The sequence below is a fragment of the Mesorhizobium sp. ES1-1 genome (genome assembly GCF_020164785.1).
Taxonomy (GTDB): Bacteria; Pseudomonadota; Alphaproteobacteria; order Rhizobiales; family Rhizobiaceae; genus Mesorhizobium.
Genome location: NZ_JAIUGX010000003.1, coordinates 1 through 56,058, shown reverse-complemented (window position 1 = coordinate 56,058; position 56,058 = coordinate 1). Strand labels below are relative to the sequence as shown.

The 56,058-nt window shown below is 64.0% G+C and carries 51 protein-coding genes and 2 tRNA genes (1 of these 53 only partly in view); 27 read left to right on the top strand and 26 right to left on the bottom strand.

Annotated features, from left to right (window positions below; all coding sequences use genetic code 11):
• The 8 genes from queG to LB513_RS05490 all read left to right on the top strand — a co-directional run.
• Positions 1 to 638, top strand: the 3' portion of a protein-coding gene (queG, locus tag LB513_RS05525) for a tRNA epoxyqueuosine(34) reductase QueG (protein WP_224662466.1). Its footprint begins 517 nt before the window's first position; 638 of the gene's 1,155 nt are visible here — the last part of the coding sequence; the start codon falls outside the window, past its left edge; the stop codon is at positions 636 to 638.
• Positions 635 to 1,537 (top strand): SDR family oxidoreductase, encoded by a 903-nt coding sequence (locus tag LB513_RS05520; protein WP_224662465.1) that lies wholly within the window; start codon positions 635 to 637, stop codon positions 1,535 to 1,537. The genes queG and LB513_RS05520 overlap by 4 nt, the downstream gene beginning before the upstream one ends.
• Before the next feature lie 63 nt (positions 1,538 to 1,600).
• The gene (gene mepA / locus LB513_RS05515) at positions 1,601 to 2,680 is read left to right on the top strand and encodes a penicillin-insensitive murein endopeptidase (protein ID WP_224662464.1); all 1,080 of its coding nucleotides are present in this window, start codon (positions 1,601 to 1,603) and stop codon (positions 2,678 to 2,680) included.
• 107 nt (positions 2,681 to 2,787) lie between these two features.
• Positions 2,788 to 3,828 carry a glucokinase gene (locus LB513_RS05510; RefSeq protein ID WP_224662463.1) on the top strand — a complete coding sequence of 347 codons (1,041 nt, stop codon included), beginning with the start codon at positions 2,788 to 2,790 and terminating at the stop codon, positions 3,826 to 3,828.
• Positions 3,829 to 3,905: 77 nt separating this feature from the next.
• Complete coding sequence (locus LB513_RS05505; protein WP_224662462.1) at positions 3,906 to 5,765, top strand: ABC transporter ATP-binding protein; 1,860 nt, start codon at positions 3,906 to 3,908, stop codon at positions 5,763 to 5,765.
• Positions 5,765 to 6,577, top strand: a complete 813-nt coding sequence (gene dapB / locus LB513_RS05500; RefSeq protein WP_224662461.1) for a 4-hydroxy-tetrahydrodipicolinate reductase — start codon at positions 5,765 to 5,767, stop codon at positions 6,575 to 6,577. The genes LB513_RS05505 and dapB overlap by 1 nt, the downstream gene beginning before the upstream one ends.
• 77 nt (positions 6,578 to 6,654) lie before the next feature.
• Positions 6,655 to 7,275, top strand: a complete 621-nt coding sequence (locus tag LB513_RS05495) for a 2,3-bisphosphoglycerate-dependent phosphoglycerate mutase (RefSeq protein WP_224662460.1) — start codon at positions 6,655 to 6,657, stop codon at positions 7,273 to 7,275.
• A gap of 408 nt (positions 7,276 to 7,683) precedes the next feature.
• Positions 7,684 to 7,768: transfer RNA gene (locus LB513_RS05490), tRNA-Leu, on the top strand.
• A 146-nt stretch (positions 7,769 to 7,914) separates the two neighbouring features.
• On the opposite strand, the gene LB513_RS05485 is transcribed toward LB513_RS05490, so the two are convergent.
• The 3 genes from LB513_RS05485 to LB513_RS05475 are packed head-to-tail and all read right to left on the bottom strand — an operon-like array spanning position 7,915 to position 12,219.
• Entirely contained in the window at positions 7,915 to 8,256 is a 342-nt protein-coding gene (locus LB513_RS05485; RefSeq protein WP_224662459.1) for a circadian clock KaiB family protein, read from the bottom strand.
• A gap of 28 nt (positions 8,257 to 8,284) precedes the next feature.
• On the bottom strand, positions 8,285 to 10,015 hold the full coding sequence (kaiC, locus tag LB513_RS05480) for a circadian clock protein KaiC (RefSeq protein ID WP_224662458.1): 1,731 nt from the start codon (positions 10,013 to 10,015) through the stop codon (positions 8,285 to 8,287).
• Positions 10,012 to 12,219, bottom strand: coding sequence for a putative bifunctional diguanylate cyclase/phosphodiesterase (locus LB513_RS05475; RefSeq protein WP_224662457.1), 2,208 nt, complete (start codon positions 12,217 to 12,219; stop codon positions 10,012 to 10,014). The genes kaiC and LB513_RS05475 overlap by 4 nt, the downstream gene beginning before the upstream one ends.
• Positions 12,220 to 12,473: 254 nt before the next feature.
• Here LB513_RS05475 and LB513_RS05470 point away from each other — a divergent pair, with 254 nt between their 5' ends.
• Together LB513_RS05470 and LB513_RS05465 are read left to right on the top strand one after the other, a co-directional pair.
• Entirely contained in the window at positions 12,474 to 14,153 is a 1,680-nt protein-coding gene (locus tag LB513_RS05470) for an FAD-dependent oxidoreductase (protein WP_224662456.1), read from the top strand.
• A 65-nt stretch (positions 14,154 to 14,218) separates the two neighbouring features.
• Entirely contained in the window at positions 14,219 to 14,527 is a 309-nt protein-coding gene (locus tag LB513_RS05465; protein WP_224662455.1) for a UBP-type zinc finger domain-containing protein, read from the top strand.
• 102 nt (positions 14,528 to 14,629) lie between these two features.
• Here LB513_RS05465 and LB513_RS05460 read toward each other — a convergent pair whose 3' ends face one another.
• From LB513_RS05460 to LB513_RS05450, 3 genes are all read right to left on the bottom strand, one after another.
• Positions 14,630 to 14,803 (bottom strand): hypothetical protein, encoded by a 174-nt coding sequence (locus LB513_RS05460; RefSeq protein ID WP_224662454.1) that lies wholly within the window; start codon positions 14,801 to 14,803, stop codon positions 14,630 to 14,632.
• A 71-nt stretch (positions 14,804 to 14,874) separates the two neighbouring features.
• Entirely contained in the window at positions 14,875 to 15,054 is a 180-nt protein-coding gene (locus tag LB513_RS05455; RefSeq protein ID WP_224662453.1) for a hypothetical protein, read from the bottom strand.
• 108 nt (positions 15,055 to 15,162) lie between these two features.
• Entirely contained in the window at positions 15,163 to 17,190 is a 2,028-nt protein-coding gene (locus LB513_RS05450; protein WP_224662452.1) for a transcriptional regulator, read from the bottom strand.
• A 208-nt stretch (positions 17,191 to 17,398) separates the two neighbouring features.
• On the opposite strand from LB513_RS05450, the gene LB513_RS05445 reads away from it, so the two are divergent.
• From LB513_RS05445 to LB513_RS05435, 3 genes are all read left to right on the top strand, one after another.
• Positions 17,399 to 18,484, top strand: a complete 1,086-nt coding sequence (locus LB513_RS05445; protein WP_224662451.1) for a PLP-dependent cysteine synthase family protein — start codon at positions 17,399 to 17,401, stop codon at positions 18,482 to 18,484.
• Positions 18,485 to 18,495: 11 nt separating this feature from the next.
• Positions 18,496 to 19,986 carry a pyridoxal phosphate-dependent decarboxylase family protein gene (locus LB513_RS05440; protein WP_224662450.1) on the top strand — a complete coding sequence of 497 codons (1,491 nt, stop codon included), beginning with the start codon at positions 18,496 to 18,498 and terminating at the stop codon, positions 19,984 to 19,986.
• A 169-nt stretch (positions 19,987 to 20,155) separates the two neighbouring features.
• A complete protein-coding gene (locus tag LB513_RS05435) occupies positions 20,156 to 20,527 on the top strand; it encodes a hypothetical protein (RefSeq protein ID WP_224662449.1) in 372 nt (123 codons plus the stop codon).
• 31 nt (positions 20,528 to 20,558) lie between these two features.
• On the opposite strand, the gene mbfA is transcribed toward LB513_RS05435, so the two are convergent.
• Positions 20,559 to 21,542: an iron exporter MbfA gene (gene mbfA / locus LB513_RS05430; protein WP_224662448.1), complete on the bottom strand. Its 984-nt coding sequence runs from the start codon at positions 21,540 to 21,542 to the stop codon at positions 20,559 to 20,561.
• Positions 21,543 to 21,705: 163 nt separating this feature from the next.
• Between mbfA and LB513_RS05425 the strand changes: the two genes are divergently transcribed.
• A complete protein-coding gene (locus LB513_RS05425) occupies positions 21,706 to 22,026 on the top strand; it encodes a hypothetical protein (RefSeq protein WP_224662447.1) in 321 nt (106 codons plus the stop codon).
• A gap of 297 nt (positions 22,027 to 22,323) precedes the next feature.
• Positions 22,324 to 23,307: a threonine/serine dehydratase gene (locus tag LB513_RS05420; protein ID WP_224662446.1), complete on the top strand. Its 984-nt coding sequence runs from the start codon at positions 22,324 to 22,326 to the stop codon at positions 23,305 to 23,307.
• Here the strand turns inward: LB513_RS05420 and LB513_RS05415 are convergent.
• Genes LB513_RS05415 through LB513_RS05400 form a run of 4 tightly spaced genes read right to left on the bottom strand, consistent with a single transcriptional unit; the run spans position 23,304 to position 26,933 of the window.
• The gene (locus tag LB513_RS05415) at positions 23,304 to 24,440 is read right to left on the bottom strand and encodes an ABC transporter permease (protein ID WP_224662445.1); all 1,137 of its coding nucleotides are present in this window, start codon (positions 24,438 to 24,440) and stop codon (positions 23,304 to 23,306) included. The genes LB513_RS05420 and LB513_RS05415 overlap by 4 nt on opposite strands.
• Positions 24,437 to 25,357 (bottom strand): ABC transporter ATP-binding protein, encoded by a 921-nt coding sequence (locus LB513_RS05410; protein WP_224662444.1) that lies wholly within the window; start codon positions 25,355 to 25,357, stop codon positions 24,437 to 24,439. Before LB513_RS05410 ends, LB513_RS05415 begins: the two co-directional genes overlap by 4 nt.
• Positions 25,354 to 26,304, bottom strand: a complete 951-nt coding sequence (locus LB513_RS05405) for an HlyD family secretion protein (RefSeq protein WP_224662443.1) — start codon at positions 26,302 to 26,304, stop codon at positions 25,354 to 25,356. Before LB513_RS05405 ends, LB513_RS05410 begins: the two co-directional genes overlap by 4 nt.
• Positions 26,301 to 26,933, bottom strand: a complete 633-nt coding sequence (locus LB513_RS05400; protein WP_263481978.1) for a CerR family C-terminal domain-containing protein — start codon at positions 26,931 to 26,933, stop codon at positions 26,301 to 26,303. Before LB513_RS05400 ends, LB513_RS05405 begins: the two co-directional genes overlap by 4 nt.
• A 150-nt stretch (positions 26,934 to 27,083) precedes the next feature.
• On the opposite strand from LB513_RS05400, the gene LB513_RS05395 reads away from it, so the two are divergent.
• Together LB513_RS05395 and LB513_RS05390 are read left to right on the top strand one after the other, a co-directional pair.
• The gene (locus tag LB513_RS05395) at positions 27,084 to 27,557 is read left to right on the top strand and encodes a CYTH domain-containing protein (RefSeq protein ID WP_224662441.1); all 474 of its coding nucleotides are present in this window, start codon (positions 27,084 to 27,086) and stop codon (positions 27,555 to 27,557) included.
• The gene (locus tag LB513_RS05390; protein ID WP_224662440.1) at positions 27,554 to 28,504 is read left to right on the top strand and encodes a CHAD domain-containing protein; all 951 of its coding nucleotides are present in this window, start codon (positions 27,554 to 27,556) and stop codon (positions 28,502 to 28,504) included. Before LB513_RS05395 ends, LB513_RS05390 begins: the two co-directional genes overlap by 4 nt.
• A gap of 3 nt (positions 28,505 to 28,507) precedes the next feature.
• Here LB513_RS05390 and LB513_RS05385 read toward each other — a convergent pair whose 3' ends face one another.
• From LB513_RS05385 to LB513_RS05370, 4 genes are all read right to left on the bottom strand, one after another.
• Positions 28,508 to 30,211, bottom strand: coding sequence for a SulP family inorganic anion transporter (locus LB513_RS05385; protein ID WP_224662439.1), 1,704 nt, complete (start codon positions 30,209 to 30,211; stop codon positions 28,508 to 28,510).
• 79 nt (positions 30,212 to 30,290) lie between these two features.
• Entirely contained in the window at positions 30,291 to 30,560 is a 270-nt protein-coding gene (locus LB513_RS05380; RefSeq protein ID WP_224662438.1) for a helix-turn-helix domain-containing protein, read from the bottom strand.
• A gap of 98 nt (positions 30,561 to 30,658) precedes the next feature.
• Positions 30,659 to 31,354 carry a phosphatase PAP2 family protein gene (locus tag LB513_RS05375; protein ID WP_224662437.1) on the bottom strand — a complete coding sequence of 232 codons (696 nt, stop codon included), beginning with the start codon at positions 31,352 to 31,354 and terminating at the stop codon, positions 30,659 to 30,661.
• A gap of 13 nt (positions 31,355 to 31,367) precedes the next feature.
• On the bottom strand, positions 31,368 to 31,709 hold the full coding sequence (locus tag LB513_RS05370; RefSeq protein WP_224662436.1) for a hypothetical protein: 342 nt from the start codon (positions 31,707 to 31,709) through the stop codon (positions 31,368 to 31,370).
• A 202-nt stretch (positions 31,710 to 31,911) separates the two neighbouring features.
• Here LB513_RS05370 and LB513_RS05365 point away from each other — a divergent pair, with 202 nt between their 5' ends.
• Together LB513_RS05365 and LB513_RS05360 are read left to right on the top strand one after the other, a co-directional pair.
• The gene (locus tag LB513_RS05365) at positions 31,912 to 33,915 is read left to right on the top strand and encodes a PhoX family protein (protein ID WP_224662435.1); all 2,004 of its coding nucleotides are present in this window, start codon (positions 31,912 to 31,914) and stop codon (positions 33,913 to 33,915) included.
• A gap of 134 nt (positions 33,916 to 34,049) precedes the next feature.
• Entirely contained in the window at positions 34,050 to 34,274 is a 225-nt protein-coding gene (locus LB513_RS05360; protein WP_224662434.1) for a hypothetical protein, read from the top strand.
• On the opposite strand, the gene LB513_RS05355 is transcribed toward LB513_RS05360, so the two are convergent.
• Positions 34,266 to 35,468 carry a flavin-containing monooxygenase gene (locus LB513_RS05355; protein ID WP_411962687.1) on the bottom strand — a complete coding sequence of 401 codons (1,203 nt, stop codon included), beginning with the start codon at positions 35,466 to 35,468 and terminating at the stop codon, positions 34,266 to 34,268. The two genes, LB513_RS05360 and LB513_RS05355, sit on opposite strands and share 9 nt — an antisense overlap.
• Positions 35,469 to 35,759: 291 nt before the next feature.
• Here LB513_RS05355 and LB513_RS05350 point away from each other — a divergent pair, with 291 nt between their 5' ends.
• On the top strand, positions 35,760 to 36,797 hold the full coding sequence (locus LB513_RS05350) for a phosphatidylglycerol lysyltransferase domain-containing protein (RefSeq protein ID WP_224662432.1): 1,038 nt from the start codon (positions 35,760 to 35,762) through the stop codon (positions 36,795 to 36,797).
• Between the two features lie 72 nt (positions 36,798 to 36,869).
• On the opposite strand, the gene LB513_RS05345 is transcribed toward LB513_RS05350, so the two are convergent.
• Both LB513_RS05345 and LB513_RS05340 read right to left on the bottom strand, forming a co-directional pair.
• Positions 36,870 to 37,631: an ABC transporter permease gene (locus LB513_RS05345; protein ID WP_224662880.1), complete on the bottom strand. Its 762-nt coding sequence runs from the start codon at positions 37,629 to 37,631 to the stop codon at positions 36,870 to 36,872.
• Between the two features lie 14 nt (positions 37,632 to 37,645).
• On the bottom strand, positions 37,646 to 38,572 hold the full coding sequence (locus LB513_RS05340; protein WP_224662431.1) for an ABC transporter ATP-binding protein: 927 nt from the start codon (positions 38,570 to 38,572) through the stop codon (positions 37,646 to 37,648).
• Between the two features lie 274 nt (positions 38,573 to 38,846).
• On the opposite strand from LB513_RS05340, the gene LB513_RS05335 reads away from it, so the two are divergent.
• From LB513_RS05335 to LB513_RS05325, 3 genes are all read left to right on the top strand, one after another.
• Positions 38,847 to 40,208: a cytochrome ubiquinol oxidase subunit I gene (locus tag LB513_RS05335; protein WP_224662430.1), complete on the top strand. Its 1,362-nt coding sequence runs from the start codon at positions 38,847 to 38,849 to the stop codon at positions 40,206 to 40,208.
• Positions 40,209 to 40,212: 4 nt separating this feature from the next.
• The gene (locus LB513_RS05330) at positions 40,213 to 41,217 is read left to right on the top strand and encodes a cytochrome d ubiquinol oxidase subunit II (protein WP_224662429.1); all 1,005 of its coding nucleotides are present in this window, start codon (positions 40,213 to 40,215) and stop codon (positions 41,215 to 41,217) included.
• Positions 41,218 to 41,357: 140 nt separating this feature from the next.
• Positions 41,358 to 43,907 carry a mechanosensitive ion channel family protein gene (locus tag LB513_RS05325; RefSeq protein ID WP_224662428.1) on the top strand — a complete coding sequence of 850 codons (2,550 nt, stop codon included), beginning with the start codon at positions 41,358 to 41,360 and terminating at the stop codon, positions 43,905 to 43,907.
• Positions 43,908 to 44,038: 131 nt separating this feature from the next.
• On the opposite strand, the gene LB513_RS05320 is transcribed toward LB513_RS05325, so the two are convergent.
• Positions 44,039 to 46,627 carry a helix-turn-helix transcriptional regulator gene (locus LB513_RS05320; RefSeq protein ID WP_224662427.1) on the bottom strand — a complete coding sequence of 863 codons (2,589 nt, stop codon included), beginning with the start codon at positions 46,625 to 46,627 and terminating at the stop codon, positions 44,039 to 44,041.
• Positions 46,628 to 46,868: 241 nt separating this feature from the next.
• Here LB513_RS05320 and LB513_RS05315 point away from each other — a divergent pair, with 241 nt between their 5' ends.
• The 3 genes from LB513_RS05315 (at position 46,869) to LB513_RS05305 (ending at position 47,990) form a co-directional block, all read left to right on the top strand.
• Positions 46,869 to 47,141 (top strand): DUF4242 domain-containing protein, encoded by a 273-nt coding sequence (locus LB513_RS05315; RefSeq protein WP_224662426.1) that lies wholly within the window; start codon positions 46,869 to 46,871, stop codon positions 47,139 to 47,141.
• Between the two features lie 82 nt (positions 47,142 to 47,223).
• The gene (locus tag LB513_RS05310) at positions 47,224 to 47,409 is read left to right on the top strand and encodes a hypothetical protein (RefSeq protein ID WP_224662425.1); all 186 of its coding nucleotides are present in this window, start codon (positions 47,224 to 47,226) and stop codon (positions 47,407 to 47,409) included.
• 80 nt (positions 47,410 to 47,489) lie between these two features.
• A complete protein-coding gene (locus tag LB513_RS05305; RefSeq protein ID WP_224662424.1) occupies positions 47,490 to 47,990 on the top strand; it encodes a hypothetical protein in 501 nt (166 codons plus the stop codon).
• Between the two features lie 33 nt (positions 47,991 to 48,023).
• Here LB513_RS05305 and msrA read toward each other — a convergent pair whose 3' ends face one another.
• The 4 genes from msrA to LB513_RS05285 all read right to left on the bottom strand — a co-directional run bounded on the left by msrA (position 48,024) and on the right by LB513_RS05285 (position 50,813).
• On the bottom strand, positions 48,024 to 48,755 hold the full coding sequence (msrA, locus tag LB513_RS05300) for a peptide-methionine (S)-S-oxide reductase MsrA (RefSeq protein ID WP_224662423.1): 732 nt from the start codon (positions 48,753 to 48,755) through the stop codon (positions 48,024 to 48,026).
• Positions 48,756 to 49,076: 321 nt separating this feature from the next.
• On the bottom strand, positions 49,077 to 49,376 hold the full coding sequence (locus LB513_RS05295; protein WP_224662422.1) for a hypothetical protein: 300 nt from the start codon (positions 49,374 to 49,376) through the stop codon (positions 49,077 to 49,079).
• A 92-nt stretch (positions 49,377 to 49,468) separates the two neighbouring features.
• Positions 49,469 to 50,161 carry a DUF1223 domain-containing protein gene (locus LB513_RS05290; RefSeq protein WP_224662421.1) on the bottom strand — a complete coding sequence of 231 codons (693 nt, stop codon included), beginning with the start codon at positions 50,159 to 50,161 and terminating at the stop codon, positions 49,469 to 49,471.
• Positions 50,162 to 50,441: 280 nt separating this feature from the next.
• Complete coding sequence (locus LB513_RS05285; protein ID WP_224662420.1) at positions 50,442 to 50,813, bottom strand: endonuclease domain-containing protein; 372 nt, start codon at positions 50,811 to 50,813, stop codon at positions 50,442 to 50,444.
• A gap of 113 nt (positions 50,814 to 50,926) precedes the next feature.
• On the opposite strand from LB513_RS05285, the gene lepA reads away from it, so the two are divergent.
• A complete protein-coding gene (gene lepA, locus LB513_RS05280; protein ID WP_224662419.1) occupies positions 50,927 to 52,732 on the top strand; it encodes a translation elongation factor 4 in 1,806 nt (601 codons plus the stop codon).
• 241 nt (positions 52,733 to 52,973) lie between these two features.
• On the opposite strand, the gene LB513_RS05275 is transcribed toward lepA, so the two are convergent.
• The 3 genes from LB513_RS05275 to LB513_RS05265 all read right to left on the bottom strand — a co-directional run bounded on the left by LB513_RS05275 (position 52,974) and on the right by LB513_RS05265 (position 55,686).
• Positions 52,974 to 53,046 (bottom strand) — tRNA-Ser (locus LB513_RS05275).
• A gap of 560 nt (positions 53,047 to 53,606) precedes the next feature.
• A complete protein-coding gene (locus tag LB513_RS05270) occupies positions 53,607 to 54,617 on the bottom strand; it encodes a reverse transcriptase domain-containing protein (protein ID WP_224662418.1) in 1,011 nt (336 codons plus the stop codon).
• Positions 54,618 to 55,092: 475 nt separating this feature from the next.
• On the bottom strand, positions 55,093 to 55,686 hold the full coding sequence (locus LB513_RS05265) for a hypothetical protein (RefSeq protein ID WP_224662417.1): 594 nt from the start codon (positions 55,684 to 55,686) through the stop codon (positions 55,093 to 55,095).
• Positions 55,687 to 56,058 lie beyond the last annotated feature (372 nt).

The following is a 56,058-nucleotide window of genomic DNA, read 5'->3' as shown; positions in this document are numbered from 1 at the left end:
TCCTTGGCACGATCTTCACGACCGCCGAACTGGCCCCCGACCTGGCCGAGATCGACCATTGCGGCTCCTGCCGCGCCTGTCTCGATGCTTGCCCGACCGATGCCTTTCCGGCGCCGTACCGGCTCGACGCGCGGCGCTGCATTTCCTACCTCACCATCGAGAACAAGGGCCCGATCCCGCATGAATTCCGCGAGGCGATCGGCAACCGCATCTATGGCTGCGACGATTGCCTGGCCGCGTGCCCCTGGAACAAGTTCGCCAGGGCGGCGTCGGAAGCGAAACTTGCCGCGCGCGACGATCTGCGCGAGCCCGCACTTGCCGACCTTTTGCGACTGGACGACACGGCATTCCGCGCCTTCTTCTCCGGCTCGCCGGTCAAGCGCATCGGCCGCGACCGCTTCATCCGCAACGTGCTGATCGCCGCGGGCAATTCCGGCGATGCCACGCTTGCCGGCGCCGTGCGCGCCTTGCTCGGCGATGGCTCGCCGCTGGTGCGCGGCGCGGCGATATGGGCGCTGGCGCGGCTTGTCTCCGATGCAGAATATTCGCAAACGGCCGAAACAGGCTTGAACACCGAAAGCGACGACACTGTCCGGGAGGAATGGCGTCTGTCGCGGCCAACCAGGGCATTTGCATGAGCGGAAAACGCATCTTCATCTTCGGTGCCGGCTATTCCGGCAAGGCCTTTGCCCTCGCCAATGAGAGCGCAGCGACGATCTTCGGCACGACGCGCTCTCCGGAGAAATTCGAGACACTGCGCAATGTCGGCGTCGCCCCTCTGCTGTTCGACGGCGCGCTGACCGACGAGGCCGGCGCCGCGCTGGAGCAGACGACGCATCTGCTGGTCTCGGTCGGGCCGGAGGAGGCCGGCGATCCCGTTCTCGACGCCGGTCGCGCCGCGATCATGCAGCGGATGCCAGCCCTGCAATGGATCGGCTATCTCTCCACGGTCGGTGTCTACGGCAATCATGACGGCGCATGGGTCGACGAGACGGCGCAATGCCGGCCGGTGTCGAAGCGCTCGGTGATGCGCGTTAAGGCCGAGACGGAGTGGCTGCAACTGGGCAGGAATCTCGGCCTGCCGGTGGCGATCCTGCGCCTGTCAGGCATTTACGGTCCCGGCCGCAACGCTTTGGTCAATGTCGAAAACGGTACGGCGCGGCGCCTGGTCAAACCCGGCCAGGTGTTCAACCGCATCCATTGCGACGACATTGCGGGCGCGTTGTGGCAGCTCATTTCAGACAATACGGGCGGTATCTTCAACGTCACCGATGACGAGCCGGCGCCGCCGCAGGATGTCGTCGCCTATGCCGCGTCGCTGATGGGCGTCGAGCCGCCCCCCGAAATTCCCTTCGACGCCGCCCAACTTTCGCCCATGGCGCGGTCCTTCTATGGCGAGAACAAACGCGTCGCCAACGTGGCGATCAAGGCGGCGGGCTACCGCTTTCGCTTTCCCGATTACCGCGCGGCCCTCGATCATATGTGGGCAAGCGGCTGTTGGCGCGACGGCGAGGCACGCAGCCCGATAAAGCGCTGACGGTCGAAGCCGAGGGCACTGCGTGTTATGATTCGGCCGCGATTGCCATGAGGACCCGGGTTGATGAAGACAGCGATGCGGTTTGGCGGGACATCATTGCGGGCGGCCGCCCTTGGCGTGCTCGCCCTGGCTGGTCTTGCCATGCAGCCGGCGGCTGCCGAGGAGCGGGCTAAAGACCTGTTCGGCGCCAGGAAACTGCCGGCCGTGACCGCGGCGCAATCGATAGGCTTCTACTCCAAGGGCTGTTTCGCCGGCGGCGTCGCCATTCCCATGGACGGCCCTACCTGGGAGGTGATGCGGCCATCGCGCAACCGCCGCTGGGGTCATCCGGCTTTGATTGCGCTGATCGAAAGATTGTCGCGCGACGCCACCGCCGATGGCTGGCCGGGCCTGCTGATCGGCGACATTTCGCAGCCCCGAGGCGGTCCGATGACGTCTGGCCATGCATCGCACCAGATCGGGCTCGACGCCGACATCTGGCTGACCCCGATGCCAAGCCGGCCACTGTCGATGGCGCAACGCGAAAGCATCAGCGCCACCTTGATGGTCGACGAGAAGACGCATCTGGTGAAGGACGCGTTGTGGACGCCTGCGCATACCCGATTGCTTCGGCGCGCAGCGAGCTACCCGCAGGTCGAGCGCATCCTGGTCAATCCGGGCATCAAGAAGAAGCTGTGCGACACCGTGCGGGGCGACCGGACCTGGCTGCGCAAGGTTCGGCCCTTCTGGGGGCATGACTATCATTTCCACATGCGCATCGGCTGCCAGCCCGGATCGCCCGGCTGCAAGGCGCAGGAAACGACCCCGGCCGACGATGGCTGCGGCAAGCCCTTGGCATGGTGGTTCACGCAGGAGCCGTGGCGCCCCAACAAGAACCCGGATGCGCCGAAAGCCCGCGACCTGATGACCATGGCGAACCTGCCCAGGGAATGCCGCGCGGTACTCGACGCGCCGGGGCCGGTTTCGGCCGAGGCCGCGACCTATCGCGGCGGCTCAGCGGCGGTCGCGGCGTCCGAACCCGAAGCGGCTCCGCCGCCCCCGATCACGACCGGTGGCAACGCATTACCGGCCTCGATGAATGCCTTCACCTCGACGCCCGAGATCGGCGTCCCGCTCCCCCGTCCGCGGCCACCAATGAATTGAACCTGCGGAGGGACGGGCGAACTGGCGCTTTCCCTTTCCGGGGCCATGCGCTAGTTCAACCATTCGGAACGTGCGCAACTTCGTCATCAGCGGGAACGATCAGGATCATGTCAGCCGAAGACGAGACTTTGCTGCGGTTTCCGATCCTGATCGGCGATATCGGGGGCACCAATGCGCGCTTCTCGATCGTGCTCGACGCCAATGTGGAGGCGGGCGAGCCGACCATCGTCCAGACCGCCAGCTACAACACGATCGACGAAGCGATCCAGGCGGCGGTGCTCGACCGCTCTTCGGTCCGCCCCAATTCGGCCGTGCTGGCCGTGGCAGGGCCCGTCGACAGCGACGAGATCGAGCTCACCAACTGCCCCTGGGTCGTCAAGCCAAGGCAGATGTTCGCCAGTCTCGGCCTGAGCGACATCGTCGTGCTCAATGATTTCGAAGCGCAGGCGCTGGCCGTCGTCGCGCTTGGCGAGGAGCACATGGAAAAGATCGGCGGCGGCACGCCCGAGCCCGATGCCGGCCGCGTCGTGCTTGGGCCCGGCACCGGTCTTGGCGTCGCCGGGCTGGTGCATGCGCTTCGCCGCTGGATACCCGTGCCGGGCGAGGGCGGCCACATGGACATCGGCCCGTGCACGCCGCGCGATTTCGAGGTTTTCCCGCATATCGAGAAGCTCGAGGGCCGCATTTCGGGTGAGCAGATCCTGTCGGGTCGCGGTCTCGTCAATGTCTACCGGGCGGTGGCAAGGGCCGACGGCAAGCCGACGCCATTCACCACGCCCGCCGAAGTGACCGCGGCGGCGCTGGCGGGGACGGATGCGGTCGCCGAGGAAGCGCTGGAGATTTTCGTCACCTGCCTCGGGCGCACGGCAGGCGACCTCGCTTTGGTGTTCATGAGCCGCGGCGGCGTGTTTCTCACCGGAGGTATCGCGCAGAAGATCGTGCCGGCGCTGAAAGCCGGAAATTTCCGCGCTGCCTTCGAGGACAAGGCGCCGCACAGCGCGCTGATGCGAACCATGCCGGTCTATGTGATCACCCACCCGCTGGCCGCGCTTCTCGGCCTCGCCGCCTATGCCCGCAACCCTTCGCTGTTTGGCGTCCAGACTTCGGGGCGGCGCTGGCGCGACGAAGTTAGTCACCCCGGGGCATAGGCAAGCCGGCGCGGCGGCGTTAAGAGGGGTGCCAAATTGCGCGCCTGAGGGCGGCGAAACCGACGAAGTCCCCGGAAGTGACATTTCAAAGCTCAAACAAGAAGCAGAAGGCCCATCCCGGCGAAGTCACTGCCGTACTTCGCCGCATCATCGCCGAGAATGGCCGCGAGCATCGCTGGTCCTATGCGGTCGTCATCGTCTGCTCGCTGCTGGTTTCAGGCTCTACCGCCTTCTCCGCCTGGGTCATGTCGCCGATGGTCAACGAGATCTTCTACGAACGGCGCGCCGACTCCGTCGTCTGGATCTGCATCGGCATCATGGGTGCGTTCATGGTGCGCGGCTTCGCCGGCTATGGCCAGGCAGTGGTTCTGGCCAGGATCGGCAACCATCTGATCGCCCGCTATCAAAAGCGCACCTTCGACCATCTCATGAAGCTCGGCGTCGACTTCTTCAACGACACGCGCTCGGGCCAACTGGCGGCGCAACTGGGTGGCAATGTCAGCGGCATCCGCGATCTCCTGTCCTTGACCCTGATCTCGATCACCCGCGACGCCGTTACGCTGGTCGGTCTCATCGGCCTCATGGTCTACCAGGATCCGGTGCTGTCGCTCAGTTCGCTGCTGATCGGGCCGCCATTGATCTGGGCCGTGGTCTACATCACCCGCCGGGTGCGCAAGATCAACCGGGAGTCGGTGCTGATCAATGCACGCCTTAGCGGCTCCATCCAGGAAGCCACGCAAGGCATAGCCATCGTCAAGGCCTTCACCATGGAGGAGGAGCTGTCGCGCCGCATCGGCATCATGGCCGAAACCGCCGAGCAGCGCAGCAACAAGATCGCCCGCGTTTCCGAGCGGCTGTCGCCCATTTCCGACATGCTGGCCGGCCTCGCTGTCACCGCTGTCATCGCCTATTCCGGCTACCGGGCGCTGGTTCTCGGCCAGCCGCCGGGCTCGGTCTTCTCATTCATCACCGCCCTGATTCTCGCCTATGATCCGGCGCGCCGCCTAGCCCGCATGCAGGTCACGATGGAACGCGCGCTGGTCAATGCGCGCATGATCTATGAGCTGCTCGATCTCGAACCGAAGCAGGGCGACGCACCGGACGCGAAAGTGGCGCATTTCACTTCGGGCGAGGTGCGGTTCGACAACGTATCCTTCCGCTATGTCGAAGAGGTACCTGTCCTGCAGGATCTCAGCTTCGTCGCCGCAGCCGGCAAGATGACCGCCATCGTGGGCGCGTCCGGCGCCGGCAAGTCGACGCTGGTGGCGCTGCTGCAGCGCTTTTACGACGTCGATTCAGGCACGATCGAAATCGATGGCCAGGATATCTCCAAGGTCACCAAGCAATCCCTGCGCAGCTCCATCGCCTATGTCTCGCAGGCGCCCTATCTGTTCGAAGGCACCATCCGCGACAACATCCGCTATGGCCGGCCGTCGGCCACCGACGCCGAGATAGAAGAGGCCGCGCGCCTGGCCGCGGCCGACGAGTTCATCCGCCAGCAGCCGCAGGGCTATGACACGCCGGTCGGCGAGAACGGCGCGACGCTGTCGGGCGGCCAGCGCCAGCGCGTGTCGATCGCCCGCGCCATCGTCCGGCAGGCGCCGATCCTGCTGCTCGACGAGGCGACGTCGGCGCTCGACAATGAAGCCGAGGCCCGCGTTCAGCAGGCGCTCATCCAGGTCATGGAGGGGCGCACCACCATCGTCATCGCGCATCGCCTGTCGACCGTGGTCAATGCCGATCACATCATCGTCATGGAGCAGGGGCGGCTGATCGAGGAAGGCACGCATGCCTCGCTGATGGCCGATCCGCACAGCGTCTATTCCCGTTTCCACCGGGTGCAGGGCAAGAAGGGCCTGGGCCTTGTCGACGACGCCAGGCCGATCCAAACTCAACCGCCGCTCAGCCGTGCGGAGAAGGCAGCCGGGAGACCGTGATGAGCGATATGGGACTTGTAGTGGTGGGCGCGGCGGGCCGCATGGGCCAGACGCTGGTCCGCGCCATCCATTCCATATCAGGCGCGCGCGTCATCGGCGCCGTGGAACGGACGGGCTCGCCCCATCTTGGCAAGGACGCTGGCGAGCTTGCCGGCATCGGCCGCATCGATGTGGCGATCGGCGACGATCCGCTGCCGGTCTTCGCCAAGGCCGACGGCGTGCTCGATTTCACCGCGCCGGCCTCATCGGTCGAGTTCGCCGGCTACGCGGCGCAGGCGCATATCGTCCATGTCATCGGCACGACCGGCTGCACGGCTGAAGACGATGCGAAGATCGCGGCGGCGGCGCGCCACGCGATGATCGTCAAGTCGGGCAATATGAGCCTCGGCGTCAACCTTCTGGCGGTGCTGGTCGAACAGGCGGCGCGCGCGCTGGCCGCCGACGACTTCGACATCGAGATCCTCGAAATGCACCACAAGCACAAGGTCGACGCCCCGTCGGGCACGGCGCTCCTGCTCGGCGAGGCTGCCGCCGCCGGGCGCGAGGTGGCGCTTGCCGGCAATGACGTGCGTTCGCGCGACGGCCACACCGGCGCGCGCAAACCCGGCTCGATCGGCTTCGCCGCGCTGCGCGGCGGCTCTGTTGTCGGCGACCACAGCGTGATCCTGGCCGGCACCGGCGAGCGCATCACCCTGTCCCATCATGCCGAGGACCGTGCCATCTTCGCCCGTGGCGCGGTGAGGGCGGCGCTATGGGCGCGTGGCAGGAAGCCCGGATTGTATTCGATGCGGGACGTGCTCGGCCTCAGCTGAGCGGCCCGGCAAGTTGTTCACGAACGTCCGACGGAACCGCTAGACTTCCCGGACCGTCAAACCCTGAAGGAGCGGATATGTCGAGGACCCTCGTGCTCGTGCGCCACGGCCAGAGCGAATGGAATTTGAAAAACCTGTTCACCGGCTGGCGCGATGTCGACCTGAGCGAACAGGGTCATGCCGAGGCCAAGGCGGCGGGCGAAAAGCTCAAGGCGCGCGGCCTGAAATTCGACATCGCCTTTACCTCGGCGCTGATCCGCGCGCAAAGAACCTGCCAGTACATTCTCGACGCGGTTGGCCAGGGCGATCTGAAGACCATCCGCGAGCAGGCGCTGAACGAGCGCGACTATGGCGACCTCTCCGGCCTCAACAAGGACGACGCCCGCAAGAAGTGGGGCGAGGAGCAGGTGCTTATCTGGCGCCGCTCCTATGACGTGCCGCCGCCCGGCGGTGAAAGCCTGAAGGACACCGGCGCGCGTGTCTGGCCCTATTACCTGCACGATATGCAGCCCCATGTGCTGAGTGGCGGCACGGTGCTCGTCGCCGCGCATGGCAACTCGCTGCGCGCGCTGATCATGGCGCTGGACGGCAAGTCGGGCGAGGAGATCGTCAAGGAGGAACTCGCCACCGGCGTGCCGATCATCTACCAGCTCAACGCCGATTCCACCGTTGCGTCCAAGGAAGTGCTGGAGGGCTGAGGGTAGCATTGCCCATGATGACGGCCATTGGTCGCCCTCTGATTTCGTTCGTTGCCGTCCCGTCATTGGCGGGCAGGACATGTTTTCTCGATTCATGGCTAGGCCGCGTACAGGTATTCCGCGAAGTTACGTGACTGATCGGCGGGAGGCTTGATCGCCACGTGGTTCCACCAATCCGTCGCTGCTTCGCAGCGCCACCTTTCCCCCTCCAGAGGGAAAGGAAGGGGGCCCTTCCTCTACCCCGTCGTTCGGGGGAGAGGTGTCGAGCGAAGCTCGACGGAGTGGGGGTCGACCAGCGCTGCATGAGAATGCATGCTCCAGCTGCCATGCACGCTATCGCCAAGACCACCCAGCTTCGAAAAAGCGCGTTGACACACTTCGTTTGCCCGCTTACATGAGCCCGCACCAGCCCAGATGGCGGAATTGGTAGACGCGCACGGTTCAGGTCCGTGTTCCGCAAGGAGTGGAGGTTCGAGTCCTCTTCTGGGCACCATTTTCCCGTTTCGAGCCAGGCGGTATTGGCTCAGAGACTCAACAAAAAGCCCGGTTCGTCCGGGCTTTTTGTTTGCTGACGGCTGCCCGCCGCAGTGCGATTCGCCAATCTCGTGAAAGTTTGTCTCTACCGCGACAAGTTCTCGGTCAAGCCAGGAGCATCGCGTGCAATCGCGCCGTTTCGCTCAAGTCTCCGACAAGGGTATGCCGTCTGTCGCCCTTTTCCATGATCAGCGTCGGCGTGACGATAACGTTGTCGAGGATGGCGCGCTTTTGCTGCGTGAAGACGTCGATCACTTGGAGCTCGAAGGTCATGACCTCTGCCGCAATGCTCTTGATTGCCGTGTGCAAATTGTGTTCGGCGCGAACAGAGTTCGGCGTGGCGCCGGCCACGTAAAGCTTGAGCTTGATCGTCTTCGGAGCCGCGCCTGGCGGTCGTGATCCGCTCGGGCCGGGTTGGGTTGCGTTCGTCGGTGTGATCGAAGTCATCGGCGTTTTGTCCGTATAGCAGCGACAATCAGTCTTGCCTCAATATAAGCCGCTCATCGGCGTCGGTTCTGGCGCCCTCGCGCAGGGCTTTCTCCTCCAGCCCCAGGAGCGCAACTTCCCGCTCCTTCCATTCGAGGTTCTGCACCGCCCGCTGCAGGACCGATTTGAGATCCGCGACATCCTTGTCGAGTTCAAAGCGGGCGCGCTGGCCGGCAATCTCCATCTGAAGCTCCTTCCTGCGATCGCTTGCCTGCTTCTGATGGCGTGCCGACCCCATGAGGACTTCGCCTTCGGCCGTGTAGACGTCGACGATGTCGATGCCACCCGGGCCCAGCACCATTTCGCTGACCTGGTTCGAATGCGCCGTTCCGCGCGACTTGATGATCGTCAGCGCCCGGTTGCGCTCCCCTTCGCTGGCGACATAGGAAACGTGCAGCCACGTATCCGCCAGGGTAGAGACATGGCTTGCCGACAGCTCCTGCGTTCCCGTGACACTGTCCAGCAGCGACGTACACAGCACGGTAATGCCGGCAAGCTTGGCGTGTTCCAGTATCCTCTCGCCGATCATCTCGGCGAAGGGAAGTTGCATTTTCAGCAGGGCCGACAGCGGATCGATGACCATGAATTCCGGTCGATGACCCGCGATCATCTTGCGGATCGCGACGAAATGTTCCTCGGGGCTGCGACTTGCCGAGATGAAGGATTCCATCGTCAGCAGGCCGGACTCGACGTGTCTGGCGAGATCCAGCCCGATCGATCTCATATTCGACACGATCTGCGAGCTGCTCTCATCGAAGCTGACGAACAGGCACCGCGAGCCGCGCTCGCACGCGGCGTTGAGGAAGCTGGCGCCAAGGCTGGTCTTGGATGTGCCTGGAGCCCCCGAGACCAGAGTGCAGCTGGCGCGAACGTAACCGCCGCCGAGCTTTGCATCGAGCCGGTCGACACCCGTTGAAACGCGCTCGGAGAAAATCGGATAGTCGAGCCGGATGCCACCGAAACCGATGACTTCAATGCCCGATTCCCCGATCACGAACGGCACCGGATTGGCGGCGAACCCCGAGCCGCGGTATTTCACGATCCGCACCGTGCGCGAAAACGCATCAGGGGTCAGGCTGCCCTGGAACCTGACCACGCTGTCGGACAGGAATTGCAGGACGGCGGTGCGCTGTTCGTCGCGCTCGCTTGCTCCGTAGGATTTGACGGTGATGATGGCCGTCACGCCGGAACGGCGAACCCATTCGCCAAGCCTGGCCATTTCCTGGCGCTCCAGCGCCTCATCGTTGAGAGCGCCGAGCAGCATGTCGATGCCGTCGAAAACCAGATTGGTTGCGCCGGACTCCGCGATCCTCCCTTCGAGGCTGGCCAAAAGACCGGAGAGGTCGAACCCTCCGGTCTGTATCGTATCGGCCGGCAGGCGCGCATCGATCAGGCAGATATCGTCATTCGCTATGTCGGCAAAACCCCAGTCGAATGAGGAAAGATTGTACCTGAGTTGTTCGGTGGGCTCTTCGAAGGCGACCAGGATGCCGGGCTCGCCGCGCCGGAAGCCGTTGACGAGCATCTGCAGGGCAAAGACCGTCTTGCCCGAGCCAGGATCGCCGACGATGGCGGTGACCCCGACGGCGGGAAGGCCGCCCTCCGTTATCTCGTCGAATCCCGGAATGCCGGTCCTCTTCTTGACGATCGGCTTCGCCGTTGGAATCGGGTCCGCCGATCCCCCGCCGGGCGGGGCCGCAGACCGCGAGGATTTCTTCATCGTGCTTGGGCCTTTTTTTGTTTCCGGCGCGCGGGCGACGCGGCCGATGTTTCCCACGGAAGCCTGACGTCGCGTTCTATGAGGTAGCCGAAATCTTCGGCCGTGAGCGGGACGCTGAAGAAATATCCCTGGCCGACCCGGCAGCCTTCGTCGCGAAGGAAGTCGCGCTGGACGGTGGTTTCGATGCCCTCGGCCACGACGTCAAGATCCAGGCTCTTGGCCAAACCGATGATGGCTCGAATGATCGATGCGTCGCTGGAATCGATGACCATCTGGCGCACGAATGTCTGATCGATCTTGACCTTGTCGACGGGGAAATCCCTCAAATACCGGAACGAAGCGTGGCCTGTGCCGAAATCGTCCACGGAAAGCATGAACCCCATCATCTTGAGGGATCGCAGAACCTTCAGAGTGGACGGCGACGCCTCGATCATGAAGCCTTCCGTCAGCTCGAGTTCAAACTGGCTCGCATCCATGCCTGTTTGGGACAGGGCCGCCTCTACGGTCGCGAGAAGCCCTGGATCGCGCAGCTGCACGCCCGAGACATTGATCGCAATTCTCGGCACCGCGATGCCACGGGCCTGCCAGGCCTTCACCTGCTGCATTGCCTCCTTGAAGATCCAGCCGCCTAGCGGAACGATCAGGCCCGAGGATTCGGCGAAGGGAATGAAGATATCCGGTGCCTGAAGGCCAAGCTCCGGGTGGTTCCATCGCACCAGCGCCTCGGCCCCGACGATCGTGCCCGAGCCCAGGTCGACCAGCGGGTGATAATGGAGCTTGAACTGGTTCTCCTCGATCGCCCGGCGCAGCGAACGGCGCAGTATGATCTGATTGTGCTGGCTGGTGTCGCTTTCGGCCACATAGACGCGGTGAATACCGCGCCCGACGCGTTTTGCTGCCTGCAGGGCGAGGGCCGCACGTTTCATCAACTCCGGCGCCGCGGTCGGTGAGGCGATGTCGATGCTGGTCTCGAAGGGGTAATCCGCGACACCGATGCCAGCCTCCACCGCATAGTTGCCCTCGGCCAAGGGATGCGGTTCAGCCAGGATGTGGCTGAGCGCTGCGGCGGCATCCTGAACCGTCCCATCCGACCTGGACATTGCATAAAACACCGCGAACTCGTCGCCGCCGATGCGTGCCGCAAACCCATCATGCGATTCGGCAAAGTCGCTGATCCGCTTCGCGACGTTGCGCAGGATGGAGTCCGCGACGACGCGGCCGAGCTCGTCATTGATCTCGTCGAAGGCGTCGAGGTCGACCCGGAACAGAACCAGATGCGTGTCGGCTGTAACCGCCAGGGCAACGGCCTTGGCGAGCGCGGTGGCAAAAAGCTCCCTGTTAGGCATGCCGGTCAGCGGATCGTGAAAGGCCAGATAGGACAGGCGTTCCTCGGCGGCTTTTTCCGCCGTGATGTCCAGGCCCACTCCGTCCCACACCACGGCGCCTGAGGATGTGTGGCGCGGTGTGGACTGGTTGCGTATCCAGCGGACGCCGCCACCCGGCGTCATCAGGCGAAATTCGAGCAGAAGCGGGCTAAGATCGGCGGCCGATTGCGCGATGCTCTGGCGGGCGGCGCCGACGTCGTCGGGATGCATGTAGGCCAACAGGTCCGTGCCGTTCGCCAGATCGCCAAGCGGGATGCCGAGAATGTTTCCCAGCCAGGGGCTGCAATAGGTCAAGGCAAGCGCGCCGTCGGCCTTGAGACTGCGCTGGAAGAGATAGCCCGGCATGTTGTCCAGGATGGAAGCCAGGCGGGACTGCATCTGCGCTGTTTCGGCGTTCAGTCGATGTCGTTCGGTGACATCCGTCAGGACGCCGATGAACCCTAAGATGTCGCCCGCCTCGTTGACTTGAGGGCTGATCTGCACCTCGTTCCAGAAAGCCTCGCCGTTCTTGCGGTAATTCAGCAATTCCAGTTTGATGACCTGGCCCGAAGCCAGTGCTTCGCGCAGCAGCGCGATTGAATCGACGCTTGTTTCGGGCCCCTGAAGAAACCGGCAGTTCCGGCCGACCGCTTCAGCCGACGTATAGCCGGTCATGTCCGAGAAGGCCTGATTCACGAACGCGATCGGACAATCCGGCTTTGTGTTGTCGGCAAACATCATGCTTGCCGGGCTGCACCGGACGGTTGCCTCGAAATCGATGAGCGGCGGGCTCGTGCTTTTGCGCCGGTTCGCGTGCGATTGGTGTCTGTTGTGCGGCATGTCCAAAAGTGAAAGCGGTTTCCACGAGTGATGGCACGAATCTTGATGAATACTAAGCTCTATTCCGGTGTCTTGTCCGAAATGATTTGTCCCTGCGTCGGCCTGGAGAGGGCCGGCTATCTGAACAGCCACGCCAGCCGGGTAAGATATGTTGCGCCATATCTCCAGCCGGGGAGGTAAAGGGCCCTCCCCATCCGGCCAGTTCCTGAACAAACCGCTTCAAACCGGGCCGCCGCTTCGCTACGCTTGCGGCCATGTCTCAATCCAGCACTGCAATCTTCGGCGCCCGTCGCGACCAGGCCTTCCCCACATTGGCGCAGGCCGATATCGAGCGCATGCGTCGCTTCGGCGAGAACAGCGCCTATTCGGCGGGTGAGTACATCGTCAAGGCCGGCGATGTGGCGCCCGGCCTGATCGTCGTTCTGTCGGGGAGCGTCGATATCGTCCAGGATGGCGGGCTTGGCCGGCGCGAGACGATCGTCACGCACGGTCCGGGCAGCTTCGTCGGCGAACTGGCGCAGCTTTCGGCCCGTCCCTCGCTGGTCAATGCACTTGCCGCCGAGCCGGTGGAAGCCTTCGTCATCGCCTCGCAACGATTGCGCGACCTGATGGTACAGGAGGCCAATCTGGGCGAACGCATCATGCGGGCGCTGATTCTGCGTCGCGTCGGGCTCCTCGAAAGCGCCACCAGCGGGCCGATCATCGTCGGGCCCGCCGACAACAGCGATGTGGTGCGGCTGCAAGGCTTCCTGGCGCGCAGCGGCCAGCCGCACCGCGTGCTCGATTCCGACAGCGATCCTTGCGCCAAGACGCTGGTCGAACGCTTCGACGTCGACCCGCATCACCTGCCGGTCGTCCTGTGTCCAAACGGCAGGCTGCTGCTCAACCCCGGCGAGCGGGACCTTGCCCGCTGCATCGGCCTCATGCGGCCGATCGACAGCGCCCGGATCTACGATGTCGCCATTGTCGGCGCCGGACCGGCGGGGCTGGCTGCGGCCGTCTATGCGGCGTCGGAGGGCCTGTCGACGATCGTGCTCGACTGCCGGGCCTTTGGCGGCCAGGCCGGCGCTTCCGCGCGCATCGAAAATTATCTCGGCTTCCCGACCGGCATTTCGGGCATGGCGCTGATGGCGCGCGCCTACAATCAGGCGCAGAAATTCGGCGTCGAAATGGTGATACCCGACGAGGCCAAGCTCCTGAGGGCCGCGGCCGATGGCGGCGGCTACGCCCTCGACGTCGGCGACGGCGAGACGGTGCGCACGCGCAGCGTGGTGATCGCCAGCGGCGCGCGCTATCGCCGCCTCGATCTCGCCAATCTGGCGCAATTCGAGGGATCCTGCGTGCATTATTGGGCCTCGCCGATCGAGGCGCGGCTTTGCGGCGGTCAGGAGGTTGCTCTCGTCGGCGCCGGCAATTCGGCGGGCCAGGCGGCCGTCTACCTGGCCAGCCATGTCCGCAAGGTGACGCTGCTGGCGCGCGGCCCCAGCCTCGAGGCCAGCATGTCGCACTATCTGGTCGAACGCATCCGGGCGCAGGCAAACATCGAGGTGCGGACCGGCGCCGAAATCGAGGCCCTGGACGGCGAGGGCAGCAATCTCGCAACGGTGCGCTGGCGCGACCGGGCAGGCGGCGCGCCGACGACGCGGCCGATCCGCCATATCTTCCTGTTCATCGGCGCCGACCCGAACACCGACTGGCTGGCCGATTGCGATGTGGCGCTGGACGGCCGGGGATTCGTGCGCACCGGGCTGGAGCTCGGGCCGGGGCGTGGCGCGATGGAGACGAACCGCGACGGCGTGTTCGCCATCGGCGACGTCCGCGCCGGCTCGGTCAAGCGCGTCGCGGCGGCGGTCGGCGAGGGCGCCCAGGTGGTCGCGGCCTTGCATGCCTATCTTGCACAGGACGCCAGCCGCGCCGCCGCGCCTCAATTATGATCCTGAAGCGAGACCCCTTTCGGAACAGAATCATGCGTCGACAGAGACACGAATAGGAGAGCGCGATGGCGGATGAATGCAGACACGCGGCCGGGATCAAACCCGTGACGCCGAGCGCGCTCGGCTGCGAGGAATGCCTGAAGAGCGGGTCGGAATGGGTGCATCTGCGGCTTTGCCGTACCTGCGGCCATGTCGGCTGCTGCGACGACTCCCCCAACCGTCACGCCACCAAGCATTTCCACGCCACCAACCACCCGATCATCGAAGGCTATGATCCGCCCGAGGGATGGGGATGGTGCTATATCGACGAGGTGTTTCTGGACCTTGGCGATGACGTGACGCCCCAGAACGGACCGATACCGCGATTTTACTGATCTCGGTGAATCTCTGCTTGGGGTCTCGGAGCCAAGGAAAAAGCCCGGTGCGTCCGGGCTTTTTCGTTGTCGTGGCTCGCGGCCACGTCGGATCGAGCTCTGTCAGTCCGGCTTGGACGGCTTTTCGACCGAGCCGGTGTTATCCACGCTGTTCTCATTCACCTGTAGCGCGATGCCTTCGACCTTCTTCTTCCTGAGGTCGTCGCCGGTTTCGGGTTGCGGCGGGCGCTTTGGGGTCTGCTCGTTATTGTCGTTGACGTCGAGGGCTCTGGTCATCACGTGCTCCGGGTTATCCCTGAGGCACAATGATCCGGGATGCGCCGGGTTCCGCCGCTGAGCCTGAAAGCCTATCGCACCGACCCCGTGACGGTCGGATCGATCATCGTAGGAACGGATTTGCGTTCGTTGCCGGCAAGCGCGGCGACGATCAGCAGGCTTGCGACCACCGGGACGAACAGGATGGCAATGCGGGCCTGCACGTAGAAAATAGCTCGCCATTCATTGCGCTTGTCAGGGCTATCGCTCATCACACTCACTCTGTCAGGCCCCCCACCGACATCAAATAACCGCGAACGGTTAAGCAACTCCTTCCGATCCGTTAACCCGGCTGGCTCGACGGCGAAATTTGGCCGGACCTAAGCCAGTCCGATCCGCATGGCGCCTTGTCGGAACAGCGCCGCTGCTTCCGGCTCGAAGCGGAAAGTGCCGATGAAATCGTCGGCCCTGTAGTTCGGCAATGTCGTGCGGATGGCGGCGGCGAAGCCGCGCGCCTCGTCGATCCGGCCAGCCAGCGCCAGGCAGTGCGCGGCGATCGCCAGGATGATGTTGTGAGCGTTCGGCCGCGCCGCCGCCTTCAACGCCCATTCCGCCGCCTCTTCGAACTGGCCGAGCCGCACATGCGACATGGCGCGCGAGCCCAGCATGCCGAACAGCAGCGGGTCGAATGGGCTCAGATGACGCGAATGATCGGAGGAACGGATCGCCGCCACCGGGTCGCCGGACTGCGAATGGACGAAGGACAGCGCGTAATGGCCAAGCGCGAAGTTCGGGCTGATGTCGACCGCCTGTTCGAGCTCCATAAGCGAGCCCTCCTTCTCGCCACGCAGCCACAGCGCCCGGCCCATCGCCCAATGCGCGGCCGGATTGTGATCGTCGACCAGCAGGCTGTGGCCGGCGCTTTCGAAGGCCAGCGCGCTTTCGCGGTCGCGGTCGCCCCAGCGCTGGAAGGCGTTCTGCCAGTGGGTGAAGGACAGGCCGGCATAGGCGCGGGCAAAGGTCGGGTCGAGCCGGACGGCACTGCTGAAAAAATGCCGCGCCTGCTCGTTCTCGGCCCGGGTGAAGCGGTACATGTGCCAGAGGCCGCGATGATAGGCCTCCCAGGCATTGAGCGAATTGGGCGCCTTGAGCATGGCGCGGTTGCGCTCGACCGTTTCGATCTCAGCCGAAATCGAGGAGACGATGCTGTTGCCGATGTCGTCCAGCACGGCAAAGACGTCGTCGGGGCGCCGCTCGAAGGTTTCGGCCCAGACGATCCTGGCGCTGCGCACTTCGATGAGTTCGACGCTGACGATGAGACGGCCGGCCGGGCTTCGCACCGTTCCGGTGGCAACATAGTCGACATTGAGCCTGCGGCCCGCATCCTCGGGCGCGATGTTCCTCTCCGCCAGTGCGAAGACCGATCCGCGGGCGATGACGAAGAAATCCCTGAGCTTGGCAAGGCGGGTGATGATGTCATGGGTGAAGCCGTCGGCTACCCCACCGCGCATGCCGGGGCCGACCTCCTCGGTAAATGGCATCACCGCCAGCGAGGCGTGGCTTTTTTCGGCAGGGCCGGTGTCGGCTGACGCGCCTGCCAATTGCGGTACGGAGCCCGGACCCGGCGGTTGAGGTGGCAGCAAAGCACGAGGGCGCCGGTCACGGATCTCCCGCCATGCCTCGCGCAGCGGCGTGAAATCCAGCTCTTCCGACCGAAACAGCTCCGCTGCGGCTGCCAGATGTTGCTCGGCAGCGCCGATATCCCCGCGCTGCGCCAGGCTGGACAACAACGCCTGATGCGCGCGCGTATCGAACGGCGCCAGTTCCACCCATCTGTCGAGATGGGCCGACACGTCCGGCGAGCCCGCCGGATGGGTCGCCACGAGATGTTCGAGCACGGCGGCGTGGCACGAGTTCAACCGGCGCCTCTGCGCGATCAGCCAGCTGTTGAAATGCGGGCTGCGCTCGAGGTCCAGCCCGTCGAGAACGTCGCCGGCGAACAGGTCGGCCAGAGCTCGCAAGCGTCCGGCGTCGAGCGTGCCGAGCCCCTGCGCGGCGGCGGCGGTGACCTCCAGCGCGTCGACAAGGCAATCGCTGAGGTCGAGCGCGACCGTGTCGCCCTGCGTCGACACCCGCCGCCTGTCGGGCTCATCGAGCGCGCCGCGAAGCTTGCTGAGGCACCAGCGCAACTCGCCGCGGGGGTCGTTGGGCACATCCCATAACAACTCGCACAGGCGGCTGCGGCCAACCGGATGCGGCGCGAGCGCCAGATAGGCAAGCAGGGCACGCAGCTTGCGCGAGGCGGCAAGCGCCACCGGGGCTCCGCCGCGCGTGATCGTCAGAGGTCCAAGCAGGCGCACGCAAAGCGCAGGCTTCCCGCCGCCAAGCTTAGATCGGGTGGTTTCCATGAGCGTTTCCACGCCTGCTCCCACGCTGGCCTGTCGGCCTCTGCTTTATCACCAAAACCGACACGGCGCATCCGCTGACCAATCTGGTCGGACGCCCCCTGCCGCGCGAGCGGCAAGTCATATCGCGGCGAAGTCTCGAAACCTCGCCGCCCGACCCGCCGGTTTGTAACCGGCTCGTGAACTGGAACGATCAGCAGGAGAGACAGGAATGCGGCAGCAACAGAAAATCCGAACCACGAACGGACGCGGCCGTCTGTACGACAGCATTCTCGACACTGTCGGCGATACGCCGGCGGTCCGCGTCAACAATCTCGGACCGGCCCATGCGACGATCTATGTCAAGGCCGAGTTCTTCAACCCGGGCGCCTCGGTGAAGGACCGGCTGGCGCTCAACATCATCGAGGAGGGCGAACGCAGCGGCGCCCTGAAGCCCGGGCAGACGATCGTCGAGGCGACCAGCGGCAACACCGGCATTGGCCTGGCCATGGTTTGCGCCCAGAAGGGCTATCCGCTTGTCGTCACCATGGCCGACAGCTTTTCCGTCGAGCGCCGCAAGCTGATGCGCATGCTGGGCGCCAAGGTGGTGCTGACGCCGCGTGCCGAGAAAGGCTTCGGCATGTACAGGAAGGCGGTCGAACTGGCTGAGGCCAATGGCTGGTTCCTCGCCCGCCAGTTCGAAACCGCGGCCAATGCCGCCATCCACGAAGCGACGACGGCGCGCGAAATCGTCAATGATTTCGCCGGCTCGCGCCTCGACAGCTTCGTCACCGGCTACGGAACCGGCGGCACCGTCGTCGGCGTTGCCCGTGTGTTGCGCCGCGAACGGCTGCAAACCCGGATCATACTGGCCGAGCCCGCCAACGCCCGGCTGATCGGCAGCGGCCAGGCACAGCAGCGCGCCGCCGATGGCGCTCCCGCTGCCAGCCATCCGGCCTTCGAGCCTCACCCGGTGCAAGGCTGGACGCCCGACTTCATCCCTAATGTCCTGCAAGAAGCGGTCGACGCGAGCCTCTATGACGAGGTGATGCCGATCGCCGGGCCCGAGGGCATCAAATGGGCGAGGGCGCTGGCGCGCCAGGAGGGCATCTTCACCGGCATTTCCGGCGGCGCCACCTTCGCCGTCGCGCGGCAGGTCGCGGAAGCGTCGCCGGCCGGATCAGTGATCCTGTGCATGCTGCCCGATACCGGCGAGCGCTATATGTCGACGCCCCTGTTCGACGGCATCGAGGCCGAAATGGACGCCGACGAAATGGCGCTGTCGCGCTCGACGCCCGGCTGCCAGTTCGCCGTCTGAAGGAGGCCGTCATGGACGACGCATACAAGACATCCGGCGGGTTGACGGAGGAAACGCTCGACCCGCTGGACTGGGGCGACGTCCAGGCCGTTTCCCACCGGGTCATCGACGATGCGGTCGACTATTTGCGCGACGTGCGCGACCGCCCCGTCTGGCAGGAGATGCCGGCGAATGTGAAGGACGTATTCGCTGCCTCCCTGCCGCGCTCGCCATCGTCCCTGGCCGCCGTCTATGGCGAGGTGTCGCGGACGGTGATGTCCTATCCGATGGGCAATATCCATCCGCGCTTCTGGGCCTGGTATATGGGCTCGAGCAACTTCACCGGCGCGCTCGGCGATTTCCTGGCGGCGATCCAGGGCTCGAACCTCGGCGGCGGCAACCACGCCGCCGGGCTGATGGACAGCCAGGTGGTGAACTGGTGCAAGGAAATGCTTGGCTTTCCCGCTTCCTCCTCGGGAACGCTGGTCAGCGGCGGCTCGATGGCCAACATCATCGGCCTCACCGTCGCGCGCAACACCAAGGCGGGCATCGACGTGCGCGAGCACGGCGTCGCCGGCATCGAAAAGCCGTTGCGGTTTTATGGGTCGGACCAGATCCATTCCTGCCATCGCAAGGGCATGGAGGCGCTGGGCCTCGGCAACCGGGCCCTGCGCCGCATCCCGACCGATGCCGGCCTGCGCATCGATATGGCGGCCTTGCGGGCGGCAATCGCCGAAGATCGCGCGGCGGGGTTCAGGCCGGCCTGCGTCATCGGCAATGCTGGCACGGTGAATACGGGCGCCATCGACGATTTGCGCGGACTGGCCAAGCTCGCCCATGAGGAAGGGCTGTGGTTCCATGTCGATGGCTGCATCGGCGCCCTGATCGCCCTGGCGCCGCGCAACAAGCATCGCGTCGCCGGCATCGAATTGGCGGATTCGATCGCGCTCGATCCCCACAAATGGCTGCATGCGCCGTTCGAGGTCGGCTGCGCGCTGGTCAGGGATGCCGCCGCGCATCGCAGCGCCTTCGCCGTCACGCCGGAATATCTGGAATCGACGCCGCGCGGCCTCGCCTCCGGCGAATGGCTGAACGACTACGGTCTGCAGACATCGCGCGGCTTCCGGGCGCTGAAAGTTTGGATGGCGCTCAAGCAGCATGGCGCCGACAAGTTCGGCCGGCTGATCGACCAGAACATCGCGCAAGCGGGGTATCTGGCTGACTTGATCGAGGCCGAGCCGCTGCTCGAACTGGCCTCGCCGCCAAGCATCAACATCGTCTGCTTCCGCTACCAGCCGGGCCTGGCCGGCCAGGCGTTGAAGGCGCTCAACACCGAGATCATGCTTCTGTTGCAAGAACAGGGCATCGCCACGCTGTCGGATACCACCGTGCATGGCGAGCACTGGCTGCGCGTGGCGATCAACAACCATCGCACCCGGAGCACCGACCTCGAGCTTCTGGTGCGGGAAGTCACCAGGCTGGGACGCCAGGTCGCAGCCGGGGGCTTTCGCCGGGAACAATGATGCGGGGCGATCGATGGTGCCGCGATAGGAGACCCCTGTTTCCTGTCCGGAAGGAGACGGCCAGCCCTGAAAACAGCCGGGAAATGCTGCAATCGCCGCTTTGGCGGCGGGCCGCCGCGTGCGATGATCATCCCGTCGGCGGTGGGCCGGTTCTTTCAGGGGGGTTGCCATGTCTTACGCCTGTTCGCGGCGCGTGCTGTCCGCGTTTTTTCTTCTCGCACTGTTTGCGCCGGCGGCGCAGGCCGAGGATGTCATCTTCGCCATCAAGAACAGCCACCCCAATGCCATGCGCGTCGAACTCTACAGCCAGGATCGCGACTATGTCTGGCCCGGCGACGGCAAGGACTTCTACCTTGACGATGGCGAGACCAAGCAGCTGCCCATTTCCTGCCACGCCGGCGAATCGATCTGCTACGGCGCCTGGGTCGATGGCGACGAAGAGACATATTGGGGCGTTGGCCCGGGCAACCAGGAGAAGTGCGAGGATTGCTGCTATACCTGCGATGGCGGCGAGACCGAGGAAATCGATCTGATCCCCTGACCGGTTCCGCGGCGCGCCGGCCTATCCAGAACTAGGCGTTGCCGATCAGCACGCCCGCCGCGAACACCAGGGCGCCGCCGAGCACCACCTGGAAGGCGGCGCGCAGGAACGGCGTCTGCATGTAGCGGTTCTGGACGAAGGCAATGGCCCAAAGTTCGAAGAACACGACCATTGCGGCGACGGCGGTCGCCGTCCAGAAATGCGGGATGAGATAGGGCAAGGCATGGCCCAGGCCGCCCGCCGACGTCATCACGCCGGTGGTGATGCCGCGCTTTATCGGCGAGCCGCGCCCCGACAGCTTGCCGTCATCGGACGCGACTTCAGTGAAGCCCATGGAAATGCCAGCGCCGATCGAGGCGGCAAGGCCGACCAGAAAGGTCTGCCAGGTATCGTGGGTGGCAAAGGCGGCGGCGAAAATCGGCGCCAGCGTCGAGACCGATCCGTCCATCAGGCCTGCAAGACCCGGCTGAATATAGGTCAGGATGAACTGGCGCTGCTCGGCCGCCGCCTCCTCGTCCTTCACGGCGCCCGGCACGTGCTTCAGTTCCAGGCGCTGGGCCAGAGACTCGTGGCCCTGTTCGGCCAAAGCCAGGTCGTTGAGCAGTTTCCTTGTCGAGGCATCCGTGGTGCGCTTCGCCGCCTCGACATAGAACAAATAAGCCTGCCGCTCCATCGCTTCAGCCTGGCCGCGGACATGGTCGATGCCGAGCGGTCTCACCAGCCAGTCCGGCTTGCGCTCGTAATAGCCCTTCACATGATCGCGCCGGATCAGCGGGATGCGCTCGCCGAAACGCTTGCGATGAAGTTCAATCAGCGAGTCGCGATGGCCGTCTTCCTCCTTGGCCATGTCCTCGAAAACCCTGGCCGAGTGCGGAAAGCTTTCCGACAGTCCGTCGGCATAGGCGCGGTAAATGCGTCCGTCATCTTCCTCGGACGAAATCGCCAGGGCGAGAACCTCCTGCTCGGAAAGCGAATCGAAGGAGCGGCGGCCAAAACCGAAAACCCGGGAAAGCATGAGGAATTCACCCTAGTTTAGAATGGTTCTAAACTAAGGTTTGCCCGGCTCGAGGTCAACCGCGCTCCAGGCCCTAGATCCGACATTTGTCGAAGCGATCGCCTCTTCATTATCAGTGAATGTTCACTTATATAGTGTGGGAACCAGCAGAAGGATCCATCGGATGACGGCACAATCTCCTCAGAACTTTGACCCAAAGCCCGTTCTCGATCTCATCGCCAGCATCGAGGCCGATCTGCAGCGCCTGAAAGGGCTGGTTGAGCAGCGGGTCGAGAAGTTCGACCCCGCCAACCCCCACAACAAGGCCCAGGACGGCAAGCTGACGGAGGAGGGCGTCGAATGCTGCTACCGGATGTTCGACGAAGGCAAGTCGCGCTATTCCGTCGCCCAGCAGATGAAGATCTCATTTGCCGCCGCCAGCCACCGCTTCAACAATTGGCGCAAGCTGGGTGGCACAAAGAGGCAGAGGGCTTTGCTGGGGTGAAACTGCCGAGCGTATGGGCGGGAGAGCGCCCCCCTCTGGCCTGCCGGCCATCTCCCCCACGAGGGGGGAGATTGGCAGCTTCGAGTGCAGCGCGTTTTTGTAAGCATTGGAGATTGGCGAAGAGTCTTGAGCGCTTGATCTCCCCCCTCGTGGGGGAGATGCCCGGCAGGGCAGAGGGGGGCGTGCCGCCGTGCCCCCCAAAAACCGCCAACATTGTAACGGTCACATTTTTCCAATGGTGCGCCCCATGCCTTTGCGAGCATCATGCGTGAACGACACCTCTTCTCCGGACCTGCCATGACCGCCATCGCCCCTCCCGGCATCGCCGACATCCACGCCGCCGCCGCCCGGCTCTCCGGCCTGATCGTCGAAACCCCGCTGATCGAGTCGCAGGAACTCAACAAGCGCTTCGGCGGCCGTATCCTGTTCAAGCCGGAGACGCTGCAGCGCACCGGTTCGTTCAAGTTCCGCGGCGCCTACAACAAATTGTCCTCGCTGAGCGAAGAGGAGCGCAGCCGCGGCGTCGTCGCCTTCTCCTCGGGCAATCACGCGCAGGGGGTTGCAGCCTCCGCCGCCATGTTCGGGGTCAAGGCGGTCATCGCCATGCCCGCCGACGCGCCGGCGATGAAGATCGGCAATGTCCGCACGATGGGCGCGGAGGTGGTGCCGTTCGACCGCTTTCGCGACGACCGCATGACCATCGTGCAACCCTATATCGAGAGGGGCATGGTTCTGGTGCCGCCCTTCGACGACCCGGCGATCATCGCCGGCCAGGGCACGATCGGGCTTGAACTGATGCGCCAGGCGAGGGCTCTGGGCGTCGAACTCGATGCGGTGGTCGCGCCCTGTGGCGGCGGCGGCCTGATTAGCGGCATTTCCATCGCCGTCAAGGACGCCTCTCCCGGCACCGATGTCTGGGCGGTCGAGCCGGAGCATTTCGACGATACCCGCCACTCGCTCGCCGCCGGCGCCAGGGTTTCGAACCAGCCGGGCCACAGCTCGATCTGCGACGCGATCCTGACGGCCGAGCCTGGGCTGATCACCTTCGAGGTCAACCGCCGGACCCTTGCCGGCTCCATCGCCGTCTCCGATCAGGCGACGGCACAGGCGATGCGCGATGCCATGGCTCATCTTAAGCTGGTGGTCGAGCCGGGCGGCTGCGTCGGATTGGCGGCCTTGTCCTCGGGCGAGATCGCACTCGCCGGCAAATGCATCGCGGTGGTGCTTTCCGGCGGCAATGTCGATTTCGTCACCTATGCCGGGATCATGGCCGCCGCCTAATCCAGCGTGCGCCGGAAGCGCAGCAGCGCCGTGCCGGCGAACACCACGACGAACACAAGCAGCCAGCCGACCTCGCTTCCGATCGCGCTGAAGTCCGCGCCCTTCAGCATTACCGCCCGCGTGATGCGCAGGAAATGCGTCAGCGGGAAGATCTCGCCCAAGGTCTGCGCCCAGCCGGGCATGCCGCGATAGGGGAACATGAAGCCCGACAGCATGATCGACGGCAGGAAGAAGAAGAAAGTCAGCTGCATCGCCTGCATCTGCGAGCGCGCCATGGTCGAGATCGTGTAGCCGAGCAGCACCAGCGACAGCACGAAGACGAGCACCGCTGACAGGAGCAGCGTCAGCGACCCGACGAACGGAACGCTGAACAGTAGCTTCGCCGCGACCAGCACCACCACCATCTGCACCGCGCCGACGACGAGGAAGGGCAGCACCTTGCCCAGCATGATCTCGGCCGGACTGGACGGCATGGCAAGCAGGTTTTCCATCGTGCCGCGCTCGGTCTCCCGGGTCAGCGCCATGGCAGTCATCATCACCATGGTCATCTGCAGGATGACGCCGAGCAGGCCGGGTACGATATTGTATTGCGAGACGCCTTCCGGATTATAGCGCCGGTGCACCACGACCTGCAGCTGACCCCTGGCATTCTCGGCCGCCGTCTCCTGCATGCCCTGGGCGCGCAGCAGCGCCTGGCTCGCCACCTGCCCAAGGGTCGAGACGGCGCCGCTCGCCGCGGAAGGATCGGTGGCGTCGGCCTCGATCAGGATCTGCGGGTTGTCGCCCCGCTCGACCCGGCGGGCGAAATCGGCGGGGATGGTCACCACGAAGGATACGGCGCCCTTGGCCATCAGCGCCTCGGCCTCGGCGGCGCTGCGCACCACATGGTCGAAATGATAGTAGGCGGTCATCTCGAGCGCGGAGACCATGGCGCGCGTATACTGGTCGTTGCTGGTGGCGACGAGCGCCGTCGGCAGGCTTTTGGGATCGCTGTTGATTGCGAAGCCGAACAGCACCAGCTGCATCAGCGGCACGCCGAGCATCATGGCGAAAGTGATGCGGTCGCGCCGCATCTGGATGAATTCCTTGATCAGCAGCGCGCCGAGCCGCGCGAAGGAAAACATGCTGTTCATGCCATATTGTCCTTCGAGCCGGACATGAACTGGATGAAGACATCCTCGAGGCTGGTTTCGCCCGGAGTAACGGTCACGCCTTCATGCTCTTTCTCGACATCGGCGAGCGCTGCCTCGAGCCTGGCCCTGTCGGAGCCGACGACATGGAGCGTGGCGCCGAACGGCGCCACCTGGTCGACGCCTGGGCGTTCGTGCAGCGCCGCCGCGACCTTGTCCAGGTGCGGGCCCTGCAGGATGAAAGTGGTCAGCCCGGCGTTCTTGACGACCTCGGAGACAGTGCCGGTAGCAAGCATCCTGCCATAGGAGATGTAGCTGATACGGTGGCAGCGCTCGGCCTCGTCCATATAGTGGGTGGAGACCAGCACGGTCAGCCCGCCGCTTGCGAGACGATGGATCTCGTCCCAGAATTCACGCCGCGCCTTGGGGTCGACGCCGGCCGTCGGCTCGTCGAGCAGCAGCAGCTTGGGCTTGTGCATGATGCAGGCCGCCAGCGCCAGACGCTGCTTCCAGCCGCCTGAGAGCGTGCCGGCAAGCTGGTTGCGCCGCGATGTCAGGCCAAGCTCCTCCAGCGTCCGCGCTACATAGTCCTCGACCGGTCTGAGCTGGTAGAGACGCGCCACGAATTCGAGATTCTCGCCAATCGTCAGGTCTTCGTAGAACGAGAATTTCTGCGTCATGTAGCCGACTTCACGCTTGATGCGCAGGCTCTCTGTCCGGATGTCGAAGCCGAGCACCGTGCCCTCGCCCTCATCCGGCGTCAGCAGGCCGCACATGATGCGGATGGTGGTCGTCTTGCCCGAACCGTTCGGCCCCAGAAAGCCGACGATCTCGCCTTCGGCCACCGACATGGTCACATGGTCGACGACTGTCTTGTCGCCGAACCGCTTGACCAGGCCTTTGACGTCGATGGCGTTCACTGTCCGGCGTCCAGCTCGACATCGACGATCTGGCCAGGTTGCAGCGGGCCCGAACTGCCTTCCGGCCGCGCCTCGACCAGGTAGACCAGCTTCTGCCGGTTCTCGAGCGAATAGATCACCGGCGGCGTGAACTCGGGGTCGGGCGACACATAGCTGACCCGCGCCTTCACGCCGTCACCACAGCCATCGCAGTGGACGGCGAGCACCGTGCCGACCTTGACCGAGGAAAAGGCGCTTTCTGGAATGTAGACGCTGAGCTTTACCGCGCCGTCGGGCAGGATCGAGATGACCGGCGCCGTCGGGCCGGCCGTGTCGCCCGGGTTGCGGATGACATCGTTGACTCGGCCCGGAGACGGTGACGCCAACACCCGCTTGGCCAGCCGCCATTGCGCCTGCTCCAGCGTCGCCTGCGCCTGCTTGACCTGGTTCTCCGCGGCCTTGATCGTTTCGGGACGCGCCGGCAGGCCGCCGACGGCGAGATTGGCGCCGGCCTGGCCGACTTGGGCGCTGGCGGTCTCAAGCGTCGCCGAGGCAGTGTCGAAATCCGCCTGGGTGCCGGCGCCGCGCTTGAACAGATCGGCCGCGCGGTCGTATCTGCGCTTGGCGTCGGCCGCCTGGGCCTTGGCCATGTCGACCTCGGCCCTCAGCACAGCGATCTCCTCCGGCCGTTTGCCGACCTGGAGATCTGCCAGTTGCGCCCGCGCCTGGGCGAGCCCCGCCTCGGCCTGGGCGACGGCGATCCTGGCGTCGGCGCTTTCCAGCGTCACCACGGTCGTACCCGACGTGACCCGATCGCCGCGCTTGACCGTGACCGTCTCGACCTGCGCCACCTCGATCGGCGCTAGCAGCACATAATCACCCTCGACATAGCCGACGGCCAGCGGCGCCACCGGCGCGCATGCCCCGAAAAGCTGCGCGGCGAGCGGCAGCGAACAGAGAAAGCTCATGATTCATGCCCCTTCTTGCTAGGCAATCTCGCGGCCAGTATGGCCGCGAGATTTCCCGATGTGGCCGCCAGCACCTCGGCGGCCTGGGCGGCGCCGATGTCGCGCCAGCCCATGCGGCGCATCACTGCCTCTCGGCCGATGCGGAAATAGATGACCTGGCCGATCAGCGTGAACACGGTCAGCCGCGTCGCCTCGCTCTCGGCCGGCTCGCCGGTCGCCTGTTCCCAGAGCTGGCAGAGCTGGCGATGCGTCGGCTCGAACACGCCTTCATAGATGCGATCGAGTGCCGCGGTCGGATGCGACAGCTCGCGCAACACGAACTGCACGATCTCGCCCGCCTGCGGGCTGACCAGGACGAAGCCGATCATCCGCTCGAGGGCGGCGAAAAGCTGCGCCTGCGCCGCCTCCGCCCCGCCAGATTTAAGCGCATCGCCCAGCGCCTGGCCCGCCACTGTCTGGATCGTCTCGACGATATAATCGGCGGCGGCTGCCCGGAGGCCCTCCTTGCCGCCGAAATGATAGGCGATGGAGCCGATATTGGCCTGCGCCTCCGCGGCAAGCTGACGCGTCGAGGTGCCGTCGAATCCCTGGCTGCCGAACAATTTCAGCGCCGCCTGCACCAGCGCCATGCGGGTAGGCTCGGCGGGAGACGCCGCTTGGCGCGCAGCTTTGATGTTCGATGACCTGATCACGCAACACGTTTAATCATACGATTGATTAAAGTCAATCGACGACCGGCCCGTCTTGCCTTGCCGGCGGGCAGACGCTTTAGTGCGCATATGGGCAAGGAAGTCGAACGCAAATTCCTGGTCTCCGGCACCGCATGGCGGGACCTGGTCGAGGCCGATATCCGTATCCTCCAGTTCTATCTGGCCGCCGCGCCTGGCCGGACCGTGCGCATACGCATCAGCGATGGCGCATCCGCGAAGCTGACGCTTAAATTCGGCGCCACGGCCCGTGAGCGCGACGAGTTCGAATATTCCATCCCCCTTTCCGAGGCTTTGGAGATGCTGGACTTCGCCCTTGGCCGTGTCATCGAGAAGACACGTCACCATGTTAGGCACCGTGGCTATCTCTACGAAGTTGATGTCTTTGGCGGAGCGCTGGCGGGGCTGGTGGTCGCCGAACTGGAGACGCCGGACGAGGTGCCGGAAGAAATGCTGCCTAAGTGGCTCGGCCGGGAAGTCACCGGCGAACCGAAATTCTACAACGCGTCGCTCGCCCTCGGGGGGATTCCGGAGATCGCCGCATGAGTTTTCGTATCGATCCGCGCAGGCCTCTGACCGGGGAGGTCCGGCGCATCCTGACCGAGGAGATCGGCAGCGCGCTCCACCATCTCGACGCGGCGCGCGGCCGGCCGGAACAGGCGCTGCACAAGTGCCGCAAGCGGCTGAAGAACGCCCGCGCCCTGCTGCGCCTGGTTCATTCCGGTGACGAACATTTCTGTGACACGGAGAACCAGTGCTATCGCAACGTCGCCGGCCTGCTTGCCGAGCCCCGTGAGGCGACGGCGCTGATCGAGACCGTCGACCGGCTGGCGGCAAGCTTCCCCAAGGAAAGTGCCGGCGGCGGCCTTGAGACCGTGCGCGACAGGCTTGCCGCGCGCCAGCATGAATTGCATGAGGGGGGCGGGCTTGAAGCGGTCATCGGCGCGGCCACCGCCGCCTGTGAGGAAGGCATAAAGCGGATTGAGAGCCTTGCCTTGCCCGATCAGCCGGAACAGGCCGCCGACGTCCTGGCGGATGGCGCGCGCGTGACCTTGCGCCGGGCGCGCAAGGCGCTGGACAAAGCGGGCTCGCGTGGCACGGCCGATGACTTCCACGATCTGCGCAAGGCGGCCAAGACGCATGGCATGCACCTGTCGCTGCTGGGCAGGCTGTGGCCGAAATCGATCAAGGGGCGGCGCAAGGCCGTCGACGAACTCGACAAGGGGCTGGGCGCTCTGCACGATGTCTTCGTCATGCGCGCGTTGCTCGAAAGCGACGGCGAGCCGCTCGGATCGCCCGAAGACACCCGGCTACTGGGCAAGCTCCTGAAGCGCTCGGAAAAGCAGCTGAAGAAGAGTTGCCTCGCGCAGGCGGCCGAACTGTTCGCGCACAGTCCGAAGCGCTCGACACGCAAACTTGCCCGCAAGGCGCGCGACGATCTTGCCGCCGCCGTCCCGCGCGAGGCCGCAGCCATTCCGACAGCCCTGGGCTGACGCTCACGCCTGCTCGGGCGCCCGTGCCAGAAGCGCCCGTGCCTCTTCCACCGATACGGCATAGGTTACAAGCGGCGGTTTGACGCCCTGGTTGACAAGCGTGCGCCTGATCTGTGGCGAAGCGCCTGAGATGATGAAGTGCACGCCGGCCCGCCGGGCCTTGTGCGCGGCGCCCTCGATGACATTGGCTGCTGTGGAATCGAATAGCGGGACGGCGGAACAGTCGAGGATGAAGTTCTTGCGCTGGTCGGCGATGCGATCCAGCACGGCGCCCACCGTCGAGGCGGCGCCGAAGAAGAACGCACCGGAGATGCGGTAGACGACGGTGCTGGCGTCGGCCGCCTCGCTGGAATCATAGGCCTGGCCACGGTCGGCGACGTCCTCCTGCGCCAGGTCCGCCTCGACCGCGACGGATTTCGACATGCGGTCGATGAACAGGATCGATCCGAGCGCAAAGCCGACGACGATGCCTTCGGTCAGGTCGCGGAAGATGACGATCAGGAACGTCGCCAACAGCACCAGTGCGTCGCCGCGCGATGCGCGCAGCAGCGTGGCGAAGGCCTGTTTCTCGATCATGTTCCAGCAGACCACCGCCAGCACCCCGGCCAGGGCCGCGAGCGGGATGTAGCTGGCCAGTGGCGCGGCCACCAGCATCAGCACAAGCACCACGGTCGAATGCGTCATTCCAGCGACCGGGCCATGTGCCCCGGCCCGCACATTGGTGGCGGTGCGCGCGATGGTGCCGGTGGCGCAGATGCCACCGAACAGGCTCGAGGCGATGTTGGCGAAGCCCTGCGCCACCAGTTCGCAATTGGAGCGGTGCCGCCTTCCCGTCATGCCGTCGGCGACCACGGCCGAGAGTAGCGATTCGATCGCTCCGAGCAGCGCGAAGGCGGTCGCGTCCGGCAGCACCTCGATCATCCTGGCGAGGCTGACCGGAGGCAGGGACGGGAGTTGCAGACTGCTCGGAATGCCCCCATAGCGGGTGCCGATCGTTTCGACCGGCAGCGACAGCAGCGCAGCGACCAGCGATGCAAGCCCGATGGCGATCAGCATGGCCGGCCATTTGGGCCGCCACCAGCGCAGCAGCACGATGGTGCCGATGGTGATCGCCGCCACCAGCATTGCCTGGACATTCACCGTCCCCGCGGCATGGCCGATCGCGATCAGCTTCGGCACCAGCGGTCCCGGTTCCTTACCGGCAAGCTTCAGGCCGAACAGATCGACGATCTCACCCGAGAAGATGATGATGGCAATGCCGGCGGTGAAGCCGACCGTCACCGGATAGGGAATGAACTTGATGTAGGTGCCGAGCCTGAGAAATCCGATGGCAAGCAGGAAGACGCCGGCCATCATTGTCGCCAGCAGCAATCCATCGACGCCTACGCGCGCCACCGTCGCCGCGACCAGCACGATGAAGGCGCCGGCCGGGCCGCCGATCTGGAAGCGGCTGCCGCCAAGAGCCGAAATGAGGAAGCCGCCGATGATCGCGGTGTAGAGGCCGCGCTCCGGCGTCACGCCGGACGCTATGGCGATGGCCATGGACAGCGGCAGCGCCACGATGGCGACGGTCAGGCCGGCGAGCAGATCGGCCTTGAGGTGGTCGAATGTGTAGCCTTCGCGCCACACCGTCACCAGCTTGGGCGTGAACATTTCTGCGAATGTCGGACGCGACGATTGATGGATTGCCTGCCGAACCTGGTCCATGGACTGTCTTCCGCTCCGTGAAGGGCGGCGGGATCGTCGGCAGGACTGTCGGCGGTCGCCGTCGCGACTTTGTACCGGCTCAGGATCGAGGGTTCGGCGCCGCGTGGGGCTTGAGGCGCACGCCCCTGCCGCCACGCTCGCTGGCTTGATTGTCGCCGATCAGTTCCACCCCGGACTCATCGAGTGCCTGGATGACCTTCATCAGCGTATCGACCACGGCCCGGACCACGCCGTCGCTGGCTTCCATCCGCTGGATGGTTGGAAGCGAAACGCCGGCGCGCTCGGCGAGCGTCTTCTGATCGATGCCCGCCAGCGCCCTTGCGGCACGCATCTGCGCGGCGGTGATCATCGGCCGAAATCCCCGTCTGAGTCTGCTGCGGATGAGTATAATACCATCATTGTGATGTTTCAAGCATCATCAAGCATGCTTGAGGCATGGATGCTCCATCATTCTTCGACCGCTTTGCGATGCTGAAGCGCCCGCGCGACGAGCCAGCAGACCATCGCCCAGGCGAAGCCCGCGCACCACCCCGCCAGCACGTCGGACGGCCAGTGGACGCCGAGATAGACGCGGCTCGCCCCGACCAGCAGGGTTGTCATCACCGCCAGCGCCAGCACATAGATCCTGGCCGTCCGGCCATGCAGGAAGCGCGAAGCGAGGGAGCCCAGCGTCAGATAGGTGACGGCCGACAGCATGGCATGGCCACTTGGAAAGGATAGGGACGTCTCGGTGACGAGATGCGAGACGAGCTCGGGCCGCGGCCGGTCGACCTCGAGCTTCAGCAGGCTCGACAGCAGCTGGCCGCCGGCGATCGAGACGAAGACAAGAAGTGCCGACGTCCAACGGCGGATCAGCAGCAGATAGACGATCGTCGCTGTCGTGATCAGCGCCAGCACGACGAAACTTCCGAGGCTGGTGATGTCGCGGATCACCCCTTCCAGCCACAACGGCCCGACGGGGCTGTCCGGGTGCCCGGCCTCGCGGAAGGCCAGCAGGATTTCGGTGTCGAAGGCATGCGGCGTGGTGGAGCGCGCCACCTCCATCAATTCCTCGAACCCCCACAGCCCGCCCGCAATGACAAGCCCGGCCAGCAGCACCGGGAATTCGACCCGGCCGAGCAGCGCGGTCACGGCATTCTTCATCGCTATTGGCCCTCTACAATCGTCCTTGCAGATAGGGCCCGAGGGTGATCAGGGCCACAGCCGCAATCGCCAGCACGATTCCGATGGACTGCAGCGCGTTGACGCGCTCGCCGAAGAACACCAGCGCCACGACATTGACCGAGACCAGCTGGATGACCGCCGACAGGCTGAACGACACCGACATGCCGAACTCGCGGATCAGCCTGAGCATGATCAGATTGCCCAGCGAGTAGAGCGCCAGCGTCAGCAGGATCTTGCCCAGGCTCGGCGCCAACCCCCATTGCTTGGCGGCTGTGGCCCCGAGCAGGAAGATCAAGGTCGAAAAGCCAAGCTGCAGCAATCCCGAAAAACTCAATGTCGCGCCCTCCCTGAAAACGGCTCCGCCGCGCTCATCGCGGCTTTGTTTCCGAAGCAGGAGGGCGCGTCAAGCAGGGGTTGCGCCGCCGAGCGTGTCCCGCCGGTTGTAAGCGACGCGCAATGTCACCAAAATGTGATCCGACGGCGGTATGGATTTCAGCAGGCAACATACGCAGCCAAAGCAAGCCAGAGGCCAGCCAATGACCGAACAACGCTCTCCCGACACCCGATTCCGCACCAGCCTGCTGGAGGAAAACGACGGGCCGGCCACGAATCCTACCGATAACAGGACCATGGGCGAGATCATCGCCGCGCGCTTCTCGCGACGCGGCTTCCTGAAAGGATCGCTCGCCGTCTCGGCCATCGCCGCCACGGTCGGCCCATTGGCCATGAGTGCAGCAGACGATGCACGCGCCGCCGAGGGCTCGGCCTTCGTCTTCGACGAACTCGAGGCCGGCATCGACGACAGGCACCATGTCGCGCCGGGCTATGATGCGGACGTGCTGCTGCGCTGGGGCGATCCGCTGTTCCCCGACTCGCCGGACTTCGACCCGGCGAAACAGTCGGCGCAAGGCCAGTCCCGGCAGTTCGGCTACAACAATGACTATGTCGGCTATATCCCGATCGACGGCTCGGCCGAGCACGGCCTTCTCGTCGTCAACCACGAATACACCAACCCGCATCTTATGTTCCCCGGCATCGTCGAGATCGTCGAGAAGGACGGCAAGAAGACGGCAAAGGTCGCGCCGCTCAGCAAGGAGCAGGTCGATGTCGAGATGGCCGCCCATGGCGGCACCATCGTCGAGATCCGCAAGGTGGCCGGCAAATGGCAAGTGGTTCGCGACGGCAAGCTCAACCGCCGCATCACCGCCAATACCGAGATGGTGGTTTCCGGCCCGGCCGCCGGCCACGATCGCCTCAAGACCAACGCTGATCCAACCGGCACCAGGGTGTTGGGCACGATCAACAATTGCGCCGGTGGCGTCACGCCCTGGGGTACCTATGTGATGTCGGAGGAGAACATCCACGGCTATTTCTCCAGCGCGCTGCCCGAAGGCCACAAGGAAGCCGCCAACTACAAGCGCCTCGGCATCCCTGAAGGCGCCTATGAATGGGGCACGCATTACGACCGTTTCGACCTCGGCAAGGAACCGAACGAACCGAACCGCTTCGGCTGGATCGTCGAGGTTGATGTGAACGACCCGACATCGATGCCCAAAAAGCGCACGGCACTGGGCCGCTTCAAGCATGAGGGCGCCGAGTCGATCGTCGCCAGGGATGGCCGTGTCGTCTTCTACCTCGGCGACGACGAGCGTTTCGACTATGTCTACAAGTTCGTGACCGCCGGCCGCTTCGACGCCGACGACCATGCCGCCAACAAGGACCTGCTCGACGATGGCACGCTGCATGTCGCCAAATTCGCCGAGGACGGCACCGTCGAGTGGCTCCCGATCGTTTTCGGCCAGGGACCGCTGACCGCCGAGAACGGCTTTGCCGGCCAAGGCGACGTGTTGATCGAGACGCGCCGCGCGGCCGACCTGCTCGGCGCCACCAAGATGGACCGGCCCGAAGACATTCAGCCCAATGCCGTCAACGGCAAGGTCTATGTGATGCTGACCAACAATTCCAAGCGCAAGGCCGACCAGGTCGACGCCGCCAATCCCCGCGCCGAGAATGCCTTTGGCCACATCATCGAAATATCAGAGGACGACGGCGACTTCGCCGGCACGAAAGGCAAATGGGAGGTGCTGCTGAAATGCGGCGACCCGGCCGTGGCCGATGTCGGCGCAACCTTTTCGACGGCGACGACCGCCAATGGCTGGTTCGGCATGCCCGACAATTGCGCCGTCGATTCCGCGGGGCGCCTGTGGGTCGCCACCGACGGCCAGGGGCCGAAATCCACCGGGCGCACCGACGGGCTCTGGGCGGTGGATACGCAGGGCGCCGCGCGGGCGACCTCGAAACTGTTCTTCCGCGTGCCCATCGGCGCCGAGATGTGCGGCCCGCTATTTGCTCCCGACGACCGGACGGCGTTCGTCGCCGTCCAGCATCCGGGCGACGGCGGTGAGGATTGGGAAGGCTTCGGGCGCCCATCCTATTATGAAGACCTGTCGACGCGCTGGCCGGACTTCAAGCCCGACATGCCCGTGCGGCCCTCGGTCGTCGCCATCACCAGGCAGGGCGGCGGCAAGATCGCGGTCTGACACCGCCCGAACCGCAATTCGGGAGGCGCTTCGGCAATTGAAGCCCTCCCGTCGTCGAATGACATCGTCCAAGCCTTCGAAAGGTCTGGCAATTTAGGAATGATGCCCTAGCTCCTCTTGCAAGGAGACCGGCCATGCCCAAGTCCGTTTATGACCGTGGCTTGCTCAAGCCCGCCGACATCGCTAAGTTGCAGCGCGTTTTCGACGAGGCCTGCCGGCGCCGCGAAGCATTGCCCGACTCGCCCGATGCAAGGGAAATCGCTCTCAACTTGCTGGCGCTGCACAATGCCGGCATGGTCGAGGAAGACATGCTGATGGAGGCCGTCGGGTTTCGCAGGCTCGAGCCGAAATCAGCGTGATGCAGCGGTAGCGCCAGCCGTGCCGGCAATCCGCTTGGCGATCGCCTTGGCGAGGATGGCGGCATTGGCGAAGCAGCCGCGAATGCTGGGACGCATGCCAGTGAACCACAGACCGGGCAACGCCGGATTGCCTTCGCCGCCGTTGAACAGCGGCACGCCCCTGGCGTCGAGCACGCCAAGCTTGCCGACCATGGCCTCAAGGTCGGTGCGGTAGCCTGTGGCGGCAATGACGATATCGGGATGGATGACATTGCCGTTGGCCAGGACGACCCCGTCGCGGGTGAATTCCCTGATGGCGGGCACAACGGTGATCTTGCCGGCCTTGATGGCGCCTATGGCCCCGTCGTCGGCGGCGATGGCCGTATAGTCCGTGGTAAGGCGGCTGGCGCCTCCCAAAGGCGCGGCCGGCAAGCCGAATTTGGTCAGGTCGCCGAAGACCAGGCGCTGCGTCCCCGCGATCACGGCATCAGCCATCCATAGCGGCAAGCGCGCCATCAACGGCGAAAGCCGGTGCACGGCGATACGGAAGATGCGCTTGGGCAGGATGGCCGGACCGCCGCGGGCCGAAAGCCAGATGGCCGCCGTCTTCACGCCCGCCATGTGGTTGAGAGCATCGAACCCGGAATTGCCGGCGCCGACGACCAACACCTTCTTGCCCGCGTAGTCGCGCGCGTCGCCGAACTCCGCCGAATGGATGATTCGGCCTGCAAAATCCGGCATCCCTTTCCAGTCGGGAATGAATGGCTGCCTGTCACGCCCGGTGGCGATGATGACATTGCGGGCCAGGAGCTGGCCGACGCTGGTCCGTACGGCCCAATGGTCGCTCTTGAGCGTGATGTCCTCGACGGCGACGCCGAACCGCACCGGCAGCCGGTTGCTGTCCGTGAACGCGTTCATATGGTGGATAACCGCCTCCCTTCCGGGAAAGGCGGGAGTTCCCGCCGGATAGGCGGCGCCGGGCAGTGCCGACAGATCGCGATGGGTGTTGAGATGCAGCTGCCGATGGCGTCGATGCCAGGGTTCGCCCAACCGGGTTTCCTTTTCGAGGATGACGGTTTGCACGCCTGCCTTGATCAGAGCATGTGCTGCGGCGAGCCCGGCCGCGCCGGCGCCGATGACGATGGCCGGCTCGACAGGCATCAAGTGTTCCAATGGTGGTTGGCCCGGCCTTGCCTCAATTGTCATGTCCGCCATGCCTTCTACGATGTCCATTCGGCCGAACCGGCGCGTCCCGAAGGGCGCGGGATGCGACCCCTTTTTTGGGTCTCGCACCCGACCCGGTTGCGCTTTATATGGCATATGCGCGATATGGGCGATAATCGGGTCGCGGCAATGTGATCGATTCGAGACCCGGGGCTGGGGGTCTCTGTTGTCCCACGCGCGCAAGCTGGAATCCTGTGCGGTTCACGCTCACGCGAAGAATGAAACTGTTACGGCATGCGCGCCTTTCGTGGCGCGGCGCCGTAGGCGGCCCGGAATTCCACCATGCCCTCCTTGCGGCACTATGTCGACAACATCCTTGAGCGTGCGGCGCCCAAGGTCGAGCGCCAGGCGCTGACGCATGTCCAGCGATTGGCGCTGGTTCGTCGCCATGGCGACTTCTCGCTCGCCTATTCCAGCGCGGTCCAGAGCAAACTGTCCTATTTCGGCGACGCCGACGGCTACATCGCGTTCGGCACCAAGATGAAACATCATTTCGCGCTCGGCGATCCGGTGGCGGCACCGGCGCGCCGGGCCGACTACATCAGGCGCTTCGTCGAGATGGCCGGCGGCCCGTGGTTCGTGCAGATCGGCGAAGAGACCGCGCATGTGCTGGCCGGACTTGGCTACAGGATCAATCGCCTCGGCGTCGACACCCGCCTAGAGCTTCCCGGACATGATTTTTCCGGCAAGCGCAACGAGACGGTTCGCTATTCGGAACGCTGGCTGTTGAAGAAGGGTTTTTCCTTCGACGAGGACAAGCGAACGGTCTTTCTCGATGAGATCAAGCGGTTGTCGGATAATTGGCGCGGCGATCGCATCGTCAAGCGCTGGGAGATGGAGTTCCTTAACCGGCCATTCAACGACCAGCTCGGGCCCGACATGCGCCGTTTCGTGCTGCACAGCCCGGATGGAGAACTGATCGCCCTGCTCGACTTCGATCCGATCTTCCGCGATGGCAAGGTCATCGGCTACACCACCGCCTTCAAGCGCAAGCATCTCGACGCCTCGCCGCATGCCGAGATCGGCCTGACCAAGTTCGCCGTCGACCGGTTTCGCCAAGAGGGCATCGCGGTCGTTACGCTGGGCCTGTCGCCGATGCTCGATATCGTGCCGAGCGGATTTGCCGAAAGCGATTTCTGGCGCAAGGCCTTCCAGCGCGCCTACGATTCGCCGTGGGTCAACCGTCGCAGGTTCAATCTGCAAGGCCAGGCCGCTTTCAAGCGTCGCTTCCACGGTGTCGAGGAGCCGGTCTACATCGCCTTCCGCAAGGGTACCTACATCGAGATGCTGGGCCTGCTACGGCTGGTCAAGGCGATCTGACGTGCCGACTTCCGGAACGCCCTTGCAGGTTCTTCAATCGACCTCGATGCGCTGGAACAGCTGGGCCGTCGGTCAGTTCCTTAGCCGGTAGCCGGTTCTGAAGATCCAGCCGACGATGGCGATGCAGATCAGCAGGAAGACGACGGTCATGCCGAGGCTGACGCCGACAGATACGTCCGACTTGCCGTAGAAGCTCCAGCGGAAGCCGCTAATCAGGTAGACCACCGGATTGAACAGCGTCACGGTTCGCCACACCTCGGGCAGCATGTTGATCGAATAGAAGCTGCCGCCAAGGAAGGTCAGGGGCGTGATGATCAGGAGCGGCACCAGCTGCAACTGCTCGAAACTCTTCGCCCAGATGCCGATGATGAAGCCGAACAGGCTGAAAGTAACCGCCGTCAGCACCAGGAAGGCGACCATCCAGAATGGATGCTGGATCGTCAGCGGCACGAACATCGAAGCCGTCGCCAGGATGATCAGCCCGAGGATGATCGACTTGGTCGCCGCGCCGCCGACATAGGCGATGACGATTTCCAGATAGGAGACCGGCGCCGACAGCAATTCGTAGATCGAACCGACGAATTTCGGAAAGTAGATGGCAAAGGAGGCATTCGAGATCGACTGCGTCAGCAAAGACAGCATGATCAGTCCGGGCACGATGAAGGCGCCGTAGCTGATGCCATCGATCTCGGTGATGCGCGAGCCGATGGCGGAGCCGAAGACGACGAAGTAGAGCGACGTCGAAACGACAGGGGAGACGATGCTCTGCAACACGGTGCGGAAGGCACGCGCCATTTCCATCCGGTAGATGGCCCAGACCGCGCGAAAATTCATGGCCGCCAGCGGGTTCATGCGTCCTTCCTCACCAGATTGACGAAGATCTCCTCGAGCGAACTGTTTTGCGTGTCGATGTCGCGGAACTGGATCCCGCCGGCCTCGAGGTCGCGGATCAGTGAGGCGACGCCCGGCCGCTCGGCCTGGTTGTCATAGGTATAGGTGAGCTGCCCGCCATCGGGCGACAGCTCCAGTGCGTAGCGCGATAAAGCTTCCGGAATGGCCGTCAGGGGGCTCCGCAGTTCCAGCACCAGGCGCTTGCGGCCGAGCTTGCGCATCAGTTCCGCCTTGTCTTCCACCAGGATGATCTCGCCGCGGGTGATGACGCCGACACGGTCGGCCATCGCCTCGGCTTCCTCGATATAATGGGTGGTGAGGATGATGGTGACGCCGTCCTCGCGCAGCTTGCGCACCATCTCCCACATGTCCTGGCGCAGCTCGACGTCGACGCCGGCGGTCGGCTCATCGAGAAACAGGATGCGCGGCTGGTGCGACAGCGCCTTGGCGATCATAAGCCGGCGCTTCATGCCGCCCGACAGGGTTATCGCCTTGGCATCCTTCTTGTCCCAAAGCGACAGGTCGCGCAGCACCTTCTCGACGAAGGCATGATTGGCCGGCTTGCCGAACAGGCCGCGGCTGTAATTCACCGTCGCCCAGACGCTTTCGAAAGCGTCGATGGTCAGTTCCTGCGGCACCAGGCCGATCAGGCCCCGCGCCGCGCGGTACTCCTTGTTGATGTCGTGGCCGTCCACGGTGACGGTGCCCGACGAGCGGTTGACGATGCCGCAGACGATCGAGATCAGCGTCGTCTTGCCGGCCCCGTTGGGCCCGAGCAACGCAAAAATCTCGCCGCGCTGGATGTCGAGATTGACTTCCTTGAGCGCGGTGAAACCGGTGGCGTAGGTCTTGGAGACCCCGGAAATGGACAAAATGGAGGGCATGGTGACGGCTGCCTGAAAGAGGTCTCCTCATATAGGCCGAATGGCTGTGCGTGCAACCGCGAGTCCTGGAACTGCCGCCAGTTCCCGCCAGCTTTCGTGAATGACCCTGCGTGACTTAGGCGAGCTGCCCGAAATCGATGCGTAGGCACAAAGACGCGACGCATGCGTCATCTTGCCCGGAGGCCGCGACGTTCCGCCTCGCGGCGGGACGCCGCTTTGACCTGCGGTCGGCGCGAGCCTATCTTGCGTGCATTAGAAGCAGCCGGAGCCCGCCATGGACCCGCTCATCCTCTCGCGCATGCAATTCGGCGCCAATATTTCATTCCACATTTTGTTTCCGACGATCACCATCGCGCTCGGCTGGGTGCTGCTGTTCTTCAAGCTGCGCTACAATGCGACGAAAGATTCCGCCTGGATGCGCGCCTATTTCACCTGGGTGAAGGTGTTCGCGCTGTCCTTCGCAATGGGCGTCGTTTCGGGCGTCACGATGAGCTTCCAGTTCGGCACCAACTGGCCGGGCTACATGCAGAAGGTCGGCAACATCGCCGGTCCGCTGCTGGCCTATGAGATCCTGACCGCTTTCTTCCTCGAAGCGGCCTTCCTCGGCATCATGCTGTTCGGCTTTCGCCGCGTGTCGAACCGCATCCATACGCTGGCGACGGTGCTTGTCGCCGGCGGCACCACCCTGTCCGCCTTCTGGATCATAGCGCTGAATTCCTGGATGCAGACGCCGGCCGGCTTCGAGATCCGCGACGGGGTGGCGCATGCCGTGGACTGGTGGGCAATCGTCTTCAATCCGTCCATGCCCTACCGGCTGGTTCACATGCTGCTCGCATCCGGCTTGACGGTTTCGTTCCTGATAGCTGGCCTGTCGGCGCTGCGCTACCTCAAGGGCGACCGCTCGGAATCGATGTGGAAGGCGCTGCGCACCGGCATCTTCACAGCCGCCATCCTGATCCCTATCCAGATTCTCGCCGGCGACCAGCACGGCCTGAACACGCTCGAGCACCAGCCGCAGAAGATCGCCGCCATGGAGGCCAACTGGAACACCGGCCCCAACGTGCCGCTGGTTCTCTTCGCCATGCCCGACGAGGCGGCCAAGGAGAACAGGTTCGAGGTCGCCATTCCCGACGGTGCAAGCCTCATCCTCAGGCATAGCTCCAGTGGCGTCGTGCCGGGGCTCAACGATTATGTCGGCAACCACCCGCCCGTCTTCCCCCTCTTCTGGAGCTTCCGCATCATGGTCGGCACCGGGCTTCTGATGCTCGTCGTGTCATGGTCGGCCGCGTTCTACCTCAAGCGTCGTCACCGCCTGCCGAAGCCGCTGGCCTTGCTGATGGTGCCGATGGCGCTGTCGGGTTGGCTCGCGACGCTGGCCGGCTGGTACACCACCGAAATCGGGCGCCAGCCCTGGTTGGTGACCGGCGTGCTGAAGACCGCCGACGCGGTTGGCCCGGTGGCGGGCAGCCATGTCGCGCTGACCCTGGCGGTCTACCTCATCCTCTACGCGTTCCTGCTGATCGCGTATCTCGGCGTGCTGGTGCATCTGGCGCTGAAGGCCGCCAAGGATGGCGACACCTCGCCGCTGCCGGGTGTCGCCAACGCGCCGATGTCGCAACCGGTCGCTGGGGAGTAAGACCATGACCCTCGACTGGCCAACTCTGATGCCGCTGATCTTCGCCGGCCTGATGGGCCTCGCCATCCTGATCTACGTCATCCTCGACGGTTTCGACCTCGGCATCGGCATCCTGTTCGCAGCCGCCGAGGATGCCGAACAGGACACGATGATCGCCGCGATCGGTCCGTTCTGGGACGCCAACGAGACATGGCTGGTGCTCGCGGTCGGGCTGCTGCTGGTCGCCTTCCCGCTGGCGCATGGCATCATTCTGACGGCCCTTTATATTCCGGTCTTCGTGCTGCTGGTCGGGTTGATCCTGCGCGGCGTCGCGTTCGACTTCCGCGCCAAGGTGCCGACCGAGCGCAAGCATCGCTGGAACCGCCTCTTCTTCCTTGGCTCCGTCATCGCCTCGCTGGCGCAGGGCTACATGCTCGGCGTCTATGTGCTTGGCCTCGACGTCGGCTTCAGCGGCATGGCGTTCGGCGTGCTGGTCGCATTCTGTCTTGCCGCCTCTTACGCGGCGATGGGCGCGGCCTGGGTGATTTACAAGACGGAAGGCGAGTTGCAGAAAAAAGCGGTGCTTTGGCTGCGCACGGCGCTGGTACTGACCGCGCTCGGCATGGCCGCCGTGTCGCTGGCGACCCCCTTTGCCAGCCCGCGCATCTTCGCCAAATGGTTTGTCTGGCCCGATATGCTCTATCTGTCGCCATTGCCGGTCCTGTCGGCCGTGCTGTTCCTCTGGCTGTGGCGGCAGACATTCCATCTGCCGAAGCCCGAAGACCGCCATGCGTTGACGCCGTTCCTGACGTTGGCGGCGATCTTCGCATTGGGCTTCGCCGGTCTCGCCTGGTCGTTCTATCCCTTTGTGGTGCCGGACCGGCTGACCATATGGCAGGCGGCTTCCGCCCCGGAAAGCCTGGCGATCATCCTGGCCGGCACGGTGGTCGTGCTGCCGGTCATCATCTTCTATTCCTTCTATGCCTACCGGGTGTTTGGCGGCAAGGCGACCGACCTGACCTACGACTGACCCACCCTGCAAAGGGCTAATCTCGGATTATCTCGCTGATCCTCCGGCCGGATGCCGTTGGGGAAAGACTATATTCATCTTCAGGCGGAATAACCTTTTCTGCGGCCTCGGCACCGAGCCGATGAGAAAAGGGCACTCCCATGCGTGATGTCATCTCCCCGGCGTGGCGCGAAGGCCTGGTCTTCCTGTTGCTGCGGACGATCGCGCTCTTCGCCGCGCTGGCTCTCGCCGGCCTGTTGCCGTCTCTGGCGCATGCGCAGGAGACGGCCAACTGGACCGGCGTCTGGGACACCAAATGGCGTGGCGGCGGCGCGCAGATCAGGTTCGAGCAGACCGGCGCCGAGGTCAAGGGCGTCTATCCCCTCTACAATGGCCGCATCGAGGCCAAGGCCGATGGCCAGACCCTTGTCGGCCGTTGGTTCGAGGGCGACCGGCAGGGCGAATTCTCCTTCGTCCAGGCGCCCGACGGCGCGAGCTTCATGGGCCGCTTCGCATCGGCCACCGCCGAATGGTGGACCGGCGTGCGCGTCACCGCCGTCGAGGGTATCGGCGTCGACCAGACCAGCCCGATGACGGTCATGCGCTCCTTCCTGCAGACCATGAACGAGAGCGGCGCCGACAATGTGGCACGCGCCACCGGCGGCGGCATGGGGCTGGCCGCCCTGGCTGCCGGCCTCATAGATGTCAGCGATGCCGATCGCGGCGGCCTCAACATGCCCGATTACACCAAGCTTCTGTTTTCGGTCATCGACAAGACGACGTTTCGCCTGTGGAGCCTGCCGCACGAGGCGATCGCGGGCGACATGGTGACGGCGAGCTTGCAGCAATACGACACCAACGTCGTCTTCGATGTCGCCTTCCGCGCCAGGAATGGCGCATGGTTCATCGTCGGCCCGCCGCTCGGGCAGTTGCGGGCCAAGCTCGCGGAATTCCAGGCGGCTCGCGGCGAAGCCGTCGACATGGTCGACGATCCCGACAAGCTCGCTTCGCCGCGCGATACGTTCAAGATGCTGCTCGGCGGCATCACCGAGGTCGGCGACCCGGCCGAAGCGGCGCTCGACCTGCGCGACTACAATCCGGCGGTGCGCGCCGACGAGGCGGTCCTGCTCGAGCGCTATCTGAAAAAGGTCATCGACCGTATCGGCTATGTCTACTGGCAGGAGATCCCCGACGATCCCAAGTCCAACACGCCCTATGTCTATTTCGAACATCCGTCCGGCAATGTCGTCGTCGGCCCTGTGACCTCGGATAAGGGCAAGATCTGGCAGTTCACGCCCGAGACGCTGGCCAATATCCGCGCCCTTTATGCCGATATAGAGGATGTTCCGGTGGCGCCCGAGTTCGCCGCCTTCGCCGCCAGCGACCCGTTCTTCGCCACGCGCGGATTTGCTCGTGTGATCAGCCCGGACCTGCTCACCCGCGCCGGACCCATCGAACGCTGGCAGTGGCTTGCGCTCGGCTTCGCGGCATTGGCCGGCATTGCCGTCGGTTTCCTCGCCAACGCGGCCATCCGGCTTGTTGCCGGTGTCCAGGCCGAAGCGCAACGCTCGACCTTCCTGCGCGTCGTCGCATGGGCGGTGCGCGCTGTCGTGCTTGGCCTGTTCCTGCTTTTCGCCCTGCGTCCCCTCGGTCTGCCTCAGGCGATCGCCGCCCCGGTCAAGGCGGCGGGCTGGAGCCTGATCGTCATCGGCTTCGTGCCGGTGGTGTGGCACTTCATCGGCACCATCGCCGGCCAATACCGCGGCCGCTGGCCGGCGCCGGGCTACCACGACACGCTGATTTCGCTGTCCACCGGCGTCGCCCGCGTCGCCGTGCTGGTCGTCGCCTTCCTGCTGCTCGCCGAGGTGCTCGCCATTCCCTATGAGGGCGTCATCGCCGGTCTCGGCATTGGCGGCCTGGCGGTCGCGCTTGCAGCGCAGCCGACCCTGCAGAATTTCCTCTCCGGCCTGACGCTTTACGCCGACCGACCCGTCAGCGTCGGCGATTTCTGCAAGTTCGGCGACCAGTCCGGCACGATCGAGCATATCGGCATGCGTTCGACGCGAATCCGCTCGCTCGACCGCACCATCATCTCGGTGCCGAATTCCGACTTCGCCGGCATGCAGATCGAGAATTACGCGCATCGCGACCGCACCCGTTTCGTGACTACGCTGCAGCTGCGCTACGAGACCACGCCCGACCAATTGCGTTACACGTTGGCGGAGCTGCGCAAGCTGCTGATCGCGCATCCGCGCGTCATCGACGATCCGTGCCGCGTGCGCTTCGTCGGCTTCGGCCCCTATTCGCTCGATGTCGACATCTCGACCTACATCATGACGGCCGATGGCGGCGAATTCCTTGCTATCCGCGAAGATATCCTGCTGTCGATCATCAACATCCTCGACGAGGCCGGCGCGCAATTCGCCTTCCCGGCGCAGATGGAATACAGCGCCGCCGACCTGCCGATCGACGACGGCAAGCGCCTGGCCGCCGAAAAGCGCGTCAGCGACTGGCGCGAGGCGGAGAACCTGCCGTTTCCGGATTTTGCCCAGATCGACAAGCTGACGCTCAAGAACACGCTTGCCTATCCGCCGCCGGGCTCGGCCCGCTATCGCGAGGCGGAAGCCGGCCCGCAACCGGTCGACGCCAAGGCGACGCTGGAAAAGCTGCGCTGGAGCCTGCCATGGCGCAAGGCGACGGCGCCCAGCTAGAGCAATTCACCATTTAACGGAAACGGCGGATTGCTCTATCTCATTGTTTTGACGCCATTCCGGACGGAAAACCGTTTCACACTTTTCCTGGAATTGCTAGCCCGTGGCGCCTGGCCTGCGCCGCGGCGCCATCACAGCAGGCCCGAGTCGCGCGCTGCCGCCGTGGCCTGCCCGCGCGAGACGGCATCGAGCTTGCCCAGCACCGCCGAGACGTGGTGATCGACTGTCTTCGGCGAGATGGTGAGATGCTCGGCGATCCGCTTGTTGGAGAAGCCGCGCTCGATCAGCTGCAGCACCTCCATCTGGCGCTGCGTCAGGCCGGCGCCGTTGGCGCGCGTGGTCTGGCGCGGGCCCCTCGCGATGCGGATGACGCCGTTGCGCCGCATGATGTCGCGCACATGCTGGGCGACCGGCCTGGCGCCAAGCGCTTCGAGAATCTCCAATGCCTCGCGCTGCGCCGGCTCGTCGCCCTGGGCAAGCGCCAAGGCGCGTTCATAGGGCGCGCCGAGATCGGCCCAGGCCGAAGCCGCGTCCCGCCAGTTGCCGGCCAAGAGTAACCGGTACGGCGCGGCCATTCCGGTCGTGTCGCCGGGGTCACTGTCGGGAACCAGCAGCATCCGCCAGCTCGCCAGTTCGGCAAACACTGCCGGCGCTGGCGCCAGCGACGCCGCAAGGTCGATGAGCCGCAGCGCCTCGGCCTTTTCCGCCTCGCCGATCCAGGCCTGCTCGGCGAGGATGGCGGCGTAGGCCAGCAGCCTCTGCAATTCGGTCCCCCTCTCGAGGAACCGCGTCATTTCCGCCAGCAGCGGCGCCGCCGCCGGATCGCCGCGCCGAAGGCGCAGTTTCACCAGCGCCACAAGAGCGGGGTAGCGCACCAGGGGCGTCGCCTGGTCGTTGGTGATCACCTCCAGGGCTTCTGCGGCGGCATCGTTCCAGAGCCCCTGGCGCAAGAGCAACTGGGCCCGCACGCCCCGCATGTAGTCGCGCCATGTCGCGAGATCGTTCTCGACGCAATAGTCGATGCCGCGGTCGAGGAAGGTCTGCGCTTCGGCGTAGCACAGCTGGTTCATCTCGCCGCAGGCGCTGTTGGTGAAGGCGCGCGCGGCATGCTCCTGGAAATTTCCCTCCAGGGCGATTTCGAGGCTTCGGGAAAGATGCAGCCGGCTGCTCGCGAGGTCCAGCCACTGTTCGCTGGCGCCGACATTGTTGAGCGCGTGGCAAAGCACGTCCGGCCGGTCGAGCCGCTCGGCGAGTTCGATCGCCCTGGCGCCCAGCGCCAACGTCTCGTCGAGCCTTTCCGCCAGCATGGCCAGTTGCGACAGGTTCGAATAGGCCATCGCCAGTTCGGCGCTCGGGGGAACGGTCTCCAGAAGCGCGACCGCCTCGGCGCCGAACCGGTCGGCGGCCTGCCGGTCGCCCTGCAGATAGGCGAGGCGCGACAGCCATCTCAGGCTATCGCCTTCCTTCAGCGTATCGCCAAGCGCCTGGCGCAGCGCGCGCGCCTGTTCCTGCGCGCCGATGGCCTCGTCGATACGCGCGATCAGATGGCACTCGAAGGCGTATTGCTCGTAGAGGGCGGCGCGCTCGTCCCTGGGCAACGCGTCGGCATGGCGCAGGGCCACCTCGCAATAGCCGGCGGCGTCGCGATGGGCGCCGAGGCGCGAGGCCTCGCGGGCGGCGATCGGCGCGAATTGGCGCACCGCCTCGAGATTGTGGGCCTCGACGGCGTGGTGCACCAGCCGCGCGATCGGAGCGCCGCCCTTGTCGAGCAGCGCCGACAGCGCGCGCTGGTTGAAGGCCCGCCTGTGGCTGGTCGTCAGCATCATCTCGACGGCGTGGCGCGCTATCTCGTGGCGGAAGGCATAGCCATCGCCCAGATCGTCCAGCAAGCCGTTCGAGACGCATTCCGCCAATTGCCCTGCGCTCGCCACGCCGCACAGGCCGGTCAAGGCCCATGCATCGGCCCGCCTCGGGAAGACCGAGACCGCGTCGAGCATCGAGCGAGCGCCGGGCGACAGGCGTTCGGCCCGCGCCACGACGGCATCGCGCACGCTGGCCGGCAGCGCCGTTTCGCTTTCGGCGCTGAGCAGTTCGGTGACGAAGAAGGCATTGCCGGCCGTTGCCCTGTAGATGGCGGCGCCGTCGCGGCCGGCGGCCTTGGCCAGCGACAGCACCGCCGCCTCGCTGAGCAAGGGCACCTCGATCCGGGCGATGCCGCCGGATGGGATTTCGCCCAGCGCGCGCCGCACGCGCATCTGCCCCTCGCTGCGGTCGGTGCGCGCCGTCAGCAGCAGCAATATGTGGGTGTTGGCGATGCGCCTGCCGAGGAAGCGGACGAAATCGAGCGTCGCGTCATCGGCCCAATGCAGGTCCTCGATCACCAGCAGCGTCGGCCGCGCCTTGGTCTCGAACACAGCCAGCGCGTCGGAGAACAGGGGCAGCCTGCCGCCCTGCCTGTCGTCGATCGCCCGCGGCATCGCCCATTGCGCCTCGCGGGCGAGGTCGTAGAGAGGCCCGAGCGGGTCGGGGATCGACAGGTCCTCGCAGGCGCTGCGCAGGATGCGCGTCCCGTCCGCCACACCGGCTAGGAAGGCCTCGACCAGCGCCGACTTGCCAGCGCCCGCCTCGCCGGCCAGCGCCGCGACGCGGCCGCGCCCGCGAGCGGCCTCCGCTAGAAGTCCGTCCAGCTGCTCCAGCTGTGTCTGCCGTTCCAGAAGCATTGTCATCTGCTCAACAGGGATCGTGTCTCGGCCGTCCCGATGCTCCGCCACGAACCTTCGGGACCACAACCCGCAATGTGGCCCTCTCCACACGCCGGTGCCGCTTTGCACATAACGCATCCAGTATAGGGAATCATCCCACAAAACATAGGGAAAGGTTCCGATGCGCAGATTTTATGGGCGTGGTCTTAGTCCGGCAGCGCTCGAAGCGGGCGTGTAACAATGGAAAAGGAAGATCGATATGCCTCGTTATGTTGTAGAACGCACATTTCCGGATGGCCTCGTCGTGCCGGTCAACGATGCCGGCGCCAGCGCCATGGACGGCGTCATCCTGCGCAACGCCGAGAAGGGCGTGACCTGGGTCCAGTCCTTCGTTTCGCCCGACAAGAAGCAGAGCTTCTGCATCTATGACGCGCCGTCGCCCGAGGCGATCCGCAGCACAGCCCAGAAGAATTCGCTGCCGGTCGACAAGATCACGGAGGTGCGGGTCCTCGACCCTTACTTTTACCATTGATGCGCTCGACCAGCATCGGATTGCCCTTCGCGGCGATGCCGGCCTGGCTGATGGAATGCAGGCCGGCGACCCGGCGCCCTCCATGGGAGACGCCGGGCAAATCAGTCTGCCGGGCCTGCTGCGGCGCATCGCTGCGGCGCTGCGATCGCGCTTGCCGGGCGGCGGCGGCCGGCGGCCACCACAAGACCGTCATCTGAGATGCGACATCGGCCTGCCTGAGGACGAGGGGCTGCCGCACTATTGGGACTTCACCAGGCAGGACCGCTGACGCGCACAGCCGGGATTCGGCTTGACGACGGGAGCGGCAGGCCGCTCCCGCCTATCATCACGAACAAATGGAGAGAGACATTGAACATCCACCTATGGACCAAGCACCTCATCAACCTGTCGATCCTGTCGATCGCGGCCACGGCCGCCAACGCTCATGACGGGGACACGCTGGACGCCAAGGTTCGGGCGGCCAACAGCCGTTTCGAGACCGTAGCGGCGGCAACCGCCGAAGGCTACGCGCCGATCCCCTGCGCCAGCGGCATCACCGGCGGCGCCATGGGCATCCACTACGTCAACGCCGGCTATTTGAAGGACGACGCCGTCGATCTCGCCAAGCCGGAGGCGGTCATGTACGAGCCGATGGCGGACGGCACGATGAAACTCGTTGCTGTCGAATACATCACCTCGAAGGGGCCGGCCTCGCTGGAAGGACAGCTGTTCAATTTCAACAGCGCTCCCAACCGCTATGGGCTCGGACCCTTCTACGAGCTGCATGTCTGGGCGTGGAAGAAGAATCCGACCGGCACCTTCGCCGACATGAACCCCAACGTGTCCTGCGACGCGATGAAGGGCATGTAGGCCCAGTCTCCCCCCTCAAGGGGGAGACTTCGTTCAGTTGCTGGCCGACTGCACCAGCACCGGCTTTTCGCTGTAGAGCGAAGGGAAAAGCTGCTTGAGGTTCGCAACCTTGGGCAGGTCGTTGTAGACGATATAGGGATAGGTCGGGTTCAGCGTCAGGAAATCCTGATGGTAGCCCTCGGCCGGGTAGAAGGTCTTGCCGGTCTCGATCGTTGTGACGATCGGCGCCCCGTACAGCTTGGCCTTGTCGAGCTGGGCGATATAGTCCTGCGCGATCTTCTTCTGCGCAGCGGTCTCGGCGAAGATCGTCGAGCGGTATTGCGTGCCTGAATCCGGACCCTGGTAGTTCAGCTGCGTCGGATTGTGGGCGACCGAGAAATAGACCTGCAGCAGCTGTCCATAGGTGACTTTCGACGGGTCGTAGGTGATCTCGACGGATTCGGCATGGCCGGTGCGGCCGGAGCCGACCGTCTCGTAGACGGCGTCGTCCTTGGCCCCGCCCGTGTAGCCGGAGACGGCCTTGCTGACGCCCTTGACGTGCTGGAACACGCCCTGCACGCCCCAGAAGCAGCCGCCGGCGAAAATCGCCTTCTCGCTGCCGGGCGCAGCCTTCTCGTCGACAGAAGGCGGCGGGATCACCACCGCGTCTTCCGCCGAGACGGCCGGCGTCAGCCAGAACGAGGCGCCGGCGGCGGCCAGCGCCAGGGCGGCCAGTCCGCCCTTGATAAATCCTAACGAACGGCTTGGGGTCTTGATGTCGGTCATGGCTGCGCTCCTTTGGCTTCCATTGGCATTCAGTCTATCGGATCAGGTACGGTCGCGCGATGCGCGAGTTGCGTCGGCTGGCTCACATTCGGTTGCATTCGAACAACGGCAGCGCCGCCCCTCACTGTCCTGCCGGACATCTCTCCCCGTATAGTGACGGGGAGAGAGCGGCTGGCTGCAGCGCCGGCGTTCCTTCTGAAACGCTGACAGTCTGCGAAATCGTCGACGACAGCGCCCCTCTCCCCGTCCTTAACGGGGAGAGGATGCCGGCAGGCAGGTGAGGGGCAGCACCAAAATCCGCCATTGTCAGCAATGCCGGCCTTAATTCCCTGCGGGCTTCATCGCGTCCGTCGCCGGCTTCATGGCATCGGTGGCCATCGGATCGGCAGGCTTCATGGCATCGGTCGAAGGCTTCATAGCATTGGTCGCCATCGGATCCGCCGGCTTCATCGCGTCGGTGGCCGGCTTCATGGCATCAGTCGAGGGCTTCATCGCATCGGTGGCCATCGGGTCGGCCGGCTTCATCGCATCCTCGGCGCGGGCGATGCCGACGGCGGTCAGCGCGGTCGAGAACAGGGCGAAAGCAAGGGCCGGCAGCGTCATGCGGGAAAGAATAGTCATCATGGTCTCCTTGGGTTGGGAAGGCGCGCGCTTTCGGCGGCCGGGGTTTGCGATGCCGCCCATGCGGCGTTGCGCAATATCTTGGCGCGAATCTAGTCGGCTGCGGCGGCGAGGATCGGCCCGCCGCCCGGCGATTGCACGAGCACGGCGGTGCGCAGGTCGCCCTGGGCCGCCGGCAGGTCGAGCGCCGTGGCGCCGCCCGTCCAGCTGCCGAGCTTCTTCAGCGAATGGACGACATTGGCATGCGGCAGCGTGCGGCCGCTGTTTTCGCCGCGCCCGACCGGCACCTGGACGACGCCCTTGGCGTAGCGCACCAGCCAGACATCGGCCTTGCCGCCCGGCGCCGAACCGGCGCCGATGGCGACCTTGCCGCCGGCAAGCGACAGCGACGGGCCCTTGGCCGAACCGGCGCTCGAGATCAGGCGCTGGATCTCGCCGGGCGCCGCACCAACAGCATCGGCACGGCCATTGACCACCACTTGCGGGGTGAACGGCCCGTCATGGCCGAGCGCCGGCTCGTAGCTGACCTGGCGCTGCGTGAATTCCGCCTTGCCGAACGTGTCCTTCCAGCCGAGATAGTCCCAATAGGTGACGTTGAACGATAGCGCCAGCACGCCGGGCTGGTCCTTGACCTTGATCAGATTGGCATTGGCCGGCGGGCAGGACGAGCAGCCCTGGCTGGTGAACAGCTCGACCACGGTGAGCGGCTGGGCGAAGGCGCTGCCGAGCGAGGAAAACAAGGATGCTGCGAGGAGGCCGGCCAAGGCGATGAGTTTTCTGGGCATTGGGCTTGCTCCCTGAGGCGCCGGATGCGCCTGTCATCACCCATTTCGCCGCCACCCGAAGCTTCGTTACATCGCTCACCGGTTCGTGATCGCCGCGCTGCTCTTGCCTTCTCCCCCTGCGGGAGAAGGGGTCGCCGCAGGCGACGGATGAGGGGTGTTCCAGGGAACACCAACGTCTCACTCGGCTGGAACACCAGTGCTCCACTCCGCTGGAACACCCCTCATCCGTCTCGGCGCTGCGCGCCGATCCACCTTCTCCCGCAAGGGGAGAAGGGGAAGCCTAGCGCCACGGCAGCAGGCTCTTGTCCCGCACATAGGCTATGATCGTGTCGCAGACGGCGTTCATTTCTTTCAGCACATCGTCATTCCAGAAGCGCAGCACGCGAAATCCTTCCGCTTCCAGCTGCGCGGTGCGAATGCGATCGTGATCGGAGTCCGCGTGCTGGCTGCCATCGATCTCGACGATCAGCCGAGCTTCGGCGCAAACGAAATCGGCGATGTATTTTCCGATCGGAACCTGACGCCGAAATTTTATCCCGTCGAGCCTGCGGTCACGCAACTCGCTCCATAGTCTGTCTTCAGCCTCGGTCATCTCGCGACGTAGCGAGCGGGCGAAGCTGCGTTTTGCGGGAGGGACGGGTTGATGCGGCATGGATCCAAGATGAGCTGGTGATTGCACTACGTCCAGCATCCTTCCCCCTTCCCGCGCCCCCGAACACCGCGCCCCGCTTGCCCCTCAACCCCGCCCCTGCTAAAGCGCGCGCCATGAGCACCCCTCTCGACCACATCCGGAATTTCTCCATCGTCGCCCATATCGACCATGGCAAATCCACCCTTGCCGACCGGCTGATCCAGCTGACCGGCGGGCTCGAGCTGCGCGACATGAAGGAGCAGGTGCTGGACTCGATGGACATCGAGCGCGAGCGCGGCATCACCATCAAGGCGCAGACGGTGCGGCTGAAGTACCATGCCAACAATGGCGAGGATTATATCCTCAACCTCATCGACACGCCCGGCCATGTCGACTTCGCCTATGAAGTGTCGCGTTCGCTCGCTGCCTGCGAGGGCTCGCTGCTGGTCGTCGACGCCTCGCAGGGCGTCGAGGCGCAAACGCTCGCCAATGTCTACCAGGCCATCGACAACAACCACGAGATCGTCGTGGTGCTGAACAAGGTCGACCTGCCGGCCGCCGAGCCCGAGCGCATCCGCAGCCAGGTGGAAGAAGTCATCGGCATCGACGCCTCCAGCGCCGTGCTGATCTCGGCCAAGACGGGCTTGGGCATTCCCGACGTGCTGGAGGCCATCGTCCACCAATTGCCGCCGCCGCGCGAGGGCGACGCCGCAGCACCCCTCAAGGCGATGCTGGTCGACAGCTGGTACGACGCCTATCTCGGCGTCATCGTGCTGGTGCGCGTCATCGACGGCGTGCTGAAAAAGGGCCAGACCATCCGCATGATGGGCACCGGCGCCAAATATCTGGTCGAGCGCACCGGCGTCTTCACTCCCGCCCGCATCAATGTCGACGAGCTCGGCCCCGGCGAGTTCGGCTTCTTCACCGGCTCGATCAAGGAAGTGGCCGACACCCGCGTCGGCGACACCATCACCGAGGACAAGCGCCCGACGGCCAAGGCGCTGCCCGGCTTCAAGCCGGCGCAGCCTGTGGTGTTCTGCGGCCTGTTCCCGGTCGACGCCGCCGATTTCGAGGATCTGCGCGCCGCCGTCGGCAAATTGCGCCTCAACGACGCCAGCTTCTCCTTCGAGATGGAAACCTCGGCCGCGCTCGGCTTCGGCTATCGCTGTGGCTTCCTCGGCCTGCTGCATCTCGAAATCATCCAGGAGCGGCTGGAGCGCGAGTTCAACCTCGACCTGATCGCCACCGCGCCCTCCGTCGTCTACCGGCTGCTGCTCAATGACGGCTCGGTCAAGGAGCTGCACAACCCGGCCGACATGCCTGACGTGGTCAAGATTTCGGCCATCGAGGAGCCATGGATCCGCGCCACCATATTGACGCCTGACGACTATCTCGGCGGCATCTTGAAGCTCTGCCAGGACCGGCGCGGCATCCAGGCCGACCTTTCCTATGTCGGCAAACGCGCAATGCTGACCTACGATCTGCCGCTCAACGAAGTCGTCTTCGATTTCTACGACCGGCTGAAGTCGATCTCCAAGGGCTACGCCTCGTTCGACTACCACCTCACCGACTACAAGGAGGGCGACCTCGTCAAAATGTCGATCCTGGTCAATGAGGAGCCGGTCGACGCGCTCTCCATGCTGGTCCACCGCACGGCGGCCGAAAAGCGCGGCCGCCAGATGTGCGAGAAGCTGAAGGAGCTGATCCCGCACCACCTCTTCAAGATCCCGATCCAGGCCGCAATCGGCGGCAAGGTCATCGCCCGCGAGACCATCTCGGCGCTACGCAAGGACGTGACCGCCAAATGCTACGGCGGCGACGTCTCGCGCAAACGCAAGCTGCTGGACAAGCAGAAGGAAGGCAAGAAGCGGATGCGGCAATTTGGGAAGGTCGATATTCCGCAGGAGGCGTTTATCCAAGCCTTGAAGATGGGGGACTAAGCGGTTCGGCCTCTGGCCGAACGCATCGACCCGGTGGGTCGATGCGAGCGCAAGTCCGGGTGGGAGCTGCCGCAGGCAGCGGGTCCCACCCCGGGGGTTGCGGCAGTGCGGTGACGTGATAGATGCCGCAGCTGCGAAACGGGGCGCCACCACAACCCACGAAAAAAGAAAGCATCAAAATAGCACTCTTTTTTGTTGAGCTATTAATTTACATATGAGATTCTTCGTTTGAAAGTTGGAATGCACCCGGCAGGATTCGAACCTGCGACCCGGTCCCTAGCAAAGACTCGCTCTATCCACTGAGCTACGGGTGCCTAAAACTTTCTCTCAGTCAGCCCGCCTCCGTGGCGGGCTGATTCGTTTCTCCAATTGTTTTCAAATCCGCATCTACCTGCAAACACTAATTATAGTGGTAACAGACAGTTAATTTAAACTCGATGTTCCCCCTTCTCTTGATCGCCATAGGACACCTCTCCGCGTCCGCAAAAGAGCCGCCAATCGGGGCAAAACGCACATATGCGGGAAAAAAGACCGGCTCAGAGCTTCCGGGCGCACTCTCAACAGGAGCCTAAGACAATACAAGGCGACTCGTTCTGTGCCGTCAAGGATTCGTTTGCGTAGCCCTTGTGACCCCAACATCTTGGGGTGTCATCCTTGTGCATAACGAGGATGGAAACCTCATCTTCTACGAAACCATCTTAGCGCTGCACATGGACCGACCGCCAAATGCTACGGACGAGACGTCGCGCAAACTGCTGCACAAGCACATCGAAGGCAAGAAGCGGATGTGACAGTTTGGCAAGGCCGATATTCCCAGGAGGCGTTTATCCGGGCCTTTGAAGATGGGGATTGGGGGTCACCTTTTTGCCGATCGCTAGGATGCCTGCTCTTGGATTGCCCTGAGAGCGGACTTAGCCTTCTGTGTCAGCCCCCTATCTTCCGTCGGATCTATCGATTTTAGTACTCCGAGAATCCCAGCTATGGTTGAACGATGGTCGATAAAAGCTGCGGGATTTCGCACTACACGCTGCAAGTACCCTCGAGCCCAGTTGCGCCATTCAATTGGAAGATTAAGCCCCTGATTGATAACGAGCCCGGTCACGTCCATCCGGGCACCACGCCCCAAGAAACGTGTCTTCTTAAGGTTCAGTTCAAAGCCACTGCTCTGGACCAGCGTCGATATGGTTGCGAGGAAATCCTCATTGATACGGTTCTGAGACGAAAACGTGAGGTCGTCGGCATAGCGAGTATATAAGATATTGTTCGCAGTCGCGGCTGCCGATACCGCTTTGTCGAATTCAGCCAGCACAAGATTCCCGATTGCAGGGCTTGTCGGAGCGCCAGTAGGTGCCTCACCATTTAGTGACGTAAGCCGGGCCAAAAGGCTAGCACCAGCTGGGCTGTAGCCTAATGTACGAAATACCCCAACGATCATCTCTTCAGTTATGCTTGGGAAGAACTTACGTATATCAAGATTCAACAAATGCTTTGCACCGGAATGCGCAGAGGCATTTGTAATATAGCTACGCCCCTTGCAAAATCCATGCACAGAAACGTCCGGTTGTTCGGTATATAAAATATTGTCGCTGATCCACCATTGTATTACTTTCAGATAAGTTCTTGGCGTACATATGATCCTGTTAGTTCCGTCGGCTTTCTTAAGTTTGAAGGTTCGGTAGTGAAATTTAGGATGGCGTAATATTTGGCGTATTATAGAAGGGGAAATTCCGAGATACGATGCCAGATGGGTCTCGCTCTCTATGTACGGCCGTCGCTCCACCTCGGCGAATGCCGCCGCTGCATCGGCATCCTCCGCGAAAAAGGCCCTAGCGAGCGCCAGATAATCGTCGACTCTTGGGGAATTGTAGTAGGAGCGGGGCGGCATTAGACAAAAACCAATCCTAGAGATTGCTTAGTGCGTGCTTTGTAAGAGGCGCTCGAGAACTCCGCTCGTGGCTGCTATGCAGCCATTCTCGAGCGGCTCTTACAAAGCGCGCCTTTTACACGCAAGACCTGAAAACCAGGACGCTGATGCAGCGTCCTATCCATGCCGCCCCGCAGCCCGATGGTACTGTCTTCGCTGCTTTTTCATCAAGAACAATCTTGCGTTGTCCAGTGCTCTTTCTGTCACCAGTCGGGCTGCAATTGCTGTTCCGCGCGCGTCTAGTACGAACGTTCCCTTGCGAACGCTTACTAGGTAGCCGTCTGCCCGCATTTTTTCATGGACCGCCATTACGGAACTTTTTAGTTCCTCGGTGACTTCTATACCCCATATATCGCGGCAAGCTGAAATTATGTCCTGAACTCTAGCGGGTTGTATTATGCGAAGAGCAATTACATACAGCTCGGCGCTTGATAAATTACTTTCTGCCATAGAGTCTCTCGATACGTAACCTCTGAGCAACTTCGTTTATGAATACGGCGCACAGATTGAGGACGCCATCCTGGTCACTATATGCATGGTAGTGTACCGTCGCATGGTTGCTTCGAGCAAACTTCACAATACCGTCATTGATATAGTTAGCGACACCCTCATGAATACCTTCTACCACGATTAGCATGTCAGAGCAGATATCCCGATCAGAGACCCAATCCCCGATTTCGCAGAAAGACCCAGGGCTTGATGGAAGAACAATTACTGCATCAATATGTTTTGATATGTAATGCCGCTCATATAATACCGCATTGTTGCTTGTGCCATAGTGCGAAACACCGGCCTCGCGCAAAGCATAGTCCTCGCCGAGGTATATATTATGCCCCCACTCTGATAGCTTATGATACAAATAGTACCGCAATATCGAAGCAATCGACTTAACATTTACTTCATCCTCAGGAGGCAGATCCGGTTTTATGTACGGTCCCGCCAAAAAAATGTCAAAAATCTCCGATGCTCGCTCAGCCTCATCAAGCAAGCGTGCTACTGTTAATTGTCGAACTTTGTCGTAGACAGCCATGGCCACAAGCACAGTGTTACTGAAATCAGCTAGGCTGATAGAGATTTTCGAGTCAAGCGCTCGGCTCGCACTTATAACAGCATTCAATCAAATCATATCATACGGTGTAGCTGGCTTCGCAGCCCTGCGGATAAGTTCGCTCCGAAACCCGCTCGTCAGGGCGGGTCTCGGGCATATCTCTTACAGCCTTGTAAGGTTTCCAGCGCCGGGCCCCGTCGGTGCGCCACCTTGTGCGATGCTCGCTTGTGCCGGAGTTACCACCGGCGCCAGGCTTGAAGTCACGCTTTCGGCCCAGGCCGGCATTGACAATCCATGTGACGCTGCGTCATAGCACGCCGGCCATTGGGGCACGGGGGACTATCCATGAAAAAG

Excerpts from the sequence above, each read along its gene's own strand:
- LB513_RS05360 (WP_224662434.1), top strand. The coding sequence starts at position 34,050 with ATGCCCAAGTCCGTTTATGACCGTGGCTTGCTCAAGCCCGCCGACATC.
- LB513_RS05455 (WP_224662453.1), bottom strand. The coding sequence starts at position 15,054 with ATGAGCGATAGCCCTGACAAGCGCAATGAATGGCGAGCTATTTTCTAC.
- LB513_RS05355 (WP_411962687.1), bottom strand. The coding sequence starts at position 35,468 with ATGGCGGACATGACAATTGAGGCAAGGCCGGGCCAACCACCATTGGAA.
- LB513_RS05385 (WP_224662439.1), bottom strand. The coding sequence starts at position 30,211 with ATGGACCAGGTTCGGCAGGCAATCCATCAATCGTCGCGTCCGACATTC.
- LB513_RS05510 (WP_224662463.1), top strand. The coding sequence starts at position 2,788 with ATGTCAGCCGAAGACGAGACTTTGCTGCGGTTTCCGATCCTGATCGGC.
- LB513_RS05520 (WP_224662465.1), top strand. The coding sequence starts at position 635 with ATGAGCGGAAAACGCATCTTCATCTTCGGTGCCGGCTATTCCGGCAAG.
- LB513_RS05460 (WP_224662454.1), bottom strand. The coding sequence starts at position 14,803 with ATGACCAGAGCCCTCGACGTCAACGACAATAACGAGCAGACCCCAAAG.
- LB513_RS05315 (WP_224662426.1), top strand. The coding sequence starts at position 46,869 with ATGCCTCGTTATGTTGTAGAACGCACATTTCCGGATGGCCTCGTCGTG.
- LB513_RS05285 (WP_224662420.1), bottom strand. The coding sequence starts at position 50,813 with ATGCCGCATCAACCCGTCCCTCCCGCAAAACGCAGCTTCGCCCGCTCG.
- LB513_RS05350 (WP_224662432.1), top strand. The coding sequence starts at position 35,760 with ATGCCCTCCTTGCGGCACTATGTCGACAACATCCTTGAGCGTGCGGCG.
- LB513_RS05450 (WP_224662452.1), bottom strand. The coding sequence starts at position 17,190 with ATGGAAACCACCCGATCTAAGCTTGGCGGCGGGAAGCCTGCGCTTTGC.
- lepA (WP_224662419.1), top strand. The coding sequence starts at position 50,927 with ATGAGCACCCCTCTCGACCACATCCGGAATTTCTCCATCGTCGCCCAT.
- LB513_RS05485 (WP_224662459.1), bottom strand. The coding sequence starts at position 8,256 with ATGACTTCGATCACACCGACGAACGCAACCCAACCCGGCCCGAGCGGA.
- LB513_RS05380 (WP_224662438.1), bottom strand. The coding sequence starts at position 30,560 with ATGATCACCGCCGCGCAGATGCGTGCCGCAAGGGCGCTGGCGGGCATC.
- LB513_RS05340 (WP_224662431.1), bottom strand. The coding sequence starts at position 38,572 with ATGCCCTCCATTTTGTCCATTTCCGGGGTCTCCAAGACCTACGCCACC.
- LB513_RS05405 (WP_224662443.1), bottom strand. The coding sequence starts at position 26,304 with ATGAGCTTTCTCTGTTCGCTGCCGCTCGCCGCGCAGCTTTTCGGGGCA.
- LB513_RS05445 (WP_224662451.1), top strand. The coding sequence starts at position 17,399 with ATGCGGCAGCAACAGAAAATCCGAACCACGAACGGACGCGGCCGTCTG.
- LB513_RS05270 (WP_224662418.1), bottom strand. The coding sequence starts at position 54,617 with ATGCCGCCCCGCTCCTACTACAATTCCCCAAGAGTCGACGATTATCTG.
- LB513_RS05365 (WP_224662435.1), top strand. The coding sequence starts at position 31,912 with ATGACCGAACAACGCTCTCCCGACACCCGATTCCGCACCAGCCTGCTG.
- LB513_RS05375 (WP_224662437.1), bottom strand. The coding sequence starts at position 31,354 with ATGAAGAATGCCGTGACCGCGCTGCTCGGCCGGGTCGAATTCCCGGTG.
- mepA (WP_224662464.1), top strand. The coding sequence starts at position 1,601 with ATGAAGACAGCGATGCGGTTTGGCGGGACATCATTGCGGGCGGCCGCC.
- LB513_RS05390 (WP_224662440.1), top strand. The coding sequence starts at position 27,554 with ATGAGTTTTCGTATCGATCCGCGCAGGCCTCTGACCGGGGAGGTCCGG.
- LB513_RS05420 (WP_224662446.1), top strand. The coding sequence starts at position 22,324 with ATGACCGCCATCGCCCCTCCCGGCATCGCCGACATCCACGCCGCCGCC.
- kaiC (WP_224662458.1), bottom strand. The coding sequence starts at position 10,015 with ATGAAGAAATCCTCGCGGTCTGCGGCCCCGCCCGGCGGGGGATCGGCG.
- LB513_RS05265 (WP_224662417.1), bottom strand. The coding sequence starts at position 55,686 with ATGGCTGTCTACGACAAAGTTCGACAATTAACAGTAGCACGCTTGCTT.
- LB513_RS05345 (WP_224662880.1), bottom strand. The coding sequence starts at position 37,631 with ATGAATTTTCGCGCGGTCTGGGCCATCTACCGGATGGAAATGGCGCGT.
- LB513_RS05320 (WP_224662427.1), bottom strand. The coding sequence starts at position 46,627 with ATGCTTCTGGAACGGCAGACACAGCTGGAGCAGCTGGACGGACTTCTA.
- LB513_RS05325 (WP_224662428.1), top strand. The coding sequence starts at position 41,358 with ATGCGTGATGTCATCTCCCCGGCGTGGCGCGAAGGCCTGGTCTTCCTG.
- LB513_RS05495 (WP_224662460.1), top strand. The coding sequence starts at position 6,655 with ATGTCGAGGACCCTCGTGCTCGTGCGCCACGGCCAGAGCGAATGGAAT.
- mbfA (WP_224662448.1), bottom strand. The coding sequence starts at position 21,542 with ATGCTTTCCCGGGTTTTCGGTTTTGGCCGCCGCTCCTTCGATTCGCTT.
- LB513_RS05440 (WP_224662450.1), top strand. The coding sequence starts at position 18,496 with ATGGACGACGCATACAAGACATCCGGCGGGTTGACGGAGGAAACGCTC.
- LB513_RS05470 (WP_224662456.1), top strand. The coding sequence starts at position 12,474 with ATGTCTCAATCCAGCACTGCAATCTTCGGCGCCCGTCGCGACCAGGCC.
- LB513_RS05290 (WP_224662421.1), bottom strand. The coding sequence starts at position 50,161 with ATGCCCAGAAAACTCATCGCCTTGGCCGGCCTCCTCGCAGCATCCTTG.
- LB513_RS05425 (WP_224662447.1), top strand. The coding sequence starts at position 21,706 with ATGACGGCACAATCTCCTCAGAACTTTGACCCAAAGCCCGTTCTCGAT.
- LB513_RS05295 (WP_224662422.1), bottom strand. The coding sequence starts at position 49,376 with ATGACTATTCTTTCCCGCATGACGCTGCCGGCCCTTGCTTTCGCCCTG.
- LB513_RS05465 (WP_224662455.1), top strand. The coding sequence starts at position 14,219 with ATGGCGGATGAATGCAGACACGCGGCCGGGATCAAACCCGTGACGCCG.
- dapB (WP_224662461.1), top strand. The coding sequence starts at position 5,765 with ATGAGCGATATGGGACTTGTAGTGGTGGGCGCGGCGGGCCGCATGGGC.
- LB513_RS05475 (WP_224662457.1), bottom strand. The coding sequence starts at position 12,219 with ATGCCGCACAACAGACACCAATCGCACGCGAACCGGCGCAAAAGCACG.
- LB513_RS05400 (WP_263481978.1), bottom strand. The coding sequence starts at position 26,933 with ATGGCGCTGGTGCAGGCGGCGCTGAAATTGTTCGGCAGCCAGGGATTC.
- LB513_RS05310 (WP_224662425.1), top strand. The coding sequence starts at position 47,224 with ATGGGAGACGCCGGGCAAATCAGTCTGCCGGGCCTGCTGCGGCGCATC.
- LB513_RS05335 (WP_224662430.1), top strand. The coding sequence starts at position 38,847 with ATGGACCCGCTCATCCTCTCGCGCATGCAATTCGGCGCCAATATTTCA.
- LB513_RS05330 (WP_224662429.1), top strand. The coding sequence starts at position 40,213 with ATGACCCTCGACTGGCCAACTCTGATGCCGCTGATCTTCGCCGGCCTG.
- LB513_RS05435 (WP_224662449.1), top strand. The coding sequence starts at position 20,156 with ATGTCTTACGCCTGTTCGCGGCGCGTGCTGTCCGCGTTTTTTCTTCTC.
- LB513_RS05395 (WP_224662441.1), top strand. The coding sequence starts at position 27,084 with ATGGGCAAGGAAGTCGAACGCAAATTCCTGGTCTCCGGCACCGCATGG.
- msrA (WP_224662423.1), bottom strand. The coding sequence starts at position 48,755 with ATGACCGACATCAAGACCCCAAGCCGTTCGTTAGGATTTATCAAGGGC.
- LB513_RS05415 (WP_224662445.1), bottom strand. The coding sequence starts at position 24,440 with ATGAACAGCATGTTTTCCTTCGCGCGGCTCGGCGCGCTGCTGATCAAG.